The following is a 53,592-nucleotide window of genomic DNA, read 5'->3' on the forward strand; positions in this document are numbered from 1 at the left end:
GGTTGAACAGGGTAAGCAGCGGTGATCTCGACGGCGTCGTCGTCGCCCGAGCGGGCCTGGCCCGCATCGGACGGCTGGACGTTGTCACCGAGGCCCTGGAACCGGTGCAGATGTTGCCGGCACCGGCTCAGGGGGCGCTCGCGGTCGAATGCCGTGCCGCGGATTCCGACCTCGTCGCGACATTGGCGGAGTTGGAAGATGCCGACACGCGCGCCGCGGTCATCGCTGAACGTGTCCTGCTCGCCGAACTGGAGGCGGGTTGCTCCGCACCGGTGGGTGCCATCGCTGAGGTGGTCGAGTCCATCGATGAGGAAGGCCGCGTCTTCGAAGAGCTGTCGCTGCGCGCGTGCGTGGCGGCGCTGGACGGATCCGACGTGATCCGTGCGTCCGGTATCGGGACTCCCGAGCGGGCACGGGAGCTGGGGCTCTCGGTGGCCGCGGAGTTGTTCGAACTGGGTGCACGCGACGTGTTGGCAGACGCTGGGAGTGACAGATGACTGGGCACGCAGGTAACCGGGGCCGCAAGATTCGGCCCGGCCGCATCACATTCGTGGGCTCCGGCCCAGGTGATCCGGGCCTGCTGACAACGCGTGCGCGGACCGTGCTCGCCAATGCGGCCACCGTGTTCACCGATCCCGATGTGCCCGAGTCGGTGCTGGCGCTGGCCGGTTCCGAGTTGCCGCCGACCTCGGGTCCCGAGCCCGCCGCCACCGAGACGCCCGACGGTGAGACCGTCGCCGCGGTGGTGCCTGGTGGTCCCGACGTGCGACCGGCCCTGGGCGATCCCGCCGAGGTGGCCAAGACGCTGGCCGCCGAGGCGCGAAACGGCGTCGACGTCGTCCGCCTGGTCGCCGGTGATCCGTTGTCCGTGGACGCGGTGATCGCCGAGGTCAATGCGCTGGCTCGGACCCAGCTGAACTTCGAGATCGTGCCGGGCCTGCCGGATACCACCGCCGTGCCGACCTACGCAGGCCTGCCGCTGGGCTCGTCGCACACGGTCGCCGATGTGCGCGACCCGAACGTCGACTGGGCCGCACTGGCCGCCGCCCCCGGGCCGCTGATCCTGCACGCGACCGCCGGCCACCTGGCCGATGCGGCCCGCACCCTGGTCGAGTACGGCCTCGCCGAGAACACCCCGGCCGTCATCACCGCGCACGGCACCACCTGCCAGCAGCATTCGGTGGAGACCACGCTGGTCGGCCTCGGCGATAAGGCGATCCTGAACGCGGCCGAGCCCTCCGGTGGCACGCCGGGCCCGCTGTCGGGTCCGCTGGTTGTGACGATCGGCAAGACGGTCGCCAACCGCGCGAAGCTGAACTGGTGGGAGAGCCGGGCGCTGTACGGCTGGACCGTGCTGGTGCCGCGCACCAAGGATCAGGCCGGCGAGATGAGTGACCGGCTGGTCACCCACGGCGCGCTGCCGGTCGAGGTGCCCACCATCGCCGTCGAGCCGCCGCGTAGCCCGGCCCAGATGGAAAGGGCCGTCAAGGGTTTGGTGGACGGCCGGTTCCAGTGGGTGGTGTTCACCTCCACCAACGCCGTGCGCGCCGTCTGGGAGAAGTTCAACGAATTCGGTCTGGACGCCCGAGCGTTCTCGGGTGTGAAGATCGCCTGTGTCGGTCAGGCCACCGCCGATCGGGTGCGTGCCTTCGGTATCAACCCCGAATTGGTGCCCGCCGGTGAACAGTCCTCGCTGGGCCTGCTCGACGAGTTCCCGCCGTATGACGAGATCTTCGATCCGGTGAACCGGGTGCTGTTGCCGCGCGCCGATATCGCGACCGAGACGCTGGCCGAGGGTCTGCGTGAACGCGGTTGGGAAATCGAGGATGTCACGGCCTACCGCACAGTGCGTGCGGCCCCGCCGCCGGCGCACACCCGCGAGATGATCAAGACCGGTGGGTTCGACGCGGTCTGCTTCACCTCCAGCTCGACGGTCCGCAATCTGGTCGGCATCGCTGGTAAGCCGCACGCGCGCACCATCGTTGCCTGTATCGGTCCCAAGACCGCCGAGACGGCAGTCGAATTCGGCCTGCGCGTCGATGTGCAGCCGGAGACGGCCGCGGTCGGCCCGCTGGTCGAGGCGCTCGCCGAGCACGCCGCCCGGCTGCGTGCCGAGGGGGCACTGCCGCCGCCGCGCAAGAAGAGCCGCCGCCGGTAAATGGGTTTCCCCAGACATCGTCCCCGTCGGCTGCGTTCCACGCCGGCGATGCGAAGGCTGGTCGCGCAGACGACGCTGGAACCCCGGCACCTGGTGTTGCCGATGTTCGTCGCCGACGGGCTGACCGAGCCACGCCCGATCAGCTCGATGCCGGGAGTCGTTCAGCACAGCCGTGATTCGTTGCGTCGTGCGGCCGCCGACGCGGTGGCCGCCGGGGTGGGCGGGCTGATGCTGTTCGGCGTTCCGCAGGCGCAGGACAAGGATGCCTCCGGCAGCGTCGGCATCGATCCCGACGGTGTGCTCAACGCCGCGCTGCGGGACCTGGCGGGCGACCTCGGTGATGCCACCGTATTGATGGCCGATACCTGCCTCGACGAGTTCACCGATCACGGTCATTGCGGTGTGCTCGATGCACACGGCCGGGTCGACAATGACGCGACCAACGATCAGTACGTCAAACTAGCTGTCGCACAGGCGCATTCCGGTGCTCATGTGGTCGGGCCCAGCGGCATGATGGACGGCCAGGTCGCGGCCATCCGGGACGGTCTGGATGAGGCGGGGCACGAGGACGTCGCGATTTTGGCGTATGCGGCGAAGTTCGCCTCGGCGTTCTACGGCCCGTTCCGGGAGGCCGTGGATTCCAGCCTGTCCGGCGATCGGCGTACTTACCAACAGGATCCGGGTAATGCGCGCGAGGCCGTGCACGAGGTCACGTTGGACATCGATGAGGGTGCCGACATGGTGATGGTCAAGCCCGCCATGAGCTATCTCGATGTGGTGGCCGCGGCTGCGGAGATCTCGCCGGTGCCCGTCGCGGCGTATCAGATCTCGGGGGAGTACTCGATGATCAGCGCCGCCGCGGCCAACGGTTGGATCGATCTGCGGGCCGCCGCACTGGAATCGCTGACCAGCATCCGCCGGGCGGGCGCCGATATCGTGCTCACCTACTGGGCGGCCGAGGCTGCCGGCTGGCTGAAGTGACCGAGCCTGCCCCTGCCGAGAACGTGCGCCCGGAAGACGTCGACACCGGTGCCTGGTTGTGGGCGGCCGCACTGATCCTGATGGTGCTCGGCTACCTGATCGATCTTTTCACCGCACCCATCGAGGTGGCCTGGTACATCTACGCGGCGTCGGTGCTGTTCGTCGTCGTGATTGCCGCGGTCGTCGCCGCGTTCACCTGGTTACTGCGCTTCGGCTACCGCTGGCCCCGCACGTTGTTGACGGCGGGCGGACTGACCGCGGTGGTCTATACGGTGACCAGTCTGTTCACCGTCGAGCGCAGTGCTGCCGTGGCCGCCTTCGGGTACGCGGCCTGCACCATCGTGGGTTCGGTGCTGATACTGGGCGGAGTGGTGCTGCTGCACCGCAAGGACGCCCACGAATACCTCACCCGCTAGGCTGCCGGGATCATGACCGCACCCTCGTCACCCGCGCGTCCCGGCATCGTCAACATCGCATTCTGGTTGGTCCTGGTGGGCTCGGTCTTGCTGCTGTCGGGTGGCCTGTTGGGCCTGAGTGTGGCGGTGAGTGCCGAGGACGCGGTGTTCGGGAAGGACGTGTCACCCGAGACGGTCCAGAACCTGCGGATCCTGTTGGGTGGGCTCAGTGTGTTGTGGGCCGTGGTCGGGATGGCGCTGAGTTTCCTGGCCGGGCGCGCACGCAATGGCGACCTGCGATTCCGTCGGTCGGTCGTGGTGATGGCCGCGGCGGTCGTGCTGATGGTGTTCCTGTTGACGCTGCTGGCTCCGTTCACCATCACGTTGCCCACCCTGTTCGGGGTGGTTCCGGTGGCCATCGGTGCCACCCTGTTCATGCGGCCGGCGGCCACGGACTGGTTTTTGGACATGCAATGACCGAGGACGAACCGATCGACAAGGGTCCGACCGAGCCGCGTGCCGAACAGGTGCTCTTCCACGAGCCCGGCGGCACCTGGTGGTGGCTGCTGGCCGGTCCGATCGCGGGGTTGGCAATGGCGCTGATCCAGGTGTCCGGCGGTGCCGGATGGCGCCTGGGCGTGCCCGCGGTGTTCTGCATATTGGTCAGTGGTTTCCTGGCGATCCAGATCAAGGCCGCCCGTATCCACACCTCGGTGGAGTTGACGCCGACGACGTTGCGCCAGGGCACCGAACGGATACCGATCGCCGATATCGTGCAGATCTATCCGGAGCTCAAGCGTGGCGAGAGCGAGAAGTGGCAGACCTACCGCGCCTTTGGTGAGCTCAGCGGGATTCCGCGCGGCCGGACCGGTATCGGTATCAAGTTGACCGACAAGCGGACCGGGCAGGCATGGGCTCGTAAGCATCGCACTCTGCGCACGGCCCTGGTCGGACTGGTCGAGGAGCAGATGCCGTGAGGCGCACCGCAATGATCCAATTGGGTGCTGCGCTGCTTGCCCTGGTCGGTTGCGTGCTGAGCTGGTGGGCATCGCGCTCGGACGCGGAGTTACCGCCGGTTCTGGAGGGTGAGCCGACGGTGGCCACGGTCATCTACTATCCGCCGCTGATCCTGCTGGCGCTGCTGCTCGCCACCGTCGCCGGTGTGCTGACGGTGCTGGGCATCGTCAGATTGCGGGCGTCGCGCACTTAGAAGTCCGGTTGTCCGCGGGCGTTTTCGAGGGCGAGTTCTCCTGCGTTGCGGGTTCGTTCGGCGTTGATGCGGTATTGGCGGTCGTGTTGTCGGGTGCGTTGGCGTCGTGGGATGTCGGGTTCGCGGTCGCCGAGATTGCCGCGCTCCCCGATCAGGGTGATGTGCCGTGTTCTTGTTATCGGGGTGTCGATGGTGTTGTGCGGGAACAGGACTGGCCCCAGCGGCTTTGTCGTGTAGGTGTGTCCGTTCGGGGCGGTCCAGGTGGTGGTGCCGTCGGGGTGCGCTTTCGGGGTCCACCCAACTTTCACGGTTTTCAGTAGGTGGTGTTCACGGCACAGTGGGCGCAGGTTGCCCGGATGGGTTGCCCCAGCAGGCCAGGGGGTGACATGGTCCAGGTCGCAGCGTTGGGCGGGTTGTCCGCAGCCGGGGAAGCAGCAGGTCATGGCGGTCATGCGGACATAGGCCGCCAGCTTGGCTGAGGGGCGGTAGCGGGGTTCGGAGCCCAGGTCGGTTGCGCTGCTCAGGGGCCGGACTTTCGCTCCACCGGCGATGAGGTCAGCGACGAGGTGGGCGGGGATGATCGCCCCGTCCAGGGTGATGCCGGCACCCACGCCAGGTCGAGTGCTGGCGGCCGGGGCAGCGGGGCGCGGATCAGAAGGTCGCGGATGGGTACTGCCTTCTTTCGCGGCGGGCTGCTCAGCCGGCGGCGCGGCCACCGACTGTTCCTCAACCCCATCGCCATCGGGCGTGTCAGGCACCGGACCCGACTCGGGCGTAGGCCCGTCATCTGGTTTCGCCCCGTGCCCGGTGTCGGGTTCTTGTCCGGTGAGCACGTAGATGGTGACCGCACCGGCCCGAGGATCCTTGCCCGACCCGGTGCAGTCGGGGTCACCGCACAGGCACGTCAAGGTTTCGGCGCCGGCCAGGACGGCGGCCAGGGCGTCGGCGCGGCGTTCGGCCACGGTGCGGGGATCACCGTCGCAGACACTGTTGGCGAGGTCGTTGAGGCGGGTGTCGCTGATCGCGGCGTCGGTGGTGCGCATGCGTCCCCAGAACGACACGACCCCGTCGGGGTCATCGGTGTCGCCGAAGTCGATGTAGCGGTCGTTGGCCGCGGCCTTGGAGCGGATGACCGCGATCGGATCGAACTTGTGCACCCAGAAGTCGACCGCCCGGATCAACGCGGCCTCCGAGAGCGCCCCGTACTCGTGGGCGGTGCCGGCGATCCCGGCATCGATCAACCCCAACGCCTCCTCATCGCAGACCAGTTGGGTCCGCCAAGTGATTGCATTGATGACCTTCGCCGACACCAACCCGCGGGCGAACACCTCCGCGGTCCTCGGCAACCGATCACGCAGGGCCATCGCGATGCGCATCTGGGCGCTGGCGGCCCGGGGACCGAGGGTGCAGGCGGCACTGATCTCGGCCTTCGCGAGTGCCCACCCGTCGATCAACTTCAACGCCGACGATTCGTCTTCGTCCTCGCAGTGTCGTGCGGTGACCTCGGCCACCAACGCAAGCCGCCGGGCCGCCGCGGCCGCCTCGGCGCGGGTGGCATCGGTGACCGCAGCGATGAGCTCCTCATCGCTCAGCTCCGACAACCCCGACTGTTCGAACATGTGTTCTATGCTACCCGCGCCCACCGACGTGACAAGGCCGATCGCGCCCCCTGTGGATAACTGCGTATGGGCTGATCAAGGTGCCGAAAGGGCGGTGATCAGCATGGGATCCGCCGTCTGCGCAAAGGGTCGTTGCCTCACCGCAGAATGCGCGCGACTGGCGTGGCTCGAGCGCAGCCTGTTCGCCGAAACGAGCCAAGATATGACCCCCGCCACACCACGTTGGAACAAAGTGCAAAATCTGTAACACTGTTTCGCATGACGGAACTGGTCGAAAACACGCCCGAGGCGCTGGACGATGCGCTGCCCCTGGGTCCCGACTCCCTGGTGTGGAAATACTTCGGCGACAACCGGATGTATCTCATCGGCCCCCGGCCTGCTGTCCTGCAGAACATGCTCGCCGAACTCGGCCAGGGCGTGCTCGATCACTCCACGTTCTTCTCCGATACCGCCGAACGGCTCAAGCGGACCATCCCGCCGATCTTCAAGACGGTCTACGGCTCCGAGGACAACAACGCGGGCACCCAGGTGCGCGACTTCCACACCAATATCAAGGGCGCGATGCCCGGCCCCGACGGTCAGCCGGCCGGCCGCTACCACGCCCTGGACCCCGAGACCTACTACTGGGCGCACGCCACCTTCGTCGAGCAGATCTACTACTTCGCCGACACCTTCGTGAAGCGCCTCACCGATGCCGAGCGTGAACAGATCTGGTTGGAATCCAAGACCTGGTACCGCCGCTACGGAGTCAGCGACCGGCCAATGCCCGCGACCTACGCCGAGTTCGTGCAGTACTGGGACCGGATGATGAATGAGGTTGCGGTACCGCACAAGTCGGCCAAGTACGGCGTCGGTTACGTCACCAAGGGATTCCCGTGCCCGAAGGGTGTCAACCCCACGGCATGGAAGATCATCGCCAAGGTCTTCGATCCCGTCGCGGCGTTCCTGACCACCGGCGGCCTCCCGCCGCGGGCGCGTGATCTGCTGGGGCTGCCGTGGACCGAACGTCAGGAGCGCAATTACCAGCGGTTCGCCGCCTTCTGGCGCTCGAGGCCGGTCAATTGGATCTGGGACCGGTTGCCGATGTCGGTGCGCTACAGCAAGTTCGCCCGAGTGGGCTATGCCCGCGGCTGACGCCGGGGCTGCGATCCTCGACGCGGCGCTGGTCGAGCTGGAACGGCATGGCTTCCGGAAGGTCGCCTTGGACGATGTCGCGCGCCGGGCCGGGGTCAGCCGCACCACCATCTATCGCCGGTTCGCCAACCGCGACGAGCTCGTCGGGGCGGTCATCGAGCGCGAGAATGTGGCATTGTTCGCCGATATCGCCGCGGAGCTGAAAAGCGCCAAGCCGCAGGCGAATTACTATGTCGAGGCGTTCACGCTGTCCATCATGCGGTTTCGCCGGCACCGGGTCCTCAACCAGATGATCGTCGACGACCCCGCGCTCGCCCAGGAACTGCTGCATCGGCACTACGGTGCGGCGGTGGAACGGATGGCCGCCGCACTGCGGGTCATCTTCCCCGAGGGTTTCGCCGACCGGATCGGCGCACCCGCGGTCAACGATCTGGCCGACACCATCCTGCGCTACGCGGCGATGGTCCTGTTGCTGCCGAGCGTGCAGCCGTTGCAGACCGCCGACGAGGTCCGTGCCTTCGCCACCAGGCATTTCCTGCCCAGTCTGCCCGCCGCGCTGCGATCGGTGTCGGCGTGAGTGTTTCGTAGCTCACATAAGCGGGCAGCCGGGGGTAATGACACAAGCACCGGATCCCGAGAAGACGGATCACCCGGACGCCGACCCGGAAAACAAGGACATCTTCGGCGATTACGACGAACCCCGCCCTACGGCGGTGCTGCCCGGTAGTGACGGCACCGTCACCGGAACCGCCGTCAACGACTGGTTGGACGACGACGGAAATCCGATCTACGGCAAGGATGAGGCACCTAAAGTGACGGAGTGACCCTCTCCGAGACCGCGCCCGCGTTCGTGAACATGGCCCACTCGATCGTGTGGGCTTCGGTGGCCACCGTCGACGCCGACGGCAAACCGCGCAGCCGGGTGCTGCATCCGTTGTGGGAGTGGGACGGTATTGACCTGCTGGGCTGGATCGCGACGGTGCCGTCGCCGGTCAAGAAAAGCCATCTCGCGGTCCATCCCTATGTTTCGGTGAACTATTGGGCACCCAACCAGGACACGTGCAGTGCCGATTGTCTGGTCGAGTGGTACCTCGACGACGAAACACGCACTGCGGTCTGGGACAAGTTCGTCGACGCACCCGAACCTCTCGGCTACAACCCGACCATCATCCCCGGCTGGGATTCGCCGACGTCCGCGAGTTTCGCGGTGCTGCGCCTCACGCCGTACCGGCTGCGTGTTCAGCCCGGCAGCATGATGACGCGCGGCGAGGGTGCGGTGCTCAGCTGGAGCGCGTGAGCAACAGTGCCGACTTGACCGGTAGGGTCCGCAGCAGCCGCTGCCATGGCCGACGGGTGACGGCGGCGGCCTCGTCCGTCGACACCACACGCGGATCGCGGACCTGAAGGCTGCGGCCACCGATCACCACGGTGCCCGTTCCGGCGGCCTGCAGATTGCGGACCCAATCGGTGTCGACGCCGTAGGGCAGCAGGATCGCCACCCCATCGGTGGTGGGGAAGGCCGTCACCGGGGTGCGGTATCGCCGCCCCGACCGCCGGCCGACATGGTCGACCGCGGACCACAGCGGCAGGTGCCCGGCCAACGGCCGCACGACGGGGTTGACGAAACGTCGGTTGAACTCGGCACGTCGGCGCGCGAATCGCATGAATGGATCATATGGTCCCGCGACCTGGGAAAAGGGCCGAAAGATCGGTTGCCGGCCGCAGCCCACTACACCCTGTAGTTGACGGGTTTGCCCGGGCTGGGAGACTGGAAGCCATGAGCAGCACCGTGTCGTCCGTTTCGGCGTCGGCTGCGTTGTTCGCCGATGCCTCCTCGGTGATCCCCGGCGGGGTGAATTCACCGGTACGCGCATTCAGCGCCGTCGGCGGCACGCCCCGCTTCATCACCAGCGCCGGTGGCTACTGGCTGACCGACGCCGACGGCAATCGGTACGTCGACCTGGTGTGTTCATGGGGGCCGATGATCCTCGGCCACGCCCGGCCCGAGGTCGTCGAGGCGGTGCAGCGGGTTGCCGCCGACGGACTGTCCTTCGGCGCGCCAACCCCCGCAGAGACCGAATTGGCCCGCGAGATCATCGACCGGGTCGCGCCCGTCGAGCGGATCCGCTTCGTCAACTCCGGTACCGAGGCGACGATGAGCGCCATCCGGTTGGCCCGCGGCTTCACCGGCAGGCCCAAGATCGTCAAGTTCTCCGGTTGCTATCACGGTCACAGCGATGCGCTGCTCGCCGATGCCGGGTCCGGGGTGGCCACGTTGGGACTGCCGTCCTCGCCGGGTGTCACCGGCGCGGCCGCCGCCGACACCATCGTGCTGCCCTACAACGACGTCGCCGCCGTCGAAGAGGTCTTCGCCGCGCACGGCGAACAGATCGCCTGCGTCATCACCGAAGCCAGCCCGGGCAACATGGGCACCGTCGCACCGCTGCCCGGCTACAACGCCGCGCTGCGCAGGATCACCGCCGAGCACGAGGCGCTGCTGATCTCCGACGAGGTGATGACCGGCTTCCGGGTCAGCCGCGCCGGCTGGTACGGCCTGGATCCGGTGGACGCCGACCTCTTCACCTTCGGCAAGGTCATGAGCGGCGGGCTGCCCGCGGCCGCGTTCGGTGGCCGCGCCGAGGTCATGGAGCGGCTCGCCCCGCTCGGTCCGGTGTATCAGGCAGGCACGCTGTCGGGAAACCCGGTCGCCATGGCCGCCGGACTGGCCACCCTGCGGGCCGCCGACGACACCGTCTACCAGACCCTCGACGCCCACGCCGACCGGTTGCACGCGCTGATCGCCACAGCTTTGACCGAAGCGTCGGTGGCACACCGCATCTCGCGGGCGGGTAACTTCCTCACCGTGTTCTTCGGCGAGGAGCAGCCGACGAATTTCGCCACCGCCAAGGCGACCGAGACCTGGCGCTACCCGGCCTTCTTCCACGCCCTGCTCGACGCCGGTATCTACCCGCCGTGCAGCGCCTTCGAGACCTGGTTCGTCTCGACGGCACTGGACGAGACCGCCTTCGAGAAAATCGCCGAGGCGCTGCCGCACGCCGCCCGCGCCGCCGCCGAGGCCAAGCAGTGACCGCAGTCCGGACCACCGTGCACGTGATGCGCCACGGTGAGGTGCACAACCCGGAAAAGGTGCTCTATGGCCGGCTGCCCGGGTACAACCTGTCCGAGCGCGGCAGGCTGCAGGCCCAGGCGGCCGCGGATTGGCTTGCCGCCCATGACATCACCTATGTGGTGGCCTCGCCGTTGGAGCGCGCGCAGCAGACCGCGGCACCGATTGCGGCCTCGCACGGGCTGGACATCGACACCGACGACGATCTGATCGAATCCTGGAACGATTTCGAGGGCAAGCGGGTGGCCCCTGGCGACGGCGCGCTGCGCGACCCGCGCAACTGGCCGCGGCTGCGCAATCCCCGCAAGCCGTCCTGGGGTGAGCCGTATGACCAGATCGCCCCGCGGATGACCGCGGCGATGCACCGGGCACGTGTCAAAGCCGAAGGCCACGAGGCGGTGTGCGTCAGCCACCAGCTGCCGGTGGAGACGCTGCGCCGAGCCATGACCGGACGTTCGCTTGCGCACCTGCCATTACCGCACAGCCGACTGTGCAATCTGTCGTCCATCACCTCGTTCACCTTTGACGACGACCGTCTGATCCGGTGGAGTTACACGGAGCCCTGGGGAATCTAGTGAAGTGGTTGGCCGCGCTGGCGGTGCTGATGGTGGTGCTCACCGGTTGCGCGACCGGTGACGACGCCGTCGCCCAAGGCGGCACCTTCGAATTCGTCGCCCCGGGCGGTAAGACCGACATCTTCTACGATCCGCCCGAATCACGCGGCACGCCGGGCAAGCTCGCCGGACCGGATCTGATGGATCCCGACAAGACGCTCTCGCTGGCGGATTTCGCGGGCAAGGTCGTCGTGATCAACATCTGGGGACAGTGGTGCGGCCCGTGCCGCTCGGAGATGCCGCACCTGCAGCAGGTGTACGACGCCACCCGGGACCGGGGTGTGCAATTCCTCGGCATCGACGTGCGTGACAACAACCGCACCGCCGCAGTCGATTTCGTCACCGACCGAGGTATCACCTTCCCGTCGATCTACGACCCCTCGATGCGCACCATGATCGCCTTCGGCGGTAAGTACCCCACCACCGTCATACCGTCGACGCTGGTGTTGGACCGTCAGCATCGGGTCGCCGCGGTGTTCCTGCGCGAGCTGCTGGACACCGATCTGCAGCCGGTCGTCGAGCGGTTGGCTGCAGAGAATTGACCGATCTGATCACCGGCGGCCCGCTGCTGCTGGCAGTCGGGCTGAGCCTGCTGGCCGGTCTGGTTTCCTTCGCCTCGCCGTGCGTGGTGCCGCTGGTGCCCGGCTATCTGTCCTATCTCGCCGCCATCTCCGGCGGCCCGGGCCGGTGGCGGGTGGCCGGTGCGGCCGGGCTGTTCGTCGCTGGCTTCACGGCGGTCTTCCTGCTCGGCAGCGTCGCGGTGTTGGGCATGACCACCGCGCTGATCACCAATCAGGAACTGCTGCAACGCATCGGCGGCGTCGTCACGATAGCGATGGGTCTGGTGTTCATCGGCTTGGTCCCCGCACTTCAGCGCGATACCCGGTTCGCGCCGCGTCAGCTCTCGACCCTGGGCGGCGCGCCGCTACTGGGCGCGGTGTTCGCCCTCGGCTGGACGCCGTGCCTCGGGCCGACATTGACCGCGGTGATCGCGGTGTCCTCGGCCACCGAGGGATCGGCGGTGGCGCGCGGCATCACGTTGGTGATCGCGTACTGCCTCGGACTCGGACTGCCGTTCGTCCTGCTTGCCTTCGGGTCGGCGCGGGCGGTGCGCGGGCTCGGCTGGTTGCGCGAGCACACCCGCGGCATCCAGATCTTCGGTGGTGTGCTCATGATCGGCGTCGGGGTCGCGCTGGTCACCGGACTGTGGGGTGATTTCGTGGCCTGGGTGCGCGACGCATTCGTCAGCGATGTGAGGTTGCCGATATGAGATCGCTGCAATCCATCTGGGCGTTGTTCCGGAACACCTGGCGCACGCTGACCTCGATGGGCACCGCGCTGGTGCTGCTGTTCCTGTTGGCCCTGGGCGCCATCCCCGGCGCGCTGCTACCGCAGCGCAGCCTCAACGCAGGCAAGGTCGACGAATATCTGGCCGATCACCCGACACTCGGGCCGTGGCTGGACCGGGTGCAGGCCTTCGACGTCTTCTCCAGCTTCTGGTTCACCTCGATCTACGTCCTGCTGTTCGTCTCTCTGGTGGGTTGTCTTACCCCGCGGATGCTCGAACACGTGCGCAGTCTGCGCGCGGTGCCGGTGCCCGCACCGCGCAACCTGAGCCGGCTGCCCAAACACCACGAAGTCGATATCGACGGGGATGCAAGCCAATTGGCGGCGCAGGTCGACGAGCGGTTGAAGGGCTGGCGGCGCATCACCCGCCGGGACGGCGAGGTCACCGAGATCTCGGCGGAAAAGGGCTACCTGCGCGAGTTCGGCAACATCGTCTTCCACTTCTCGCTGCTGGGTCTGCTGGTCGCCATCGCCGCAGGCAAGCTGTTCGGCTACGAGGGCAACGTCATCGTCATCGCCAACGGCGGACCCGGGTTCTGCTCGGCATCGCCGGCGGCCTTCGACTCGTTCCGGGCGGGAAACACCGTCGACGGAACCTCGCTGTACCCGATCTGCGTCAAGGTCAACGACTTCGACGCCGACTATCTGCCCAGCGGACAGGCGGTCAGCTTCGCCGCCAACATCGAGTACCAGGCCGGCGAGGACCTGCAGAACGACGTGTGGAACGACTACCGACTAGAGGTCAACCATCCGCTGCGCATCGCCGGGGACCGCATCTACCTGCAGGGCCACGGGTACGCACCGACCTTCACCGTCACCTTCCCGGACGGGCAGACCCGCACCAATACCGTGCAGTTCCGGCCCGATGATCCGCTGACGCTGTTGTCCTCCGGTGTGGTGCGCGTCGATCCGCCGGCTGGCACCTATCCCGACCCCGACGAGCGTCGTAAACACCAGATCGCCATCCAGGGCCTTTTCGCGCCGACGGAGTTCCTGCACGGCACCCTGCTGTCGTCGAGCTTCCCGGCGCTGAACAAGCCCGCGGTGGCCGTCGACATCTACCGCGGTGACGCCGGGCTGGACACCGGACGGCCCCAGTCCATCTTCGATCTGGACCCCCGCCTGATCGGCCAAGGACGGTTGAACAAGGAAGCCCGCGTCAACCTCACCGTCGGGCAGGAGACCCGGCTGGCCGACGGGACCACCGTCCGCTTCGACGGCGCGGTGCCGTTCATCAACCTGCAGGTGTCCCACGATCCCGCCCAGGTGTGGGTGTTGGTGTTCGCGCTGACCATGATGGGCGGGCTGCTGGTGTCGCTGGTGGTGCGCCGGCGCCGCGTCTGGGTTCGAATTACCCCCGCGTCGGCGGGTACCGTGAGCGTCGAGCTGGGTGGACTTGCCCGCACCGACAACTCCGGGTGGGGCGACGAGTTCGAGAAGCTGACCGACCGGCTGCTCGCAGTAAAGGAATGAACACGTGAACAGCACCGACATCGACCTCGGCCTGGCCCGCTATTCGGACTGGGCGTTCACCTCGTCGGTGGTGGTGCTGACGCTGGCACTGTTGCTGCTGGCCGTCGAACTGGCCTACTCCCGCAGCCGCAAGGTCGAGGCACGGGAACTGGTGGGTGCTGCCGGCGGGCCCGCCATCACTGTCGACGCGACCAGTGACACCCCCGGTCGCGTCATCGAGGGGCCGGTCCGTTCGGCCGACGAACGCATCGGTCGTGCCGGGGTGGCGCTGAGCTACGCGGGCATCGTCCTGCTGGCGACCTGCATCGTGTTACGCGGTCTGTCCACGGCGCGCGTGCCGTGGGGCAACATGTACGAGTTCATCAACCTGACCTGCTTCTCGGGCCTGGTCGCCGCCGCGGTGGTGCTGCGCAAGCCGCAGTACCGGGTGCTGTGGGTTTTCGTGCTGGCGCCCACCCTGATCCTGCTCACGGTGTCGGGGAAGTGGCTCTACACCCACGCCGCGCCGGTGATGCCCGCACTGCAGTCCTACTGGCTGCCCATTCACGTCTCGGTGGTCAGCCTGGGATCCGGGGTGTTCTTGGTGGCCGGCGTCGCGAGCCTGCTGTTCCTGCTCAAGATGTCGCCGCTGGCCGAGAAGAACAACGGGCTCGGCCGAGTCATCGAGAAGCTGCCCGATGCCCAGCTGCTCGACCGCATCGCCTACCGCACCACCATCTTCGCGTTCCCGGTCTTCGGGTTCGGCGTCATCTTCGGCGCCATCTGGGCCGAGGAGGCGTGGGGCAGGTACTGGGGCTGGGATCCCAAGGAGACGGTGTCGTTCATCGCCTGGGTCGTCTATGCCGCCTATCTGCACGCCCGGTCGACCGCGGGCTGGCGGGACAAGAAGGCCGCCTGGATCAACGTCGTCGGCTTCGTGGCGATGGTGTTCAACCTGTTCTTCATCAATCTGGTGACGGTGGGCCTGCACTCGTATGCGGGGGTGGGCTGACCGGTGTCTTTCGGCGGCGAACAGCAGCACGTGAGCTTCCGTGATCAGCAGCGCTTTGTCGATCCGGCGCAGGAGGTGCCGCCGGAGTGGACGGCGCCGACGCCGCCGCGCGGATTCCCCGCGCTGACGCAGGAACCGCCGCCGCAGACGAGCCCGGTGCCGTTGCCCGCCCCGTATCTGGACCTGTCCACCGTCGCACTGCTGGGCAGGCCCGAGCAGGCACCGTCCCGCGGCTGGCGGCGCTGGGTGTATCTGGCCTCGTTCAAGCACATCAACCCCGGTGAGAGCCCGAAGGTCACCGATCAGCTGGCGCTACGCGAGCAGGCCGCCCGTCCGCTGCGCGGCTGCTACCGCATCGCGGTGCTCTCGCAGAAGGGCGGTGTCGGCAAGACCACCGTCACGGCCACGCTGGGCGCCACCTTCGCCGCGACCCGCGGTGACCGTGTGATCGCGGTGGACGCCAACCCCGATCGCGGCACGCTCAGCCAGAAGGTGCCGCTGGAAACCCCGGCGACCGTGCGGCACCTGCTGCGCGACGCGGAGGGCATCGCGAGCTACAGCGATGTCCGGCGGTACACCTCGCAGGGTGCCAGCCGGCTGGAAGTGCTTGCCTCAGAATCGGATCCGGCCGTCTCCGAGGCCTTCAGCCAGGAGGATTACACCAGGACCGTCGATCTGCTGGAGCGGTACTACAGCCTGGTGCTCACCGACTGCGGCACCGGCATGCTGCATTCGGCGATGGCAGCGGTGTTGTCGAAGGCCGATGTGCTGATCGTGGTCAGTTCCGGGTCGGTGGACGGTGCGCGATCGGCGTCGGCAACCCTGGACTGGTTGGACGCGCATGGCCATCAAGATCTGGTGCGCGGTGCCATCGCCGTGGTCAACGGGGTGCGCCCGCGCTCGGGCAAGGTGGATCTGGAGAAGGTCGTCGATCATTTCGCCCGGCGGTGCCGAGCGGTGCAGCAGTTGCCCTTCGACCCGCATTTGGAGGAGGGCGCGGAGATCGAGCTGGAGAGGTTGAAGCCGCAGACGCGTGAGGCGTTGTTGCGGCTGGCCGCGGTGGTGGCCGCCGGGTTCCCCGGCAATTGAGCCCCGCCGGGTTCCCCGGGCTCGCTTAGCTGCGTGGGTTGTCGCCGGGGTTGATCCGGCGCAGGAAATCGGGATCGTCATCGGGCCCGATCACGCGCGGGCGCGGGCGGTTTGCCGACGCGCGCAACAGTCGCCATGTCACAAGGGCTAGCCCGGTCACTACCAGGACCAGGAGTAAGTACTGCAACGAAAACCTCCTTACTCCGAATATACGCGCCCGCTCGGTAGGCTCGGGCCGTGTCTGATTCTCGACCGGGTGCCCGGATGCTGCGTGACGTCGGAGCCTATCTTCTGGCGCGGTTGGCCTTGGCGGCCGTGTTGACCGCGGTGATTCTCGGTGCGGGACATCTGGTCGGGTTGCGCGAGTTCCCCGTCGTCGTCGCGGTGTTGTTCGCCATCGTGTTGGCGCTGCCGTTGGGTATCTGGGTGTTCGCACCCCTGCGTCGCAGGGCCACCCTGAGCATTGCCGAGTTCGACGAGCAACGCCGCCGGGACAAGGAGACATTGCAGGCCCGGTTGCGCGGCGAGGACACCACCTGACTTGAGTGTGCCGTAGCGTCCGGGTGTTGCATGGCCCTCGTGACGACGACGTTGAGCGACTCCGACTACGCCCGTGCCGAACAGATGCTGGCCCCGTACCGGGCGCGGCGGGTGCCAGGAAGCAAGCTCGTGCCGCAGTGGATGGCCGCGGGGGAACGCTTCTGGTACCAGGTGGGCAATCGTTACGTGGCGGTCGACCCGGACCGCCGAACCCGCGCCGACGCCTTCGATCACGACGGGTTGGCCGCGGCGCTGTCGGTGGCTGCCGGGCAGCCCGCCACCGGCGCCGACCTGCCCATCTCGGCGGTGGAGATCGGCGCTGACGGCTCGGTGGTGTTCAACGCCTTCGGCGCGCGCTGGCAGTGGGCCGACGGACAGCTGACGCCATCCACCGCGCAGGCACCGGTGCCCGGCGAGGTGCCGTCACCGGACGGCACGTGGATCGCGTTTCGCCGCGACGGCAATATCTGGGTCCGCGACTCCGATGGTGCGGAGTTCGCGCTGACCGATGATGCCGCAGATGATTTCGATTACGGCGGATTGCCTGGGACGACCGGGATGCGTTCACTGTTCCGGTTGCTCGGTCTACCTTCTCCGGCGGTGTTGCAGTGGTCGCCGGACTCGACCCGAATCCTGGTGCAGCGCATCGATCAACGTGAGGTTCCCGAGCTCGTGCTCGTCGAATCGAGCCCGCCCGACGGTGGCCGGCCGGTCGAGCATCGCACCAAATACAGCATGCCCGGCGAGCCGACCGTCGCGACGATGACGTGGAATGTTCTCGACGTGCGTGAGCGCACAGTCGTTCGGCAGCAGGATGTCCCGAGGATCATCATGCACAACACCGCGCTGGTGTACGCCTGGTGGAGCGGTGCGAATGACATCTACTACCTGCACCACTCCCGCGATGCCCGCACCCTGGAATTGCGTCGCCTGGACCCGATGACAGGCGCGGTTACCACACTGATCAGTGAAACGGGCTCGACCCGGGTAGATCCGACCGTCCTGCTGGGCGACCCGCATATGGTGCGCATCCTCGGCACCGGCGAGGTGCTGTGGTGGTCGCAACGTGACGGTTGGGGGCATCTGTACCTGTACTCGGCGGACGGTGTCGAGTGCTCACAGATCACGAAGGGGCAGTGGCTCGTTCGCTCGGTGCTCTGGGTGGACGAGAACGCCAGGCAGGTGTGGTTCGTCGCCGGCGGGCTGGTCGACGATGATCCATACGTTCGGCAGATCTGTCGAATCGATCTGGACGGCACCAATTTCACCCGGCTGACCGACGACACTCTCGATCACGACGCGGTCGCCCCGGCCGAGGGCGGTTACCTCGTGGACCGGGCGTCCGGCCCGAGCAGGCCGCCGCGGTCGGTGGTCCTGGCCGGCGACGGCCGCGAGGTGGTCGTCCTGGAGGAACCCGGCACCGAGGCGCTCGAGGCGCTCGGTTGGCGCCCGCCGGAGCGGTTCCGCGCCACCGCCGCGGACGGTCAGACGCCGATCTACGGGCTGCTGTGGCGGCCACACGAGTTCGATCCACAGCGGCGGTACCCGATCATCGAACACACCTATCCAGGACCGCAGAACTACCGCGCCGAACCGGTTTTCGATGCCATGCACCACGGCGAACCGGAGGCCTACGCCGCCCTCGGGTTCGCGGTGGTGGCCGTCGATGGTCGGGGAACTGCGGCCCGTGGCAAGGCCTTTCACGACCACTCCTACGGCGACCTCGGCAATGCCGGCGCCCTCGACGATCATGTGGCCGCCATCAGGCAGCTCGGTCACCGGCATCCGTGGCTGGACACCACCCGCGTCGGTATCACCGGCCAGTCCGCGGGTGCCTTCGCCGCCGCGCGGGCGCTGCTGATGTACCCCGATTTCTATCGTGTGGCCGTGGCGACCTCGGGTAATCACGACAACGCTGTCAACCTGGCGATGTGGGCCGAGCACTACCACGGTGATGTCAGTGCCGAAGGCAAGCGGGCGATCTCGAACGCGAGCCTGGCCGAGAACCTGCGGGGCAAGCTGCTGTTGATCCACGGTGAACTCGACGACAATGCCCACCCGTACATGACCATGCGACTGGTCGACGCCTTGATCAAGGCGGACAAGGATTTCGACCTGATCATCATCCCGGGTGCCGAACACGCGCTGATCGGCAGGCAGCACTACTTCCTGCGGCGCACGTGGGATTACTTCGTGCGGCACCTGCACGGCAGCGAGCCGCCCACCTACCGGCTCGCGCCGCTACCGTTGCCCACCCTCGGCCTCTAAGGCCCGCACGATCTGGTCGGCGCGGCGCAGCACATCGAGCTGGGCGGGGTTGTACAGATCGGACATCGCATCGGCAATGGTCTTCTGGGCGAAGTGCGCGCCGCGGGGAGCATCGGAGCGAGCCTCCCGCAGCGCGGGATGGTCCTGGCGAACCTGCCAGATATAGGGCGCCAACCGCTGCGCGAGGTCGGCGCGGGTGGTCTCGTCGGCGTCGGCGGGCAGGCTGTCCAGTTCGGTGGCGGCCGGATCTTCACGGGTGTCACCGATCAGGTCGGCATAGGCCTGGCGGCCGCGCGGGCCGAGCACCCGGCTCAGCACGACCACCAATTTGCGGTCGGCATCGGTCATCGAGGCCGCCGCGGTCGGTGCGGCGAACTCGGTGGGCAGGTCGGTCGGCGCGGAGTGGGTCAGGATCTCGGCGAGCTCGTCGCGCGCCCGCTGCAGACGCGCGATCGTCGCCGCCAGTTCGTCGTCGAGCTCCCGCAACGCTTGTTCGGGATGTTCGTCGGTATCGCCGAGCGCCGCGATCTGAGGCAGCGAGAAACCCAGGTCCACCAATCGCTTGATGCGTACCAACCGCACCAGGTGCGCGACGCCATACTGCTTGTAGCCGTTGGAGCGGCGCTGCGGTTGGGGTAGCAGGCCGACCTGGTGGTAATGCCGGACCGCCCGCAGGCTGGTGCCGGCCAGGTCAGCGATCTCCCGGGTGCTCCACGCCACGGCTCCATCTTGGCCCATCGCGGGCGACTTGACTGTGCCGTTAGGTCCGAGTGTGCGATATGCCTGTGTCCGAAAAATGCATGTCCGAACAATGCGCGACCGAACAACCAAGCGCGTCCGACCAACCATGCGCCACCGAAGAGCGGGAACCGACCATCCTCGAGCGGGCCGGCGGCGTCTCCGGGTTGGTCCTCGCCGCCGTGCCCACGTTCGCCTATGTCATCGTCGACGCCGTCGCGGGCCTGACCGCCGCGGTCGTGGTGGCGCTGGCGGTATCGGTCGGGTTGGTCGCCGTGCGACGTCTACGCAAAGAGCCGATCCAACCGGCGGTGTCCGGGCTGCTCGGTGTCGCGCTCGCGGCCGGGATCGCCTACGTCACCGGTTCGGCGGAGAACTACTTCCTACCCGGTATCTGGATGAGCCTGCTCTGCGCGGTCGCGTGCACCGTCTCGGTGCTGCTCCGCCGCCCCGTGGTCGGGGTGATCTGGAATCTGTTGCGCAGCAGCGGTCCCGATCCGGACTGGCGAACCGATGCGACGGTGGTGCGGGCCTTCGATATCGCGACCCTGGCGTTCGTGGCACTGTTCGCCGCGAGATTCGTTGTGCAGCAATGGTTGTTCGACGGCAGTCAGACGGGGTGGTTGGCGGTGGCGCGCATCGCGATGGGCTATCCGCTGCTCGGACTTGCCCTGCTGGTGGTGTTCTGGGCGGTGCGGCGGGCCAATCGGAAGAACGCGTGAGAGTGACGTTTCGGTGGTCCGCAGCGTCGTCAGAGCGCAGAAACGTCTGTCTCGCCGCCGTTACGCGAGTGCCAGCGCCGCTGCCACAGCCACCGACCACACCAGCATCGTCAACCCGGTGAACTGCAGCACCGGGATCAGCGCCGCGCCGCCGAGCTTGTTGCGCACCGGGGCCGCCGCGCGGATGGCGAGCGGCGCCGCCAGGAATCCGACGGCCGCCCACGGGGTGGCCAACATCAGGACCAGGGTCAGCGCGAAGGTGAGCGCGACGAGACCGGAGAACAGCAGGCGGGTGCGGGCATCGCCGAGGCGCACCGCCAGAGTGATCTTCCCGGACTCGGTGTCGGTGGGGATGTCTCGCAGGTTGTTGGCCACCAACACCGCCGAGGACAGCGATCCGACGCCGACTGCCAGCGCCACGCCTACCCAGTCGACCCGCAACGCCTGGGTGTACTGGGTGCCCAGCACCGCCACCAGTCCGAAGAACACGAAGACCGCGACCTCCCCGAGACCGCGGTAGCCGTACGGCGTGGAACCGCCGGTGTACAGCCAGGCGGCCGCGATACAGGCGGCGCCGACGGCGATCAGCCAGGGTTGGCTCACGATGGCCAGCGCCAGTCCCGCCAGCGCGCCGATCGTCAGGCTGATGATCGCGGCGGTCAACACCGCGCGCGGGGTGGCCACCCGGGAGCCGACCAGCCGCATCGGCCCACTGCGCACATCATCGGTGCCGCGGATACCGTCGGAGTAGTCGTTGGCGTAGTTCACCCCGATGATGAGGGCCACGGAAACCACCAGTGCCAGCAGCGCCTTCCACCACACCGCGGAACCCAGCCAGGCGGCCGCACCGGTCCCGGCGATCACGGGTGCGATCGCGTTGGGGAGCGTGCGGGGGCGGGCGCCGGAGACCCATTGCGCGAAGCTAGCCACGCGGATCATCGTTGCATGGGCGCCGAGCAGGCTCCTGAACAGGGGTGACGCGGCGCACCTTGTCACATCGTGTGGTGCGCATGAAACTGATCACATGACCGACCGACTCAGTAAGACCGAAATCGCCAAGGATGCCCTGCAGGAGGGCGTGGAGTCCGTGGCCTCCACGGTGGGTGAGGTCGCGTCGATCATCACCACCGCTGTCAAGGACGTGGCGGGTGCACTCGGTGGCCTGGCCACCGACGCCTTCGCGATCCGTGATGCCGCCCGCCAGGCCGCCGAACGCGCCGAGCTGGACGGTGAGCCGCACGAGTGATCGGCGTCATCGGCGGTAGCGGCTTCTACACCTTCTTCGGTGCGGACGCGCGCACGATCAATCTGGACACCCCGTTCGGTGAACCCAGTGCGCCCATCACGGTGGGCGAGGTGGCCGGCCACGAGGTGGCTTTCCTGCCCCGGCACGGCCTGAAGCACGAATTCTCGCCGCACACCGTGCCGTATCAAGCCAACATGTGGGCGCTGCGTGCCCTCGGCGTGCGCCGCATCTTCGCCCCGTGCGCGGTGGGCAGCCTGACCCCCGAGCTCGGTCCGGGTGCCATGGTCGTCCCCGACCAGCTGGTCGACCGCACCAACGGCCGGGGGGACACCTACTTCGACTCCGGCGGTATCCACGTCGGGTTCGCCGACCCGTACTGCCCGACGTTGCGGGCGGTGGCCGCGGATCTGCCGAACGTTGTCGACGGCGGCACCATGGTCGTGGTGCAGGGTCCGCGCTTTTCCACCCGCGCCGAGAGCCAGTGGTATGCCGGGCAGGGCTTCACGCTGATCAACATGACCGGCTACCCGGAGGCGGTGCTCGCTCGGGAACTCGAAATGTGTTATGCGTCAATAGCGTTGGTGACCGATCTGGATGCCGGTGTCGAGGCGGGTGCCGGTGTTCGGGCGGTCGACGTGTTCGCCGAATTCGAGCGCAACATCGGCGGGTTCAAACAGCTCGTCCACGAGGCGATCGCCGGTGTCGCGCCCGAACGCACCTGCACGCACTGTCTGGCACACGAAGGCGTGTCGTTGCCGTTCGACCTGCCATGAGGGTGCTGCTGACCGGCGCGGCCGGTTTCATCGGCAACCGGATCTGGGCGCGGCTGACCGGGGCGGGTCACGATGTCGTCGCCGTAGATGCCATGTTGGGTGCCGCCCACCGCGAGGGCGCCGCACCGCCGCCGGGCTGTCGTCGGCTCGACATCCGGGACGCCGACGCGGTGGCCGATATCCTGGCAGGCATCGACGTGGTGTGTCACCAGGCCGCTGTGGTCGGCGCCGGCGTCGACGCCGCCGACGCCCCGTCCTACGGCAGCCACAACGACTATGGCACCACCGTGCTGCTGGCCCAGATGTACGCCGCCGGATGTTCGCGGCTGGTGCTGGCGTCCTCGATGGTGGTGTACGGCCAGGGTGGATATGACTGCCCCGAGCACGGCCGGGTCGAGCCGCTTGCGCGCACCCGCGAGGACCTGGACAGCGGCGTCTTCGATCATCGCTGCCCGATCGGCGGCGAGCCGCTGCACTGGCGGTTGGTCGACGAGGATGCGCCGCTGAAACCACGCAGTCTGTATGCGGCGAGCAAGACCGCCCAGGAACACTATGCGTTGGCGTTCAACGATTCTGTCGGGGGTTCGGTGGTCGCGCTGCGCTATCACAACGTGTATGGCCCCGGCATGCCGCGGGACACCCCGTACTCCGGCGTGGCAGCGATCTTCCGGTCGCAGCTGGAGGCCGGTGGTGCGCCTCAGGTGTTCGAGGACGGCGGGCAGATGCGCGACTTCGTCCACGTCGATGATGTGGCCGCGGCCAACCTCGCCGCGGTGGAGGCCGACCTGGACGGCTTTCATCCCGTCAACGTGTGTTCGGGGCGGCCCGTGTCGATCCTGGATGTCGCCACCAGGCTCAGCGCCGCGCGTGACGCCGCGGCGCCGCAGGTCACCGGGCAGTACCGGCACGGCGACGTGCGGCATATCGTCGCCGACCCGGCGCGCGCGCACGCCTTGCTCGGCTTCCGCGCCAAGGTGGATCCCGATGCCGGGCTCACCGAATTTGCCTTTGCGCCACTTCGGGATTAACGCGGTTCCGCGACCGGCGACCCTGGCGCGACGGCTGTCACACGCCTAGCGTCGGGGCATGACCGATGCGGGCGAGCCTGAGGTGACCGTGATCCTGCCCTGCCTGAACGAGGCGCAGTCGTTGCCTGGTGTGTTGGCGGCCACACCGAGTGGGTATACGGCGTTGGTGGTCGACAACAACAGCACAGATGGCACCGCGGAGGTGGCCCGCGCGCACGGCGCGATGGTGGTGACCGAGCAGCGCCCGGGTTACGGGTCGGCCGTGCATGCCGGCGTGTTGGCGGCCACCACACCCGTCGTCGCGGTTCTCGACGGCGACGGTTCGCTGGACCCGCGGGAATTGCCCGCGCTGGTCGCCGAACTCGACAAGGGTGCGGATATGGCGATCGGCCGTCGGCGCGCGGCACCCGGTCTGCGGTGGCCCTGGCACGCACGCCTCGGTACCGCCGCGGTGTGCTGGCGACTACGCCACCGCTACGGGCTGCCGGTGCACGATATCGCGCCGATGCGCGTTGCCCGCCGCGATGCCCTGCTCGGCCTCGGGGTCACCGACCGGCGCTCCGGCTACCCGCTCGAGCTGTTGGTCCGTGCCGCGCAGGCCGGGTGGCAGGTGGTGGAGCGCGACGTCGGCTACGGCCCGCGCATGGGCGGCAGATCCAAGGTGAGCGGCTCGGTACGGGGCAGTGCCGTTGCCGCACTGGACTTCTGGCGGGCGATGTGACTCCGACCGCCACCGTACTGGTGGTGGCCAAAGCCCCTGTCCCCGGTTTGGCAAAGACACGATTGGCCGCCGATGTCGGTGCGCAGGTGGCCGCCGAGATCGCCGCGGCCGCGCTGCTGGACACCCTCGACGCGGTGGCAGCCCTGGAGGGGCAGCGCCGGGTGGTGGCGATGACCGGAGACCTGTCACGGGCGTGTCGCAGTGACGAGATCAGCCGCCGCCTGCTCGATTTCACCGTGATCACCCAGCGCGGAGCGGATTTCGCCGAGCGCCTGGTGCATGCCCATAGCGATGCCGCGGCCCCCGGCGCACCCATCGTGCAGATCGGGATGGACACTCCGCAGGTCGGTCCCGACCTGCTCGCCGAGTGCGTCACGGCCCTGCAGGCCTGCGATGCCGTGCTCGGGATGGCCGAGGACGGCGGGTGGTGGGCGCTGGGGGTGCGCGATGCCAAGATGGCGCGTTGCCTGCGCGATGTCCCGATGTCGCAACCTGATACGGGTGCGCTGACGCTTGCCGCCCTGCGTGCCGACGGACTCGACGTGGCCCTGGCCACCGAGTTGTCCGATGTCGACACGATCGCCGATATCGATCGCGTGCGGGCCATGTGTCCGCCGGGCGGACGATTCGCCGAGGCGACGCGGATGGTTGGGGTCTGAGGTGCACGGACAGCTCTACGACGAGGCGTTGGACGGCCGTCGATGTTGGATCCGCGACGAAGACGGTGACCTCACGCAGCTGCCGGTGCAGCACTGGATGGTGGGCGGGCAGACCGACCAGGTCTTCGATCAGGCCATCGTGGGATTGTGTTCCGGGCCCACCATCGATCTCGGTTGCGGACCGGGCCGCCTGTTGGTCGGTCTCGCCCAGCGCGGACTGCCCGCGCTCGGCGTCGACAAGTCCTCCGCAGCAGTGGAATTGGCGCGCAACAGCGGAGTGACCGCGTTGTGCCGGGACATGTTCGGCCCGCTACCTGGGGTGGGCCGCTGGCACACCGCCCTGCTGGCGGACGGCAATATCGGCCTCGGCGGTGATCCGTGGCGGGTGTTGCGTCGTGCCGGGGAGATGCTGCGGGCTCGCGGCGAGTGCCTCGTCGAATTCGATCCGACGACCTCTGGCGTCACCTCCCGCTGGGTGCGACTGGAATCGGCCTTCGATATCGGTCCGTGGTTCAAATGGGCGTCGGTGGGTCTGGATTGCGCGGCGCGCATCGGCGCCGATGTCGGGTTCACCTTGCGCACAGTGCATCCCATCGGTGATCGGGTGATCGTGAGGCTGGTGACCCGGTGACCGGCGGGCGCGATGTCGCCGTGACCGCACGGGTCGGCGTCGCGCTGGGGATCGCGGTGGCGGTGTGCTTCGTAACGGGACTGCTCAGCCACGCCATTGCGCACCCACAGCCCTGGTTCGGCTGGCCGACGGCCCCGGTGTGGTTGTACCGATTCACCCAGGGATCTCATGTCGCCAGTGGTATCGCGGCGATCCCGCTCGTGGTGGTCAAGCTGTGGTCGGTGTGGCCCAAGCTGTTCGAGCGACGCCGCGGACGTGGCGGAGCCGGCGTGCTGGTGCGATTGCTGGAGCGCGGATCCATCCTGGTGCTCGTCGCGGCCATCCTGTTCGAGCTGAGCACCGGGCTGCTGAACATCGCGCAGTGGTACGTCTTCGGATTCTATTTCCCGCCGGTGCATTACGCGATGGCGTATGTCGCTGCGGGTGCGGTGCTGGTGCACCTCGCGGTGAAGCTGCCCGTCATCCGCCAGGCGCTGGGTGAGCCCGTCGACGCGTCCAGCCCCACCGGGCCGAGTCGGCGGACCGTGCTGCGCGCAACCTGGCTGGCCGTGGCGGTGGCCACCGTGGCTACCGTCGGTCAGACAGTCCCGCTGCTGCGGCGGGTCTCGGTGCTCGCGCCCCGTTCCGGTCAAGGGCCACAAGGGGTTCCGGTCAACCGAACCGCGCGTGCCGCGGGTGTGGTCACGGCCGCCCCGGCCGTCGACTACCGGTTGACCGTGGTCGACGGTTCGCGCACAAGGGCCTTCACCATCGACGAGTTGCGGGCCATGCCCCAGACGACCCAGCACCTGCCCATCGCCTGTGTGGAGGGATGGAGTGCTGGTGCGCAGTGGAGCGGTGTGGTCCTTGCCGAACTGCTGGCCGCCGTCGGTGCGGACACCGACTCCGATGTTCGGATGGTATCGCTGGAGCCCCCGGGGCCGTACTCGCGGACTGTGCTGCCGGCTCGGCACGTGCGCGACACCCGGACGCTCATCGCCCTCCAGGTCAACGGCGAAACGCTGAACCTTGACCACGGCTACCCGTGCCGCCTGATCGCGGCGAGCAGACCCGGAGTGCTGCAGACCAAATGGTTGTCGCGTATCGAGGTGCTGCGATGACGCTCGTCCGCGTCACCCTTGCCCTGGCCGGTGTCGTCCTGGCGGGATACGGGATCGTGCTGTTGTCCGACAACCCGCCGGCAGTTCTCTCCCGCATCCTCATCTGGGCGGTGGTGGGCGTGGCCGTCCACGATCTGGTGTTCGCGCCGCTTTGCGCAGCGGCCGGCTGGGCCGGCCGACGGGTGCTCCCGCCGGCATGGCGGTCACCCGTCGCGGTGGCCGGTCTGTGCAGTGTGGTGCTGGCGTTGTTGGCGATCCCGGTGTACGACCGGCCGGGTCTACGGCCGGACAATCCGAGCGTGCTCGACCGCAACTATCCGCTCGGGCTGTGGCTGGCGTTGGCGGTGGTGTGGTTGTGCGTCCCGGTGTATCACCTATTGCGGCGACTACCAGTTCGTGAAGATCAGGTGGTTGATCGCCAGCGCACCGATGATGTTGAGCCCCAACCACCATCGATGTGAGCGGACCGGCAGCAGCGCGGCGGCCGCGGTCAACCACACCGTGAACGGCAGCCAGATGCGTTCGGTCTCGGCTTTGCTCAGCATGCTCAGGTCGGCCAGCACGATGGACAACAGCGCGCCGGTCAACAATACGTGCATCCCCGACCGGCTGCGCAATGCTGTGATGTCGAGGACCCGGCCGAGGCCCGCCACGCTGCCCAACCCGATGGCGCAGATCGTGGACGCGAAGTTGGCCCAGCCCCAGTACTGGAACGGCCGGTCGTTGGCGATGCCCTGCCAGTACCGCTCCTGAACCAGGACATAACCGTCGAACCACCAGAATCCGGTGGCATAGAAGACCGCGACCACCGCCAGCGCGGCGAGCACGGCCGCCCCCAGACTGCGCAGTGCCGCCCGCACGCTGGGCGCGGTGATCAGCACCGCGACGGCGGGCACCGCCATCAACCCCAGTCCGTAATTGAGGAAGATGCCCCAGCCCAGCAGCAGTCCCGCCGCGGCCGCCGTCGGCACCGGCCACCGCGTGGTGCCGTGCACGGCCAGCGCCAGCAGCGCGATACCCCAGGCCGCGATCCCGGCGAAGTACCCGTCGGCCGATACCGCGATCCAGATCGCCGTCGGCGCCACCGCAACGAACGGCGCGGCGCGGCGGGCCGTCGATTCGTCGGCGACGGCTCGCAGGGCGATCAGGATGGCGGCCGCGGCGCTGGATCCGACCAGCAGACAGAGCATTCCGGCCCAGGCACCGCCACCCAACCCGATGCGGTCCAACCAGACGAAGGTCAGCAGCGCGCCGGGGGGATGGCCGGAAACGTGGGTGATCCACGAATCTGGTTGATAATCGAGGATTCTGGAGGAGAAGGTGCGCAGCGCCTCGGGTATGTCGGTGATGCTCGGCACCTGGCGCAGATATTCGTGGCGTGCGGTCAGGCGCCCGGCGAAGCCGCGCTCCCAGCCGTCGATCATGGCCAGCGAAAACGCCCACAGCGCCGAGGTGCCCCAGGCCGCGGCCACCAGCGCCCGCCATGGCAGCCGCGCGGCCACCGCCGGGCCCCACAGCACCGCTGCGGCACCGATCAGCACGGCGCCGAGGGAACCCCAGCCGACGTGGGGATCCCACCATCCGAAGATCGGCGCGGTCTGCGCGAAATCGCGGATCCGCTGGGGTGTGCTGTTGATCAGCGGTGTGATGGTGCCGAGATCCAGATGCGGGACCACGAAGGCCGCGACCAGCACGATCACTCCGATGGTCAACGCTGCGAGTTCGCGTCGGCCGATGCGCATGGCTCCACACTATGGGCGCCCGCGGTGGGACCCGGTGCCGAACAAACTTGACACGTGTCCATAATGAGCGGATGGCACCCACATCCACGTCGGACTTCTGCGCCGCCTATGGCATCGACTTCCCGCTGTTCGCCTTCAGTCACTGCCGCGATGTCGTCGCCGCGGTCTCCAATGCCGGCGGGTTCGGCGTCCTCGGTGGCGCGGCGTACTCACCCGAGCGGCTGGACCAGGAACTGACCTGGATCGACCAGCACGTCAACGGCAAGCCCTACGGCATCGACATCATCGTGCCCGCCAAGTTCGAGGGCAAAGGCGAGACGTTGTCCACCGATGATCTGGCCTCGCGCATCCCGGAGAGCTACCGCGACTTCGTCAACAAGCTGCTGGTCGACCACGGCATCGAACCCGACACCCGGGTGCGCACCGGCAAGCCCGTGCTGTCCGGCGGCAACGGTGCCGAGCTGCTCGAGGTGGCGATGAGCCATCCGATCAAGATGATGGCCAACGCCCTCGGTGTGCCGCCGGACTACATGATCGAGGCCGGCCGTGAGCGCGGGATCCCGGTCGCCGCGCTGGTCGGTGCCAAGGAACACGCCGTCAAACAGGCTGCCGCCGGGGTGGACCTGATCGTGGCGCAGGGCACCGAGGCGGGTGGGCACTGTGGCGAGGTGAGCACGCTGGTCGTCGTGCCCGAGGTGCTCGACGCATTGGCCGAGATCGGCAGTTCGACTCCGGTGCTGGCCGCGGGTGGCATCGTCACCGGCAGGCAGATGGCCGCCGCCGTCGCGCTGGGCGCGGTCGGCGCGTGGACCGGCTCGGTATGGCTGACCACCGAGGAAGCCGAGACCGAGCCGCACACCGTCACCAAGATGCTGGCCGCGAGCTCGCGCGACACCGTGCGCTCGGCTGGTCGTACCGGTAAGCCCTCGCGACAGCTGCGGTCGGACTGGACCGACGCCTGGGCACCCAGTCCGGGTGGTCAGCAGCCGCTGCCGCTGCCGTTGCAGAACATGCTGTCCGAGCCGGTGTTGCGGCGTATCGACGCCCTTGCCGATCAGGGGCACGAGGGCGCTCGGGCGCTGTCGACGTATTTCGTCGGCCAGGGTGTGGGACTGATGACCAAGGTCAAACCCGCCCGTGATGTGGTGCTGGAGTTCATCGAGGATTATCTGGCCGCCACCGAACGGCTCAGCGGCTCGCTACCCGACTGAGGGCGACGCCGGGCGATAATCGAGGCGTGCCGACAACCGAGATCGTCCTGCTGGTGGTCGTCGCAGTGCTCGGTGCGGCGCTGATCACCTTCCTGGTGCTGTTCCTGGTGACCCGCCGTCGTCTCGGCAGGACCCGCGCGCAGCTGGCCGAACTGTTGGCCGAGCAGGAGGGGCGGCGCCGCCGCCGGCGGCGCGGGGTGGCGCCGATGGCCATCAAGACCGTGTTCCAGACGGCGGACATGATCATCACCAAGGGGTTGGGCGCCACGGTGCGCAACTCGATCGAGGACCTGGCCGGATGGGCGCGCGTGGAGCGGCCGGATCTGGCCCGCCTCACCGCGGACGGCCGGGTCGTGATCGTCTTCTCCGATATCGAGGGCTCCACCGAGGCCAACGCGGCGATGGGGGACCGGGCTTGGGTCCGGCTGCTCGGCAAGCACAACAAGTTGGTCGAATCGCGGGTCGAGAAGCATGGCGGACACGTCGTGAAGAATCAGGGCGACGGTTTCATGATCGCCTTCGCCGACCCGGAGAACGCCGTGCGGTGTGCCGCCGAGATCCAGGAGGCCCTGGCCGACGCGTCGCGCTGGGAGTCCATCCGGGTGCGCATCGGTGTGCACATGGGCACCTCTGTTCGGCGCGGCGATGATCTGTTCGGCCTCGACGTGGCGATGGCGGCCCGGGTCGCCGGTCAGGCCGAGGGCGGCGAGATCCTGGTCAGCGAGCCGGTGGCCGCCGCAGTCGGCGATCTGGACGACATCGCGCTCGGGTCACCGCGGGAGACCGAACTCAAGGGGCTGCGCGGGACGCACTCGCTGTATCCGCTGCTTCCGCTTGCCGAGTTGCCGGCTTCGCAGCTTTGACCAGCTTGGCGGTCCATTCGGCACCCAGCTTGACCAGGCCCGACTCCGGATACTGGACGTGAGCGTCCCAGTCCCTGCCCAGCGAGCAGACCGGATCCGCCGGCGCGCACAGATCGGCCGTGCGGGCGCCGAAGATCGTGCTCATGCGGGTCAGCGGATTGCCGATCCGTGCCGAGGGGTTACCGAACACCACGATCGAGGTGATGTGCGGCGCGGCGGCCGCGGGCAGCGGCGCGGTGTAACCCAGTCCGGCGATCGGGGCGGTAGCGACGACGTCGACCACGGCGGCGCCCTGGGAGTAGCCGCCCAACACGATCTTGGTGTCCGGGCATTGCGCGACGATGGTCTGGACGCGCTTGCTCATATCGTTGGCGCCCACCGCCGCCTTCATGAAATCCCAGCTGGCGGGGTATTTCACGGCGTATGTGGTGATGGTCTTGCCCTTGAGCATGGGGCGCAGCGATTCGACGAACGCCTTGCCGACCTTGCCGATACCGGCCGGTTCGTCGGTACCGCGGGCGAACACCACCTCGACGTCGGAGCACTCGGGGGCGGCCGATGCGGTCGCGGCGGTGGCCGGACTGAGCAGCAACGCGAGCGCCAGTCCGGCGGTGGCGAGCATGGTCGGGAATCGCGCGGCCATTTCTCTCCTCGGGGTGGCGCCGGCCCTCTACCGGCACCTCATAAGTTCCCATTATTCACAAAAATCACTCTATTAACATCCGTGACAGTTATTTGTGGGCACCGACACGCGCGCGTGTGGTGGTACAGCGCACAGTTTTCAGCGCCAGATTCAGTGCAGATACGAGCACAGATCAGTGCAGCGAAGGATCGGCCTGCGGCGTCTCACCGCGGGCCTGGAAGATCACCTTGCGAGCGATCTCGACAGCATTGTCGGCGAACCGCTCGTAGAACCGGCCGAGCAATGCGACATCGGAGGCGGCCTGCACACCGTGGGGCCAACGATCGGTCAGCACGGTGGTGAGCAGCTCGCGGTGCAGGTCGTTCATCACGGCGTCGTCACGCAGCAGACGTTCGGCCTCCGCGGCGTCATCACCAAGCACGGCACGGTGGGCGGTTTCGGCCAGGGAGACGGCCTGGCTGCCCATCTGGGCGAACAGATCGCGAGCCGATTCCGGGGCGGGACCTGTCTTGGCGATATTCGCCGCCAGCGCACCCATTCGGTCGGCGTTGGCGGCGATGGAGAATGCCGACATCACGACTCGCAGGTCGTGTGCCACCGGCGCATGCAGGGCCAGCAAGGCGAACGCACTCCTGTCGATACGCCTGTTCAACTGGTCGAGCCGGTGCAGGGTGGCGCGCACCCGCGGCGCGGCCTCGAAGTCTGCATCGACCACTGCCGCCGTGGCATCGGCGGCAGTGACGGCGGCCAGCGCACACATCTGCCCCAGATCGGCTGTCAGCCGATCGATCTGAGCGATGAAGGCGGTACGCATGATCGGCCGGGCTACCCGCAATCGGGGGCTGCCAAACTGGCCAGATGTCGGTTTTGCGTGTGGCGGCCCCGATCGGGCTGGCATTTTTGCCGTTGGGGGCGGCGCTGGGATTCCTGGTGGTACACGCCGGCCTGGCGTGGTGGTGGGCCCCGGTCTTCGCCGCGGTGATCTATGCCGGCTCGCTGGAGTTCCTGATGGTGGGCCTGGCCGCCACCGCGGCCCCCGTGGCCGTGGTGGCGTTGACGACGCTGATCGTCAACTCGCGGCACGTGTTCTATGCGCTGTCCTTCCCGCTGCACCGCGTGCGCGGTGTTCCCGGCAAGGCGTACAGCACCTACGTGCTCTCCGACGAGGCGTTCGCCGTCGCGGTCAGCCCGGCGGCCGCCACCTGGACCTCCCGGCAGATCCTCGGCATGCAGTGCGGATTGCACCTCACCTGGACCCTGTCGGCGGGCCTCGGTGGCCTGCTCGGGTCGGCGCTGCCGATCGAACGCCTCAGCGGGCTCGAATTCGCGCTGACCGCACTGTTCATCGTGCTGGCCATCGAGGCCTACCGGCAGCATCCGGACCGCGGCACCGCACTGGCCGCAACTGTCTGTGCGGTCGGCGCCTGGCTGCTAGCACCTGAGCAGATGCTGCTGTGGGCGTTCGCCGCATTCACCGTCCTGCTGGTGGTGCGAATGAGGGTGACCCGTGCCTGACACCGGATACATCGCGCTGCTGGTCGGGGTGGCCGCGGCGCTCACCTGGGCACTGCGGGCGTTACCGTTCGCCGCGCTGGCCCCCATGCGGCACAGCGCCGTGGTGCGGTATCTGAGCCTGCACATGCCGCTGGGGGTGATGGTGATGCTGGCCCTCTACACCGTGCGCGATGCCCCGGAAGCCACTGGGCGGCAACAGCTCTGGCTGCTGATCGCGATCTTGGTGACGGTGGGTCTGCAGCTGTGGCGGCGGCACGCGCTGTTGTCCATCTTCGCGGGCACCGTTATTTATGTGGCGCTGATGTCGTTGTCCTGACAGAGTGTGGCGCCGTGAGTGTCCTGTTCTGTGGCATCGAGTTGGCCCGGCGTATCGAACATGCCGAGGCCGCGCTGATCAGCGCCGTGGTGGCCGTGGCCATGCGGCGCGGCACCGGCGGTTTCGCCATACCGGTGGCCGGCGGGGTCGCCGCCTACGGCGAGCCGGACGCACCCTTCAACAAGGTCGCCGGGCTGGGATTCGCCGGGGTGCCCACCGGCGCCGAACTGGGCGCGGTCGAACGTGCCAACGGTGAGCGCGGCGCGCCCACCGTGGTCGAGCTGAGCAACCTGGCCGACCCGGAGGTCTTGGAACTGCTCGCCGGTCGTGGGTACCGCGTGCTCGCATTCGAGGATGTGCTCGGCCGCGCTCTCGATGGTGCGACACAACCGATTCCGGACGGCATGGACATCCGGCCGGCACGCGTCGACGAGATCGATGCCTGGGTGGACGTGATGACCGACGGATTCTCCCATCCCGACGGTGAGGGAGTGCCCAGCCCGGAGGAGTTCAGCCGGGACGTGATCGAGCGTGCCCAACGGGATTTCACCACCGCGGGCGTGGTCGCCTATGTGGCGGTGCGCGACGGGCAGATCGCCGGGGGCGGAAGTCTGCGCATCACCGATGGGGTGGCTCAGTTGACCGGGGCGGCGACCGCACCGGCGCACCGGCGCCGCGGAATTCAGAGCGCCCTGCTGACGGCCCGGCTGCGCGACGCGGCGGCCACGGGTGCCGATATCGCGGTAGTCACCACCTCGCCGGGCTCGCGATCTCAGCAGAACGTGCAGCGCAGCGGCTTTCACCTGCTCTACACCAGGGCCATCCTGGTGCGCCCACCCGATCAGTAGAGCTGCCTGCGGTAGTTCTCCTCGCTGTAATAGGCCTCCAGTTCGGCAAGTGTCTGTTCGGCCTTGAAGGACTTGGCCAGCTGCGCGGTGCTGGGCACCGATTCCGGGTTCCAGGTCTCGGGCTTCCAGGCATCCGAACGCAGAAACGCCTTGGCGCAGTGGAAGAACACCTCCTCGACCGCGATCTCCAGGGCCAGGATCGGTCGTTTGCCCTGTACCGCTAGCGCATCGAAATAGTCGGCGTCCGAGACGATTCTGGCAGTGCCGTTGACCCGGACGGTGTCGCCACGGCCGGGGATGACGAACAGTGTGCCCACATGCGGGTTCTGCAGGACATTCAGATAACCGTCGACGCGCTTGTTGCCGGGCCGCTCGGGGATAGCGATCGTCGAGTCATCGATGATGTGCACGAACCCGGGCGGATCCCCCTTGGGGGAGACATCGACGCGGCCCTGGGCGTCGGTGGTCGCCACGAAGCACAGCGGTGAGTTCTGCAGCCACACCCGGTGCACATCGGCCAGCGCGCCGGCCACCTTGTCGGCCACCGCCTGGTGCGGGTGCCCGACGATCGCTCGGAGTTGTTCGACGGTGGTCACCTCAGTTGCGCTCACCGGACCCATCATGCCCGCTGAAGCGTTCGATCAGGGCGCGCCGGTCGAGCTTGCCGATACCGCGCCGGGGCAGGGCGTCGACGATGTGCAGCTCGCGGGGCGCGGCCGTCGGGGCCAGCGTCAGCCCGACGTGGGTGCGCACCGCGTCGATATCCGGTGCGCGGTGTCCGGGAGCCGGCACGATCGCGGCGACGACCCGTTGGCCGAGCCGACGGTCGGGCACCCCGAAGACCGCGCACTCGGCGATCGCGGGGTGGGTGGCCAGCGCATTCTCCACCAGCTGTGGCAGCACGGTGAGGCCGCCGGTGCTCACCGCATCGTCGATGCGGCCCAGGATGCTCAGCGTCCCGGCGTCGTCGAGGACGCCGATATCGTCGGTGCGAAACCAGCCGGGCTCGGCGAACGGGTCGGGCGTGACGGGATTGCGGTATCCCGAGGCCACCGCCGGCCCGCCGAGCACGACCCGACCGTCGTCGAGCCGGATCCGCACGCCGTCCAGGGGCAGCCCGTCGTAGACGCAACCGCCGGCGGTCTCGCTCATGCCGTAGGTGCGCACGATCGGTACCCCGGCGGCGGTGGCCCGCTCGCGTATCCCGGTCGGCAGCGGGCCCCCGCCGATCAGCACGGCGTCGAATTCGGCAAGTGCCGCGGTGGCAGCCGGATCGGCCAGCGCCTTGTCCAGCTGGTTGGACACCAGTGAGGTGTAGCGCCGTCCAGGACCCATCCGCGCCGCGGCGTCGACCAGATCGGGCGGGGTGAAGCCCGCGGGCAGGGCCACCACGCTGCTGCCCGCGACGATGCTGCGGATCAGCACCTGTAGTCCGGCCACGTGGTAGGCGGGCAGCGCGAGCAACCAGTTGCCGGGTCCGCCGAGACGGTCATGGGTGGCGTTCGCCCCGGCGATCAACGCCTTCGCCGAGAGCTGGGCGCCCTTGGGTGTGCCGGTGGTACCGGATGTGGACACCACGACCGAGATGTCCTCGGCGATGGGCTCTCCCACGCGCAACGCCGATTCCAGCAGCTCATGCTGGCGGGGGTCGTCGACGGGGACCGGCAGCAGCGCCCCGGTGCCGTGCAGGGCGGCCTCCAGCTCCGGCAGGATCGCCGCAGCGGCGGCACCGGTGCCGACGGGCAGTGCGGTCAGGACGGTGATGGCGGATCCTTGGGTTCGGGTGGGCGCGGATCGTCGAGCGGCCAGCCCTGCATGGCCAGCCGACGTCGCACCCGTTCGATGTCCTCGGCGCGGGGCAGTTCGTCGGTGATCCCGGTGATCATCACCTTGAGATCCACGTGATCGACAGGGCCGCCGTCGAGATGTGCGCGGTTCATCAGATCCTGCGCGACGGCCTCGGCCTCCTCGTTGGTCAGCCTGCGGGTCAGCAGCGCCATCAGCGGGACACGGTCGGGCCCCGGCACCCCTTCCGGGTAGCCGGCGGTCAGCCAGGCGGCGATGCGCGCCAGGAAACCGTTCACGCATCCGAAGCCTGCCAGATACCAGCGGAATCCGCCGCCTCGGCCCGCCAGTCGAAACGGCACGGGGCGCCCAGATGAACGTTTGGTGAACAGGGTCACGAAAACAGCTGAAATCCCAGGTCAGCGATGACAGGCAAGTTGGCCGTAATTACGCGAAACGCTGAGGGATGTCTCAGGATTAGGGCCATGAGCGCAGAGCTGATCATCCTGGTGCTGCTGATTGCCACGGCACTGGCATTCGACTTCACCAATGGCTTTCACGACACCGGAAATGCCATGGCCACGTCGATCGCCACCGGCGCGCTCAAGCCCAAGACCGCTGTGCTGCTGGCCGGTGTGCTGAACCTGATCGGTGCGTTCCTGTCGGTGGAGGTCGCGGTCACCGTCACCACCTCGGTGCTCAAGGTCCAGGACAGCAAGTCCGGTCAGCTGCTCCCGGGCATCGATGCCTCGACCGGTTTGACCATTATTTTCGCCGGCTTGATCGGCGGCATCCTCTGGAACCTGCTCACCTGGTTGTTCGGCATCCCCTCCAGTTCGTCGCATGCGCTCTTCGGCGGACTTATCGGTGCCGGTCTGGCCGCGCTCGGACTGGCCGGGGTCAACTGGTCCGGCGTCACGCAGAAGGTGCTTATCCCGGCCGTCGCCGCCCCGGCAATCGCCTGCTTGGTGGCCGGTTGCGGCACCTGGCTGGTCTACCGGTTGACGCGCAACGTCGCCGAGAAGCGGCGCAAGGACGGTTTCCGCTGGGGACAGATCGCCACGGCCTCACTCGTCGCGTTGTCGCACGGAACCAACGACGCGCAGAAGACGATGGGGGTCATCGCACTGGCGCTCATCACCACCGGGCACCTCACCGGTGATGTGAAGGAACAGGGTCTGCCGTTCTGGATCATCTTCAGCTGTGCGGTGGCCATCGGCCTCGGTACCTACCTCGGCGGCTGGCGGGTCATCCGGACGCTCGGCAAGGGCCTCGTCGAGATCGAGTCCCCGCAGGGTTTTGCCGCCGAGGCCTCCTCGGCTGCCATCATCTTGAGCTCGAGCGCGGCGGGTATGGCGTTGTCGACCACCCACGTCGCCACCGGCTCGATCCTCGGCAGCGGTGTGGGCAAGCCCGGCGCGGAGGTGCGGTGGGCGGTGGCCGGCCGCATGGCGGTGGCCTGGCTGATCACGCTGCCCGCCGCCGGTGTGGTCGGCGCGTTGTCCTACTGGTTGTCCCATGGGGTCAAGACCCTGACCGGGTCGGCACTGGTGGGCGACGGTCTCATCTTCGCGATCCTGGTCGCGCTCTCGGGCTACATGTGGTGGCGCGCCCAGCAGCAGAAGGTCGACCACAGCAACGTCAACGCCGACTGGGACGACTCGACCAACTCGGTCATCCCTGCCGATCTGCGCGATGCCGCCGTCGCAAAGCCCACCGCGTCGGTCTGAGCCGGCCCCGATAGTCCACTGACTCAAAGGATTTCACATGTCTTACCTGGAGAGCATCCTCAAAGTGCTCGGCGTCGGACTGGTGCTCGGTGCGGGTCTGCCGGCGATCTTCGCGCTCGGCCTGGTGGCCTACTCGCGTGGTGCCGACGGTGCCGCCGGTGGTGATGCCACAGCTGCGGCGCCCAACCCGGCGTTCAAGTTCCTCGGTATCGGCCTGTTCGTCTTCGTGGGATGGGTGATCCTCACCGCCGTGCTGTGGATCACCAGGGCGACGATCATCCATCACACCGGAATCGACCTGTTCCCGTTCCTGCCGAAGAAGTGAGACTGCGATGACGGAAAACAAGAACGTCCTGGAGAACGTCCTGAACTGGCTGCACCAAGGCTATCCGGAGGGCGTGCCGCCGACCGACTACTTCGCGCTGCTGGCGCTGCTGAAGCGCTCGCTGACCGAAGACGAGGTCGTGGCTGCCGCGAAGTCGGTGTTGCGCTCCAGCGACGGGATCAGCCCGGTGACCGAGGCCGAGATCAGCGGAGCCATCCAGCTGGTCACCGACAAGGAACCGAATCCCGAAGAACTGCACCAGGTTGCGTCGCGGCTGGCATCGGTGGGCTGGCCGCTGGCGCCGGCTCCGGCCCGCTGACGCACGACAGGAAACCCCGAAGAAGGATCTCGTGTAGATCCGCCGCCGGGATGTCCTGCAATCCCGGGTCGGTCGTACAGAAGTAGAGGCCGGCGCAGGCCACCGACAGGGCCACCCGTTCGCTGTGGGTGGGATCGGTACCCGACAGCAGTGACCGCATTCGCTCAGCGAGTGCCACCAACTCCCCGTGTCGGCTGACCAATTGGTCGACGGCTGGGTCCCCCCGGAACAGGCAGCAGGCGCGCCGCTGGTCGACGGCCACGCCGACGAGGCCGCGGATCGCGGTATCACGACGGCGCTGCGGTGACGATTGCGCCTCGCCTTCTTCGACGACCCGCGCGATGGCATCGAACAGCGGTGTCAGTAGGGCCAATACGATGTCGTCCTTCGACCGGAACTGGTAGTACACCGCGCCTTTGGCGACGCCGAGCCGATCGGCGATCATGCGCAGCGAGGTGCCTTGAACGCCGTGTTCGGCGAACAGTTCGACGGCGGCATCGATGACGCGCTCGCGCGCGGTGGTGCGTCCGCCGAGCATCTGGCCCCCTTCACGGTATGCCGTACGACTTGTCCATATTCAAGCATGGGCTACGCCACAATTAGCCGTACGGCTTGCTTGAAGTTGGCCAACTGTATAACTTGTGTGAGTCCGATGGCCAATGAGTGCTATCGGCCGTGTGTTGGTCGGCACTGCGGAAGGACGTCGGGAGAATGCAGCTGCTCAAACGGGTGTGGTTACCCCTGGTCATCGTCGTGGTCGTCGGAGTCGGCGGCTTCTCGGTGGACCGGATACGCGGAGTATTCGCCTCCGACCCCCCGCTGGTAACTCCGGTGAACTTCGCCAACGACCCCGAGCCGTTCGACCCGAAAGTGGTGACCTATGAGATCTTCGGCCCGGAAGGCGCTGCTGTGGACGTGAACTACGTCGATCTCGCCGGTGAACCGCAACGGGTGGACGGCGCTATCCTGCCCTGGTCGGTCGTCCTGCAGACCACCGAGCCCTCCGCGGCGGCCAATATCGTGGCGCAGGGCAAGACGAGCTTCTTGGGTTGCCGCGTGCTCGTCGACGGCGAACTCAAGGACGAGCGCACGGTCTCCGGCACCAATGTCCAGACCTTCTGCATCGTGAAGTCCGCATGAGCGGGGCGCATGCCGGCGCCGAGCCGCCACACAGCGCCGACGCGCCCACCGGCCCGATCGCGGTGCAATCACCGCATCAGACAGCACATTTCGGCCGCGTCGCGCGGGTGTTCCGCAAGCTCGCGGTGCCGTTCATCCTCGGCTGGATCGCCGTTGCGGTCTTCCTGAACGTCGCGGTGCCTCAGCTTGAGGCGGTCGGCGAGCTGCGGTCGGTCTCGATGAGCCCCAAGGAAGCCCCTGCGGTCATCGCCACCGAACACATCGGCGAGGTCTTCCAGGAATACGAATCGAACAGCTCGGTGATGATCGTGCTGGAGGGTCAGGAACCCCTCGGTGCGGACACCCGCCGGTACTACTCGGAGCTGATCGCCAAACTGGAGGCCGACAAGGCCCACGTCGAACACGTTCAGGATCTGTGGAGCGATCCGCTGACCGCGACCGGTGTGCAGAGCGGCGACGGCAAGGCCGTCTACGTCTCGGCGAACCTGGCCGGAAACCAGGGCGAGGCAAAGTCACTGGAGTCCATCGAGGCCGTCAAGAACATCGTCGAGAGCATGCCGCCACCCGACGGCGTGCAGGTGTTCGTGACCGGATCGGCGGCCATGACGGCCGAACAGACCGAGGCCAGCCACGGCAGTATGCGACTGATCGAGGCACTGACCTTCCTGGTCATCATCGTCATGCTGCTCATCATCTTCCGCTCCGTCATGACGATGGTGCTGATGATCGTGATGGTGGCCGTGAGCCTGCTGACGGTGCGGGGTGCGGTTGCCGCGCTCGGGTATTACGAGATCATCGGGCTCTCGACGTTCGCGACCGGTCTGCTGGTCACCTTGGCCATCGCGATCTCGGTCGACTACGCGATCTTCCTCATCGGGCGGTACCAGGAGGCCAGGAGCGCCGGTGAGGATCGTGAGCAGGCGTACTACACCATGTTCGGCGGCACCGCTCATGTGATCGTCGGCTCCGGGCTGACCATCGCCGGTGCCACGTTCTGTCTGAGCTTCACCCGGCTGCCGTATTTCCAGACCCTCGGTGTGCCGCTGGCCGTGGGCATGCTGGTGCTGATCGTCACGGCCATGACCTTCGGTCCGGCCATGATCACCGTCGGCGGACGGTTCCTGGATCCCAAGCGTGCCACCCGCGTACGTGGCTGGCGCAAGGTCGGTGCCGCGGTGGTCCGCTGGCCCGGACCCATCCTGATCACCACCATCGCGGTCTCGCTGATCGGTCTGCTGGCATTGCCCGGCTACAAGACGAGTTACAACGACCGCCTCTATCTGCCGGACGACATCAGCTCCAACGAGGGTTATGCCGCCGCCGAACGGCACTTCTCGCCGGCGCGGTTGAATCCGGAGATCCTGATGATCGAAAGTGACCGGGACCTACGCAATCCCGCCGACTTCCTGGTGATCGAGAAGATCGCGAAGGCCATCTTCCAGGTCGACGGAATCGGGCGCGTGCAGACCATCACCCGGCCCGACGGCACGCCGATCGAGAACACCTCGATCCCGTACATGATCAGTCAGAACAGCACGCTGCAACGGTTGAACGAGAAGTACAACCAAGACCGCACCGCCGATATGTCCAACCAGGTTGCGGACATGGACCGGACCATCGCGAGCATGGACAAGATGCAGGCCATCACCGAGCAAATGGCCGACACCACGTCCAAGATGGTGTCCTCGATGGACCTCATGGTCGGTGACATCGAGGACATGCGGGACAGCATCGCCAACTTCGACGACTTCTTCCGCCCGATGCGCAACTACTTCTATTGGGAACCGCACTGTTTCAACATCCCGATGTGCTGGTCCATCCGGTCCGTCTTCGACGTGCTCGACGGCATCGACGTGATGACCACCAACATGAACGACATGATGCCGCAGATGCATCGGCTCAACGAACTGATGCCGCAGATGATCGCGATCATGCCCGAGATGAAGCAGACCATGGTCAACATGAAGGAGATGATGCTGACCATGCAGCAGACCCAGGCGGGTATGCAGGAGCAGCAGCGCATCATGAGCGAGACCTCGACCGAAATGGGTAAGGCCTTCAACGATGCGATGAACGACGACTCGTTCTATCTGCCTGCCGAGGCGTTCGACAACCCGGATTTTGCAAAGGGTTTGGAACAGTTCCTGTCCCCGGACGGGCATGCGGTGCGGTTCATGATCAACCATGAGGGCGACCCGATGTCGGCCGAGGGTATCGAGAAGATCGAACCGATCAAGACCGCGGCCAAGAATGCGATCAAGGGCACCCCGCTGGAGGGCTCGACGATCTATCTGGGCGGCACCGCGTCGACGTTCAAGGATATGGCCGACGGTACTCGCTATGACCTGCTGATCGCCGGTATCGCGGCCATCTGCCTGATCTTCCTGATCATGCTGCTGCTCACCCGGGCCATCGTGGCCGCGGCGGTCATCGTGGGCACCGTGGTGCTCTCCCTCGGCGCGTCCTTCGGAGTGTCGGTGCTGCTGTGGCAACACCTGCTCGGTATCGAGTTGCACTGGATGGTGTTGCCGATGGCGGTGATCATCCTGCTGGCCGTGGGTGCGGACTACAACCTGCTGGTCGTGTCGCGGCTCAAGGAGGAGATCCACGCCGGGTTGAGCACCGGGATGATCCGTGCCATGGGCGGTTCCGGCTCGACGGTCACCGCGGCCGGCATGGTGTTCGCGTTCACCATGATGGTGATGGCGGTCAGCGACCTGACCATCATGGGCCAGGTCGGCACGACGATCGGGCTGGGTCTGTTGTTCGACACCCTGGTGATCCGATCGTTCATGACACCCTCGATCGCCGCGCTCATGGGCAAGTGGTTCTGGTGGCCTCAGCAGGTGCGCCAGCGTCCCAAGCCGCAACCCTGGCCGCCCATTCAACGACGACCTCAGGATGTGTTGGTGTGATGAGGAATTCACGGATCGCATCGATGCTGGCCGCCGGTGCCGCGGTGACCGCTTTTGTGGCCGCACCGGTCGCCCAGGCAGATCGTGACGAGGCCTTCGCCGATCAGTTGCACACCTATGGCGTCTACGGGCAGAAGGATTTCAACGCCTGGATCGCCAAGATCATGTGCAAACGCCTGCACCGCGGGGTGGACGCCGACGTGTACGCCTCGGCGAAGTTCGTGCACGACCAATTACAGAACGGGTCGAGCACCGAACAGGCCTGGCAGTTCGTCGGGGCCGGTATCCCGGCGTACTGCCCGGAGCTCACCCATGTCTTGACCCAGGCCTCCACTGATAAGGAGTAACGCCATGAGCCGTAACAGGTTTGCGCTGGCCGGGTTCGCCGCCGCGGCCGTGGTCACGCTGACGCCCGGCGTGGCTGCTGCCGATGCCACCGACGAGTACCCGATCCCGAGCAATATGCTCAAGACCACGTGCACGGTGGATCAGTACATGGCCGCGGTGCGCGATACCGATCCGGTGTACTACGAGCGCTACATGATCGACTACAACAACAAGTCGCCGGAAGTGCAACGGGCCGCACGTGATCGGATCACCTGGTTCTTCTCGATGGACTATGCCGGGCGCCGGCAGTACTCGGAGGACACCGCTACCAACGCCTTCTACGAGCAGCTGGCCTGGAACTGGCCGAACTGGGTCAAACTCTTCTTCAACAACAAGGGCGTTGTCGCGCACGGGACCGAGGTCTGTGCCGGCTATCCGCCGGCCGATCCCGGTGTCTGGGTCTGGTGAGCGCGGCCGTCAGTCGAAATATGCGGTGTCGCGCAGCAACTGCTGGGTCGCGGCCAGCAGCGTGCGGTGCAGATCCTCGTCACTGACATCCTCGAGCGCCTTATCGGTGACCGCGGCGTACACACCGTTGGTGACCATCGAGATGACCACCCGCCCTGCCGGGCCGTGCCCACCGCCCAACAACAGATTGGTGAAGCGCTCCACCAGGTCACTGAGGTCTTCGCGGGCCTCGATCATGCCCTCCAACACCGGATCGCCTGCCAACACCGCGGCCAGCCGACGGTTGCGGACGCTGAACTCGATGAATCCACTGATGGCGATCTCACGGCGGGTGCGCGGGTCGGTGACCGCCTCGGCGATCGTCACCACCCGGGCCATATCGTCGAACATCGGCTGCGCCGCGGCGGCGACGATCTCTTCCTTGGAATGGAACTGGTAGTAGACCGAGGCCTTCCCGACCCCGATACTGTCGGCGATCATCTGCAGCGTGGTGCCGCTGACACCGTGTTCACCGAACAACGTCAACGCAGCCTCCAGCACCCGGGTCCGTGCCGTGCCGCGTCCCAACACCGATTTGGCCACTGTCAGCTCCGGGTGTCGCGACGCAACGGATGGTCGTCGGGAATCTGGACGAAGATCAGCGTCACCCCGTCGGGATCGCAGACGTGCATCTCGTGCAAACCCCACGGCTCCCGGACCGCGGCCCGGGCGATCTCGACACCGCGACCGGCCAACTCGTCCTGGGTGGCATAGACGTCGCGCACCTGCAACCACAGGCTCCCGCCGGCGGACGGGCCACCGTGGCCGGCGATTTCGATCAATGACTGGCCCGCATAGAAGACGGTGCCGCCGGTGTACTCGCGTGCGACGGCCAGGCCGATGCGATCGCGGTAGAACTCCACCGATCGCCGATAGTCGGCCGGCCGCATCAGCATCCGGCTGGCCAGGATCTCCATACCCAAGTGTCTATCACGCGATCCTGCGTTCCGGTGGCAGCGACTGCCGTCCTCAAGCACCACGGTCGGCGGCCCGCAGGCCGATGGTGAAAGCGGCCTGGTCCTCGAAGTCCAGTGGGTTGCGTCCGGTGATCTGACGGATCCTGGCCAGCCGGTGCCGCACGGTGTTGGTGTGCAGGAACAGCTCGCGGGCGGTGTCGATCAGCGAGCCGTTCGCGGCAAGGAACACACGCAGGGTGCGGATGTGTTGGGTGCCCCGATCGCGATCGAGCGCCAGCAGTGGATCGATCAACTGGGTCTTGAACGGTGTGAGCCGACTGGGCGGCAGCCCCTCCAGCAGGCTGGTGAAGGTGCTCAGCTGGTCGGGCCCGATGCTGCCGCCGCGCTGCCTGGCCAGATCGAGCGCGACCCGGGCCTGGCTGATGGACGTGCCCAGCTCGCTCAGGGGTGCCGCGGTCGCGTGCCCGGAGGGCATGGCCAGATCGGTGGCCGTCTCGATCGGTTTGTCGGCCCCGGTGCTGAGCACCAGGCACACCTCCGGGGCGTCGGCGACCAGAGCATCGGGAAAGGCCATCGACAACAACGCCCCCGCACCGGCAGGCCACGCCGAACAGTCGATGTCCGGGGCAGCCAGGCCCGGCCAGTCCAACAATTGGTGCAGCGCGTCGGGGAGCAGCATCCGTCGTTCGACGAGCGACAGCAGCTGGCCGATGCGTTCACGGGAGAGTGCGGCCTCGATATCGCGCTCACCCTGGGAAGCCGCCAGGAACCGGGCGATGACCTCCAGGACGGCCGCCTCGGGCGGTTCGCCGCGCCCGACCCACGCCAGCGTGCCCATCCCGTCGACCGCCGCGGTTACCGCGCCGGATTCGATCGGCGCTCCCGGTGGCTCCAGTAGGAAGTAACAGCCCAGCACCTGCCCGGCCCGGTCCAGCAGCTCCCGACTCGACTCGCGTCGTCGCTGGGAGGAAAGCAGTTCGGGCACAAGCGCGTTGGTGGCCCGTGCGGTGGCGACCGCACCGCCGAACCGGAAGTCGGCGATATAGCGGCTCACCATGGCGAACGGCACCTCCGGCGGTGCGATCAGCAGTGGCAACCCGTGGTCGCGGCACGCATCGATCAGAGCCTGCGGCGCCGCATCGTGCACATCGCCGATCCCGAAACAGATGCCGGCCGCCCCGGCGGCGTGCGCCGAGGCGACGAAGGCGGCACTGTCGGTGGGGGCCTGCAGGCTGATACCGACGGTGCAGACCAGCTCACCGCCGCGCAGATACCGCGACGGGTCGCGCAGTTCGGTGGTGTGTGACCAGGTGATCTGGCGGTCCGTGGCGGCCGGCCCGGTGTCGATGCGGTGCAGTCCGAGCCGGGAGCGTTCGAGCAGGTCGGTGAACGTCGGCGCACGCGCGTCGTCGTCGCGGTCGGACTCTGCCATCGGTCGATCGTAACGTCACCGTCATCTGCACACCCGGTTTGGTTGTGCGATCCTCCAATGGTCGGCGGCGCCGGTGGTGGGTTCGCAGCGTCTTCGCCGCCAACGATGGCGGCGGTACGGCCGGGGGCGTGATAGTTCGTTGATGACCGAGCCACAGGTATTGCGCCGCGAGTTCTCCCTCTGGTCGGCGTTTGCGTTCGCCTTCGCCTTCATCTCGCCGATCGTCGCGTTGTACGGAATCTTCGGGTTGGCGTTGTCGGCGGCCGGTCCGAGCTTCTGGTGGGGCTTCGGACTGGTGTTCGCAGGCCAGTTCCTGGTCGCGCTGGTGTTCGCGATGCTGGTGTCGCGCTGGCCGTTGGAAGGGTCCATCTACCAGTGGTCGCGACGGCTGCTGGGCACCACCTACGGCTGGTTTGCGGGCTGGGCCTATATGTGGACGCTGGTCATCGCGATGGCCACGGTCGCCCTTGGCGCGGCTGGCTTCACCGCCAACATCTTCGGTGTCGAGGAGCCCTCGGGGACGACGCTGGCGCTCATCGCGCTGGCCATCCTGCTGGCCGGCACCGCGGTCAATCTGGCCGGCCGGCAGGCGCTGAAGATCTTCATGGTCGGCAGCATCATCGCCGAGGTCATCGGCTCGGTGGTGCTGGGTACCTGGCTGCTGCTGTTCCATCGGCAGAACTCGCTGTCGGTGCTGTTCACCGGTGGTGGCCCCGAGGTGGACATCTGGACCTGGCTCAGTGGGCCGTTCCTGCTGGCGGTGGCCTTCATTGGGTGGTCCTTCGTCGGTTTCGAGAGCGCGGGGTCGATCGCCGAGGAGGTGCACGAACCGCGCCGATACCTGCCCAAGGCCGTGCTGTTCTCGCTCGCGTTCATCGCGCTGGTCGTCGGCTATTCCAGCCTCGCCATCATCTTGGCCATCCCGGACCTGGACGCCGTCGCGGCCGGCGCGGTCGGCGATCCGGTGTACGAAACCCTCACCGTCGCACTCGGTCACGGTATCGCGCGTCCGGTCGAGGTGATGTTCGTCATCGGTTTCCTGGCCAGCTTCCTGGCGCTGCAGACCTCGGCATCGCGGGTCATCTGGGCCTATGCCCGCGACGGGGCGTTGCCTGCCTCGGCGGTGCTGTCCCAGCTGCGCGGTCCGGCCCGAATACCGGTGGTGGCGATCGGGGTCACCACGGTAGTCGGCGCCGCCCTGTTCGGCCTCAGCATCGTCGCCGGGGATATCTACTCGCTGATGGTCAACTTCACCGCGGGTGGTTTCTATCTGGCATTCCTGTTCCCGCTCATCGGATTCCTGGTCGTGCTGGTGCGTAGGGCGTGGACGCCTGCCAACTTCTCGCTGGGCCGGGCCACCCTGCCCGTCGCCGCGGTGGCCGTGGTGTGGGCGGTACTGCAGTTCGTCAACATCGCCTGGCCGCGAGCAGCTTTCGAGCAGCGCTACCTGGACTGGTCGGTCTGGATCGGCATCGCGGTGCTGCTGGTGATCGGCACGGCGATCCTGGCGACCGTGCGCTCGCGTATCGTCGAAGCCTCGGTGATCGACGAGGTGGAATCCCGTGACGAGTTCGCAGACGCCCATGAGTGACCCGGGCCCGGTGGCCGTCGTCACCGGTGCTGCCAGCGGTATCGGCGCGGCCGCCGCCGAGGCGCTGCGCCGGCGCGGCTACCGGATCGGTGCGCTGGACCTTTCGGCCGATGTTGACGCCGATCATGCTGTGGCCGTCGATGTTTCCGATCACGGCGCGGTGGCGGCGGCCGTCGCCGAGATCCGTTCGACCCTGGGCCCGGTCGCCGCGCTGGTGACCTCGGCCGGATACTACGAGATGGCATTGATCGACCAGGTCGATGCGGCGTCCTGGCGACGGATGCTGCGGGTGCACCTGGGCGGATTGTTCAACGCGACGCGCGCGTGCCTGCCCGACATGCTGGCGGCCGGATCGGGTGCGGTGGTCGCGGTGGCCAGCGAGCTCGCCGTCGGCGGTGGTGACCAGGAGAGTCACTACGTCGCGGCCAAGGGGGCGATCATCGGTCTGGTCCGTAGCCTGGCCGCCGAGGTCGCCGGATCCGGGGTGCGGGTCAACGCCGTCGCACCCGGGCCCACCGACACCCCGCTGCTGGATGCCGATTCCCCGTGGCGGGCAAAGGAGTATCTGGATACCCTGCCGCTGCGCAGGCTTGCCACCCCGGTCGAGGTGGCTCGCTGTGTCGAATACCTGGTCTGCGACGCGACGTTCAGCGTCGGTGATGTCGTCAACGTCAACTCCGGAGCGGTGATATGAGCAGGGTCGCGCTGATCACGGGCGCGGCGCAGGGGATGGGTGCCGCGCACGCACGCCGGCTGGCCGGCCGGGGAATGACGGTCGCCGTCAACGATATTCGCCCCAGCGTTGGCCTGGAAGCGCTGGCCGAGGAGATCGGCGGATTCGCCGTTCCCGGTGACGTTTCCGATCCGGGGGAGTGCCTGCGCATCGCCGACGCGGTGGCCGCGCGCACCGGTCGCCTCGACGTGTTGGTGGCCAACCACGCCTACATGACGATGTCCCCTCTGCTCGAGCATGACGAGCAGGACTGGTGGCGCATCGTCGACACCAACCTCGGTGGCACCTACCACCTGATACAGGCCGTGCTGCCGCACATGCGGGCTCGATCCGAGGGCCGCGTCGTGGTGATCGCCAGCGAGTGGGGTGTCACCGGGTGGCCGGAGGCCACCGCCTACGCGGCCGCCAAATCCGGTCTGATCGCCTTGGTCAAGGGTCTCGGCCGCGAACTGGCGCCGGAGAGCATCATCGTCAATGCGGTCGCGCCGGGCGTCACCGATACCCCGCAACTCCAGGTCGATGCCGATGCTGCCGGAATCGACCTGGTGGACATGCACGCCCGGTACGCGGCGGGAATTCCGTTGGGCCGCATCGGTCGACCGGATGAGATCTCGGCCGCGGTCGAGTTGCTCGCCGATTTCGAGGTGGCGGCCGTCGTCGGGCAGGTCATCTCCTGCAACGGCGGATCGACCAGGAGCAGAGCATGAGGGAGAGGGAGACGGTGGACGGCCAGGACAGCTACGTGCGGTCGGCGTCGGGCAATATCGGGCAGGTGAACGCGCAGCAGGTGCCGCGCTACGCCGGGCTGGCAACCTTCGCCCGCCTGCCGCAGCGTCACGAGGTTCAGCGTTATGACATCGCCGTCGTCGGGGTGCCGTTCGACAGCGGGGTCACCTACCGGCCCGGGGCTCGGTTCGGTCCCGCCGCAATCCGCGAGGCATCCAGATTGCTCAAGCCCTACAACCCGGCCTTGGGCATCAGCCCGTTCGCACAGGCACAGGTGGTCGACGCCGGGGATATTGCGGCCAACCCATTCGATATCGATGCCGCGGTCGACGAGGTGCGCGAGGGTATCGCTGCCCTGTTGACCACCCCGCGACAGCGGGTGCTGACCTTCGGCGGTGATCACACCATCGCGCTGCCCGCGCTGCAGGCCGTCAATCGGGTGCACGGGCCGGTTGCCCTGGTGCACTTCGACGCCCACCTGGACACCTGGGATACCTACTTCGGTGCGCCGTGCACACACGGCACGCCGTTCCGCCGGGCTGTCGAGCAGGGTCTCTTGGTCAAGGGGCACTCGGCGCACGTCGGGATCCGCGGATCGCTCTATGACAGAGCCGATCTGCTCGATGACGAATCGTTGGGATTCACCATCGTGCACTGCCGCGATATCGACCGCATCGGGATCGACGGTGTCATCGAACGGATCCGAGAACGGGTGGGTGAGCATCCGGTCTACGTGTCGATCGATATCGATGTTCTCGACCCGGCGTTCGCGCCAGGGACCGGTACCCCGGAGATCGGCGGGATGACCAGCCGGGAACTGGTGGCCGTCCTGCGGGCGATGCGCGGTTTGCACATCGTGGGCGCCGACGTCGTCGAGGTGGCGCCGGCCTATGACACCGCCGACGTGACGGCGGTGGCCGCGGCCAATATCGGATACGAGCTGATCACCCTGATGGCCGAAGATGTCTGAGTTCGGTCCGGGCGAGCACAGCGACGGGAAAACACCCTGGGGCGAGCGCAGCGACGGCAAAATATCCTGGCCCGCAGGGAAAGTGGCGGCCGCGGCGTTCACCTTCGATGTGGATGCCGAGTCGGCGGTGCTGTGGGGCAATGAGGCGGTGGCCGCCAGAATGAGTGTGATGAGCCACCAGGCCTACGGCCCGCTGGTCGGTATCCCGCGCATTCTCGACCTGCTGGAGCGTCATCAGATCCGGTCGACGTTCTTCGTGCCGGGGCATACCGCGCATCGCTATCCCGAGGCGGTGCGGTCGATCGTGGCGGCCGGGCACGAGATCGCCCATCACGGGTATCTGCACGAGCAGCCGACGGCGCTGACGCTGGGGGAAGAGATCGAGGCGCTCGATCGCGGGCTGGAGGCGTTGGCCGAGGTGGCCGGGGTGCGTCCGAGTGGCTACCGTGCGCCGATGTGGGATCTGTCGTGGCGGACACCGGAACTGCTCGCCGAGCGCGGATTTCTGTACGACTCATCGCTGATGGATTCCGACCATCCCTACGAGCTTGCGGTGGGGGAGGGGTCGCTGGTCGAGATCCCTATCCAGTGGGCACTCGACGATTGGGAGCAGTACTGCTACCTGCCGGACATCTACAGCGGAACCATCGAGAGCCCGCGCAAAGCCCGCGAACTGTGGCAGCTGGAGTTCGATGCGCTGCGGAGCGCCGGCGCGTGCTGGGTGCTGACCAATCATCCGTTCCTGACTGGACGGGCTTCGCGCGCAGCCGAACTCGGCGATCTGATGCGCTACGTCGTGGAGCGCACCGACGTCTGGACCACCAGCCTGGGTGAGATCGCCACGCACGTGCGCACGCTCGGGTTGACGCCGCGCACTATCACCCGTCCCTGACCTCAGCCGCGCGGATACAGCAGCTCCAGCTCGCCCAGATGGGCCGCGACGGTCAGCAGTGGCAGCGCCGCCGATACCGCGAGATCGTCGCGGGTGTTCTCGGCGCGCAGCGCCAACACGAAATCATCGCTGATCGGCGGCCCCGACACACCCTGCTGGCACACCGCAGCGGCATGCTCCTCCAGCAGTTCCCGCGCTCGCGGATACACCCCGTGCGGCGGTGGCATGACATCGGCGATCAACTCGGCGGCCGCCCGCAGCCGGACCACCCGATTGGCCGCCCGCACCGTGGGAGCCCGTCGGTCGGCATGCCCACCGTTCTCCGAAAGATACTGTCGCAGCGTGTCATCGAGTATCCGACTGGCCTCAAGGGCGCGTCGGCTGAGCGTGAAGACACGGTTGTCGGCCGTCTCGGAAGCTCCCCGGATGACCCGCAGCACACCGGCTTTGAGCAGCTCCGCACCGGCGGCGTGGGCCCGGCCGACAGCCTTGCTGACCTGGGTGGACGCGCCGCGCGGCCACAGCAGCACCGATACGGCGACACCCACGAGCGCCCCGACCACGACATCCTCGACCCGGATCAGTCCGACGGCCCACCCCGACGGCTGGATCAGGTTGAAGATGATGAGCACCATCATGGTGAACGCTGCCTGGCCGGCGACGAACGACGCGATCTCGGGTACGAAGGCCGAACCGAAGGCCACCACCGGCAACAACATCCACATGACGACGGGATCGACGCCGACCAGTTCGATGACCGCCACCCCGATGGCGAAACCCAGTGCCGTCCCCGCCACGGCGCGCAGCACCCGGGTACCTGTGGTCAACGCGCTGCTGCGCAGCACCGACAACGCGCCGAGCACCACCCAGAATCCGTGCTCCACCGGGAACACGTGGGTCACCGCGACGGCCAAGGCCAGACCGAGGCCGGTGCGCACGCTGTTCCGCACCACCAGTGCGCGCCCGGCCAGGAATCCCTTGGTGATCTGCGCGACGGCGGTGGTCTCGGGCATCACCCAGTCCGCCGCACCGGTGCGGGGCAGGCCCCGGCCCAGCACACGCGCCCAGACCGGCCGGGCGTCGGCCAGCGCGGCGTTGCGGATGATGCGCCCGGTGACCCCGACCGTCGCCGAGAAGGTGCGGCGCCCCAACAGGCTGCGCCCGACCTCGACGGCGGTCTCGTCATTGGGTATCGCCAGGATCTGCTCGATGTCCTCGCGGTAACGGCCTTGCGCGACCTTGCGTAGTTCGTCGAGGGCGGTGCTGAGTTCGGCACCCCGGGCCGCACGCAGCCGAGGATCGGAGATCTGTAGGACCGCCGCGCAGTCGCGGAGCACCGCGACGATGGCCGGCCGCATATCCCCGAGTGCCGCGCCGGTGCGGTCGGTGATCTGATCGGCCAGCCATCCGAGGTCGTCGACGACGCGGACCAGCGCCCGGCTGCCGGCCGTCAGGGCAACCGGCCGGAAGTCGGCGTTGACGAAGTTGGCCCACAGGGCGTTCATCGCGCGGGTGACATCTTTGGTCGAGCCCGCCCCCTCCAGACAATCGGCGAGCGCGCGGCACACTCCCGCCGCGTGCCGGCGCAGGTCGTCGTGATGCCGCGGCGGGAACAGGAACAACGCGGCGGGCACACACACGGCCAGCGCGACCAGCCAGCCGGTCAGGCGTTCACCGATGGGACCCGGCGCGGTGCAGGCCGGTAACACGAAGGTCAGCAGGGTGGCACGCTGTCCCGCCGCGACGGTTTCGCTGAGCACCCCGCTGAACATCACGGTCACACCGAGCACGAACATCAACCCGACGCTGAGCCACGGGTACGGCGCAACCAGCGTGCCCGCGGTGATCAACACCGCGCCGTTGAATCCGAGGCCCGCGTAGGCCAGCGCGCGGGCCTCCCGGTTCCCCGGGAAGTCGGTGATGATCAGCAGCGCGACGGAACCGAAGATGGCGAACATCGGGGCCTGGCTGTCGCCGGCGACCAGGAAACTGGCGGCCGCGGCGATGGGCACCACGATCGCGGCCCTGGCGGCTCGGCGCAGCGCGTCGTACTCGGGGTCGCGCTGCTGTAGCCACTCCAGGATCCGCATCGGTGACGAGTGTCTACGACGAATCGGTGACGCCGCGCTTCATGAAGACGCCGAGCAGACCCGGCGCCACGCTGTCGATCGCCTTCGCGGTCACCGCCATGCGCGGGGCGATGCGCACCGGCCGGGTCTTCGCCGCGGTGACCATCCAGTCGGCGGCCTCCTCGGCGGACAGTCCGGGCATGGCCACGAACTCCTTGGTCGGCTCGATCATCGGCGTCTTCACCAGCGGGTAGTACAGCGTCGTCGAGTGCACGCCCTTGCCCGACCATTCGGTCTCGGCCACCCGGCTGATCGCCGTCAGCGCCGCCTTGGAGGCCTGGTACGCCCCGAACAGCGGGGAGGATTCGTTCATCACGCCCCAGGTGGAGACGTTGATGACGTGGCCGTCGCCGCGGGCGATCATGCCGGGCACCAGGGCACGCATCAGCCGCAGCGGGGCGTAGTAGTTGAGCGTCATGGTGCGCTCGAGATCGTGCCAGCGGTCCAGCGACTCGATCAGCGGGCGGCGGATGGACCGTCCGGCGTTGTTGATCAGGATGTCGATGCCACCGTGGCTGTCGAGGGCCTTGGCGGCGAGCGCGTCGACGGCGTCCAGATCGGACAGGTCGGCGGTGACCGCCTCGGCGATGCCACCGTTGTCACGGATCTTCGCGGTGACGGTCTCGAGCAATTCGGCGCGGCGAGCCACCACGATCACGCTGGCACCGAGCTTGGCCAGCTTGATCGCCGACGCCTCCCCGATACCGGAGGACGCTCCGGTGATCAGGATGCGCTTCCCGCGCAGTTCGACCTCGGGGCCGCGGCCCAGATACTCGGTCAATGGGGGGCGCATGCTGGTCAACAGCACCGCGTCCGAGATCCGGCGCAGGGGGTTCTTGCTCACCGCGACAGTCTAGGGACTGCGATTTCGGTGAGGATACGTGCTCCTACCGCACGTTTCCTCACCGAAATCGCGGTTCAGAAGTAGCGCGGGAAGCCGCTCCAGTCGGGATCGCGCTTCTCCAGGAAGGCGTCGCGGCCCTCGACGGCCTCATCGGTCATGTACGCCAACCGGGTTGCCTCACCGGCGAATACCTGCTGGCCGACCAGCCCGTCGTCGATCAGGTTGAAACCGAACTTCAGCATCCGGATCGCCTGCGGGGACTTGCCGTTGATCTCGGCTGCCCACTGCAGGCCGGTGCTCTCCAGCTCGTCGTGGTCGACGACCTCGTTCACCGCGCCCATCTGATACATCGTCTCGGCGTCGTAGGCGCGGCCGAGGAAGAAGATCTCGCGGGCGAACTTCTGCCCGGTCTGGCGCGCCAGGTAGGCGCTGCCGAACCCGCCGTCGAAGCTGCCCACGTCGGCGTCGGTCTGCTTGAAGCGGGCATGCTCGCGGCTGGCCAGCGTCAGATCGCAGGTGACGTGCAGGCTGTGCCCGCCGCCGGCGGCCCAACCGTTGACCAGGCAGATGACGACCTTGGGCATGAACCGGATCAGGCGCTGAACCTC

64 protein-coding genes (2 of these 64 running past the window's edge) are annotated in these 53,592 nt (G+C 67.6%); 46 read left to right on the forward strand and 18 right to left on the reverse strand.

What is annotated here, in order from left to right; translation table 11 throughout:
* The 7 genes in view from hemC to IC40_RS0108275 are tightly spaced (at most 12 nt apart) and all read left to right on the forward strand, a layout consistent with a single transcriptional unit that may run on beyond the window.
* Positions 1-497, forward strand: the 3' portion of a protein-coding gene (gene hemC, locus IC40_RS0108245; RefSeq protein ID WP_030134264.1) for a hydroxymethylbilane synthase. The gene continues 439 nt to the left of window position 1, outside the view; only the last 497 of its 936 coding nucleotides appear in the window; its start codon lies off the left edge, out of view; the stop codon is at positions 495-497.
* Positions 494-2,158: a bifunctional uroporphyrinogen-III C-methyltransferase/uroporphyrinogen-III synthase gene (locus IC40_RS0108250; RefSeq protein ID WP_030134265.1), complete on the forward strand. Its 1,665-nt coding sequence runs from the start codon at positions 494-496 to the stop codon at positions 2,156-2,158. Before hemC ends, IC40_RS0108250 begins: the two co-directional genes overlap by 4 nt.
* Positions 2,159-3,139 (forward strand): porphobilinogen synthase, encoded by a 981-nt coding sequence (gene hemB / locus IC40_RS0108255; RefSeq protein ID WP_030134266.1) that lies wholly within the window; start codon positions 2,159-2,161, stop codon positions 3,137-3,139.
* The gene (locus tag IC40_RS0108260) at positions 3,136-3,555 is read left to right on the forward strand and encodes a hypothetical protein (RefSeq protein ID WP_030134267.1); all 420 of its coding nucleotides are present in this window, start codon (positions 3,136-3,138) and stop codon (positions 3,553-3,555) included. Before hemB ends, IC40_RS0108260 begins: the two co-directional genes overlap by 4 nt.
* A 12-nt stretch (positions 3,556-3,567) precedes the next feature.
* Entirely contained in the window at positions 3,568-4,011 is a 444-nt protein-coding gene (locus IC40_RS0108265; RefSeq protein ID WP_030134268.1) for a hypothetical protein, read from the forward strand.
* On the forward strand, positions 4,008-4,511 hold the full coding sequence (locus tag IC40_RS0108270; RefSeq protein WP_030134269.1) for a transport-regulating membrane protein Mce1N: 504 nt from the start codon (positions 4,008-4,010) through the stop codon (positions 4,509-4,511). Before IC40_RS0108265 ends, IC40_RS0108270 begins: the two co-directional genes overlap by 4 nt.
* Positions 4,508-4,744, forward strand: coding sequence for a hypothetical protein (locus tag IC40_RS0108275; RefSeq protein ID WP_234411712.1), 237 nt, complete (start codon positions 4,508-4,510; stop codon positions 4,742-4,744). Before IC40_RS0108270 ends, IC40_RS0108275 begins: the two co-directional genes overlap by 4 nt.
* On the opposite strand, the gene IC40_RS0108280 is transcribed toward IC40_RS0108275, so the two are convergent.
* Positions 4,741-6,363 (reverse strand): HNH endonuclease signature motif containing protein, encoded by a 1,623-nt coding sequence (locus IC40_RS0108280; RefSeq protein WP_030134271.1) that lies wholly within the window; start codon positions 6,361-6,363, stop codon positions 4,741-4,743. The genes IC40_RS0108275 and IC40_RS0108280 overlap by 4 nt on opposite strands.
* Positions 6,364-6,621: 258 nt before the next feature.
* On the opposite strand from IC40_RS0108280, the gene IC40_RS0108285 reads away from it, so the two are divergent.
* From IC40_RS0108285 to IC40_RS0108300, 4 genes are read left to right on the forward strand one after another with little or no spacing between them, the layout of a single operon-like run.
* Positions 6,622-7,497, forward strand: coding sequence for an oxygenase MpaB family protein (locus tag IC40_RS0108285; RefSeq protein ID WP_030134272.1), 876 nt, complete (start codon positions 6,622-6,624; stop codon positions 7,495-7,497).
* Entirely contained in the window at positions 7,484-8,074 is a 591-nt protein-coding gene (locus IC40_RS0108290; protein ID WP_030134273.1) for a TetR/AcrR family transcriptional regulator, read from the forward strand. Before IC40_RS0108285 ends, IC40_RS0108290 begins: the two co-directional genes overlap by 14 nt.
* A gap of 37 nt (positions 8,075-8,111) precedes the next feature.
* The gene (locus IC40_RS0108295; protein ID WP_030134274.1) at positions 8,112-8,321 is read left to right on the forward strand and encodes a hypothetical protein; all 210 of its coding nucleotides are present in this window, start codon (positions 8,112-8,114) and stop codon (positions 8,319-8,321) included.
* A gap of 32 nt (positions 8,322-8,353) precedes the next feature.
* Positions 8,354-8,794 carry a pyridoxamine 5'-phosphate oxidase family protein gene (locus IC40_RS0108300; protein WP_042509663.1) on the forward strand — a complete coding sequence of 147 codons (441 nt, stop codon included), beginning with the start codon at positions 8,354-8,356 and terminating at the stop codon, positions 8,792-8,794.
* Here the strand turns inward: IC40_RS0108300 and IC40_RS0108305 are convergent.
* Positions 8,778-9,161, reverse strand: coding sequence for a nitroreductase family deazaflavin-dependent oxidoreductase (locus IC40_RS0108305; RefSeq protein WP_030134276.1), 384 nt, complete (start codon positions 9,159-9,161; stop codon positions 8,778-8,780). The genes IC40_RS0108300 and IC40_RS0108305 overlap by 17 nt on opposite strands.
* 125 nt (positions 9,162-9,286) lie before the next feature.
* Here IC40_RS0108305 and hemL point away from each other — a divergent pair, with 125 nt between their 5' ends.
* The 7 genes from hemL to IC40_RS0108340 are packed head-to-tail and all read left to right on the forward strand — an operon-like array spanning position 9,287 to position 16,138.
* On the forward strand, positions 9,287-10,585 hold the full coding sequence (gene hemL, locus IC40_RS0108310; RefSeq protein ID WP_036469758.1) for a glutamate-1-semialdehyde 2,1-aminomutase: 1,299 nt from the start codon (positions 9,287-9,289) through the stop codon (positions 10,583-10,585).
* 26 nt (positions 10,586-10,611) lie between these two features.
* Positions 10,612-11,199 carry a histidine phosphatase family protein gene (locus tag IC40_RS0108315; RefSeq protein WP_030134278.1) on the forward strand — a complete coding sequence of 196 codons (588 nt, stop codon included), beginning with the start codon at positions 10,612-10,614 and terminating at the stop codon, positions 11,197-11,199.
* Positions 11,199-11,780, forward strand: coding sequence for a TlpA disulfide reductase family protein (locus IC40_RS0108320; protein ID WP_030134279.1), 582 nt, complete (start codon positions 11,199-11,201; stop codon positions 11,778-11,780). The genes IC40_RS0108315 and IC40_RS0108320 overlap by 1 nt, the downstream gene beginning before the upstream one ends.
* Entirely contained in the window at positions 11,777-12,508 is a 732-nt protein-coding gene (locus IC40_RS0108325) for a cytochrome c biogenesis CcdA family protein (protein WP_030134280.1), read from the forward strand. The genes IC40_RS0108320 and IC40_RS0108325 overlap by 4 nt, the downstream gene beginning before the upstream one ends.
* The gene (gene resB, locus IC40_RS0108330; protein WP_030134281.1) at positions 12,505-14,058 is read left to right on the forward strand and encodes a cytochrome c biogenesis protein ResB; all 1,554 of its coding nucleotides are present in this window, start codon (positions 12,505-12,507) and stop codon (positions 14,056-14,058) included. The genes IC40_RS0108325 and resB overlap by 4 nt, the downstream gene beginning before the upstream one ends.
* A 4-nt stretch (positions 14,059-14,062) precedes the next feature.
* Complete coding sequence (ccsB, locus tag IC40_RS0108335; protein WP_030134282.1) at positions 14,063-15,049, forward strand: c-type cytochrome biogenesis protein CcsB; 987 nt, start codon at positions 14,063-14,065, stop codon at positions 15,047-15,049.
* A 30-nt stretch (positions 15,050-15,079) separates the two neighbouring features.
* Positions 15,080-16,138, forward strand: a complete 1,059-nt coding sequence (locus IC40_RS0108340) for a MinD/ParA family ATP-binding protein (protein ID WP_036469760.1) — start codon at positions 15,080-15,082, stop codon at positions 16,136-16,138.
* Positions 16,139-16,163: 25 nt separating this feature from the next.
* On the opposite strand, the gene IC40_RS28220 is transcribed toward IC40_RS0108340, so the two are convergent.
* Positions 16,164-16,325 (reverse strand): hypothetical protein, encoded by a 162-nt coding sequence (locus IC40_RS28220; RefSeq protein WP_090558896.1) that lies wholly within the window; start codon positions 16,323-16,325, stop codon positions 16,164-16,166.
* 77 nt (positions 16,326-16,402) lie between these two features.
* Between IC40_RS28220 and IC40_RS0108350 the strand changes: the two genes are divergently transcribed.
* Together IC40_RS0108350 and IC40_RS0108355 are read left to right on the forward strand one after the other, a co-directional pair.
* Positions 16,403-16,678 (forward strand): DUF4229 domain-containing protein, encoded by a 276-nt coding sequence (locus tag IC40_RS0108350; protein WP_191293513.1) that lies wholly within the window; start codon positions 16,403-16,405, stop codon positions 16,676-16,678.
* Between the two features lie 39 nt (positions 16,679-16,717).
* Positions 16,718-18,946 carry a S9 family peptidase gene (locus tag IC40_RS0108355; protein WP_030134285.1) on the forward strand — a complete coding sequence of 743 codons (2,229 nt, stop codon included), beginning with the start codon at positions 16,718-16,720 and terminating at the stop codon, positions 18,944-18,946.
* Here the strand turns inward: IC40_RS0108355 and IC40_RS0108360 are convergent.
* Positions 18,920-19,684 carry a helix-turn-helix domain-containing protein gene (locus tag IC40_RS0108360; RefSeq protein ID WP_030134286.1) on the reverse strand — a complete coding sequence of 255 codons (765 nt, stop codon included), beginning with the start codon at positions 19,682-19,684 and terminating at the stop codon, positions 18,920-18,922. The genes IC40_RS0108355 and IC40_RS0108360 overlap by 27 nt on opposite strands.
* 62 nt (positions 19,685-19,746) lie before the next feature.
* Between IC40_RS0108360 and IC40_RS0108365 the strand changes: the two genes are divergently transcribed.
* Positions 19,747-20,406 (forward strand): DUF3159 domain-containing protein, encoded by a 660-nt coding sequence (locus IC40_RS0108365; protein WP_110783255.1) that lies wholly within the window; start codon positions 19,747-19,749, stop codon positions 20,404-20,406.
* A 60-nt stretch (positions 20,407-20,466) separates the two neighbouring features.
* On the opposite strand, the gene IC40_RS0108370 is transcribed toward IC40_RS0108365, so the two are convergent.
* Positions 20,467-21,336, reverse strand: coding sequence for a 1,4-dihydroxy-2-naphthoate polyprenyltransferase (locus IC40_RS0108370; protein WP_030134288.1), 870 nt, complete (start codon positions 21,334-21,336; stop codon positions 20,467-20,469).
* 94 nt (positions 21,337-21,430) lie between these two features.
* Between IC40_RS0108370 and IC40_RS0108375 the strand changes: the two genes are divergently transcribed.
* From IC40_RS0108375 to IC40_RS0108410, 8 genes are read left to right on the forward strand one after another with little or no spacing between them, the layout of a single operon-like run.
* Complete coding sequence (locus IC40_RS0108375) at positions 21,431-21,652, forward strand: hypothetical protein (protein ID WP_019513841.1); 222 nt, start codon at positions 21,431-21,433, stop codon at positions 21,650-21,652.
* The gene (locus IC40_RS0108380; RefSeq protein ID WP_030134289.1) at positions 21,649-22,425 is read left to right on the forward strand and encodes an S-methyl-5'-thioadenosine phosphorylase; all 777 of its coding nucleotides are present in this window, start codon (positions 21,649-21,651) and stop codon (positions 22,423-22,425) included. The genes IC40_RS0108375 and IC40_RS0108380 overlap by 4 nt, the downstream gene beginning before the upstream one ends.
* Complete coding sequence (locus IC40_RS0108385; protein WP_030134290.1) at positions 22,422-23,453, forward strand: NAD-dependent epimerase/dehydratase family protein; 1,032 nt, start codon at positions 22,422-22,424, stop codon at positions 23,451-23,453. Before IC40_RS0108380 ends, IC40_RS0108385 begins: the two co-directional genes overlap by 4 nt.
* Before the next feature lie 58 nt (positions 23,454-23,511).
* Positions 23,512-24,174: a glycosyltransferase family 2 protein gene (locus IC40_RS0108390; RefSeq protein ID WP_030134291.1), complete on the forward strand. Its 663-nt coding sequence runs from the start codon at positions 23,512-23,514 to the stop codon at positions 24,172-24,174.
* Positions 24,171-24,833 (forward strand): TIGR04282 family arsenosugar biosynthesis glycosyltransferase, encoded by a 663-nt coding sequence (locus IC40_RS0108395; RefSeq protein ID WP_030134292.1) that lies wholly within the window; start codon positions 24,171-24,173, stop codon positions 24,831-24,833. The genes IC40_RS0108390 and IC40_RS0108395 overlap by 4 nt, the downstream gene beginning before the upstream one ends.
* 1 nt (position 24,834) lies before the next feature.
* Positions 24,835-25,464 (forward strand): class I SAM-dependent methyltransferase, encoded by a 630-nt coding sequence (locus tag IC40_RS0108400; RefSeq protein ID WP_030134293.1) that lies wholly within the window; start codon positions 24,835-24,837, stop codon positions 25,462-25,464.
* Positions 25,461-26,564, forward strand: a complete 1,104-nt coding sequence (locus IC40_RS0108405) for a molybdopterin-dependent oxidoreductase (protein ID WP_030134294.1) — start codon at positions 25,461-25,463, stop codon at positions 26,562-26,564. The genes IC40_RS0108400 and IC40_RS0108405 overlap by 4 nt, the downstream gene beginning before the upstream one ends.
* A complete protein-coding gene (locus IC40_RS0108410; protein WP_030134295.1) occupies positions 26,561-27,025 on the forward strand; it encodes a hypothetical protein in 465 nt (154 codons plus the stop codon). Before IC40_RS0108405 ends, IC40_RS0108410 begins: the two co-directional genes overlap by 4 nt.
* Here the strand turns inward: IC40_RS0108410 and IC40_RS0108415 are convergent.
* On the reverse strand, positions 26,951-28,306 hold the full coding sequence (locus IC40_RS0108415; RefSeq protein WP_030134296.1) for a hypothetical protein: 1,356 nt from the start codon (positions 28,304-28,306) through the stop codon (positions 26,951-26,953). The two genes, IC40_RS0108410 and IC40_RS0108415, sit on opposite strands and share 75 nt — an antisense overlap.
* Positions 28,307-28,377: 71 nt before the next feature.
* Here IC40_RS0108415 and IC40_RS0108420 point away from each other — a divergent pair, with 71 nt between their 5' ends.
* Positions 28,378-29,517 carry a nitronate monooxygenase gene (locus tag IC40_RS0108420; RefSeq protein WP_030134297.1) on the forward strand — a complete coding sequence of 380 codons (1,140 nt, stop codon included), beginning with the start codon at positions 28,378-28,380 and terminating at the stop codon, positions 29,515-29,517.
* Positions 29,518-29,543: 26 nt separating this feature from the next.
* Positions 29,544-30,380 (forward strand): adenylate/guanylate cyclase domain-containing protein, encoded by an 837-nt coding sequence (locus IC40_RS0108425; RefSeq protein WP_030134298.1) that lies wholly within the window; start codon positions 29,544-29,546, stop codon positions 30,378-30,380.
* Here the strand turns inward: IC40_RS0108425 and IC40_RS0108430 are convergent.
* Together IC40_RS0108430 and phoU are read right to left on the reverse strand one after the other, a co-directional pair.
* Positions 30,307-31,023 carry a cutinase family protein gene (locus tag IC40_RS0108430; protein ID WP_030134299.1) on the reverse strand — a complete coding sequence of 239 codons (717 nt, stop codon included), beginning with the start codon at positions 31,021-31,023 and terminating at the stop codon, positions 30,307-30,309. The genes IC40_RS0108425 and IC40_RS0108430 overlap by 74 nt on opposite strands.
* A gap of 172 nt (positions 31,024-31,195) precedes the next feature.
* On the reverse strand, positions 31,196-31,837 hold the full coding sequence (gene phoU, locus IC40_RS0108435) for a phosphate signaling complex protein PhoU (protein WP_030134300.1): 642 nt from the start codon (positions 31,835-31,837) through the stop codon (positions 31,196-31,198).
* A gap of 44 nt (positions 31,838-31,881) precedes the next feature.
* Here phoU and IC40_RS0108440 point away from each other — a divergent pair, with 44 nt between their 5' ends.
* Genes IC40_RS0108440 through IC40_RS0108450 form a run of 3 tightly spaced genes read left to right on the forward strand, consistent with a single transcriptional unit; the run spans position 31,882 to position 33,702 of the window.
* On the forward strand, positions 31,882-32,538 hold the full coding sequence (locus tag IC40_RS0108440; protein ID WP_030134301.1) for an AzlC family ABC transporter permease: 657 nt from the start codon (positions 31,882-31,884) through the stop codon (positions 32,536-32,538).
* Complete coding sequence (locus tag IC40_RS0108445; RefSeq protein ID WP_030134302.1) at positions 32,531-32,854, forward strand: branched-chain amino acid transport AzlD family protein; 324 nt, start codon at positions 32,531-32,533, stop codon at positions 32,852-32,854. The genes IC40_RS0108440 and IC40_RS0108445 overlap by 8 nt, the downstream gene beginning before the upstream one ends.
* A gap of 23 nt (positions 32,855-32,877) precedes the next feature.
* Positions 32,878-33,702: a GNAT family N-acetyltransferase gene (locus IC40_RS0108450; RefSeq protein ID WP_199900940.1), complete on the forward strand. Its 825-nt coding sequence runs from the start codon at positions 32,878-32,880 to the stop codon at positions 33,700-33,702.
* On the opposite strand, the gene IC40_RS0108455 is transcribed toward IC40_RS0108450, so the two are convergent.
* Genes IC40_RS0108455 through IC40_RS0108465 form a run of 3 tightly spaced genes read right to left on the reverse strand, consistent with a single transcriptional unit; the run spans position 33,696 to position 35,786 of the window.
* On the reverse strand, positions 33,696-34,322 hold the full coding sequence (locus tag IC40_RS0108455; protein WP_030134304.1) for a pyridoxamine 5'-phosphate oxidase family protein: 627 nt from the start codon (positions 34,320-34,322) through the stop codon (positions 33,696-33,698). The two genes, IC40_RS0108450 and IC40_RS0108455, sit on opposite strands and share 7 nt — an antisense overlap.
* Entirely contained in the window at positions 34,300-35,466 is a 1,167-nt protein-coding gene (menE, locus tag IC40_RS0108460; RefSeq protein ID WP_191293511.1) for an o-succinylbenzoate--CoA ligase, read from the reverse strand. The genes IC40_RS0108455 and menE overlap by 23 nt, the downstream gene beginning before the upstream one ends.
* Complete coding sequence (locus tag IC40_RS0108465) at positions 35,454-35,786, reverse strand: DUF3349 domain-containing protein (RefSeq protein ID WP_036460150.1); 333 nt, start codon at positions 35,784-35,786, stop codon at positions 35,454-35,456. The genes menE and IC40_RS0108465 overlap by 13 nt, the downstream gene beginning before the upstream one ends.
* A 186-nt stretch (positions 35,787-35,972) precedes the next feature.
* On the opposite strand from IC40_RS0108465, the gene IC40_RS0108470 reads away from it, so the two are divergent.
* Genes IC40_RS0108470 through IC40_RS0108480 form a run of 3 tightly spaced genes read left to right on the forward strand, consistent with a single transcriptional unit; the run spans position 35,973 to position 37,861 of the window.
* Complete coding sequence (locus tag IC40_RS0108470; RefSeq protein WP_030134306.1) at positions 35,973-37,217, forward strand: inorganic phosphate transporter; 1,245 nt, start codon at positions 35,973-35,975, stop codon at positions 37,215-37,217.
* 37 nt (positions 37,218-37,254) lie between these two features.
* Positions 37,255-37,542 (forward strand): hypothetical protein, encoded by a 288-nt coding sequence (locus tag IC40_RS0108475; protein WP_030134307.1) that lies wholly within the window; start codon positions 37,255-37,257, stop codon positions 37,540-37,542.
* 7 nt (positions 37,543-37,549) lie between these two features.
* Positions 37,550-37,861 (forward strand): DUF3349 domain-containing protein, encoded by a 312-nt coding sequence (locus IC40_RS0108480; RefSeq protein WP_030134308.1) that lies wholly within the window; start codon positions 37,550-37,552, stop codon positions 37,859-37,861.
* Here IC40_RS0108480 and IC40_RS0108485 read toward each other — a convergent pair.
* Positions 37,767-38,399 carry a TetR/AcrR family transcriptional regulator gene (locus IC40_RS0108485; protein WP_081843361.1) on the reverse strand — a complete coding sequence of 211 codons (633 nt, stop codon included), beginning with the start codon at positions 38,397-38,399 and terminating at the stop codon, positions 37,767-37,769. The two genes, IC40_RS0108480 and IC40_RS0108485, sit on opposite strands and share 95 nt — an antisense overlap.
* 173 nt (positions 38,400-38,572) lie before the next feature.
* On the opposite strand from IC40_RS0108485, the gene IC40_RS0108490 reads away from it, so the two are divergent.
* From IC40_RS0108490 to IC40_RS0108505, 4 genes are read left to right on the forward strand one after another with little or no spacing between them, the layout of a single operon-like run.
* The gene (locus IC40_RS0108490) at positions 38,573-39,001 is read left to right on the forward strand and encodes an MmpS family transport accessory protein (protein ID WP_030134310.1); all 429 of its coding nucleotides are present in this window, start codon (positions 38,573-38,575) and stop codon (positions 38,999-39,001) included.
* Positions 38,998-41,916 (forward strand): MMPL/RND family transporter, encoded by a 2,919-nt coding sequence (locus IC40_RS0108495; RefSeq protein WP_081843362.1) that lies wholly within the window; start codon positions 38,998-39,000, stop codon positions 41,914-41,916. The genes IC40_RS0108490 and IC40_RS0108495 overlap by 4 nt, the downstream gene beginning before the upstream one ends.
* Positions 41,916-42,263: a DUF732 domain-containing protein gene (locus tag IC40_RS0108500; RefSeq protein WP_030134312.1), complete on the forward strand. Its 348-nt coding sequence runs from the start codon at positions 41,916-41,918 to the stop codon at positions 42,261-42,263. Before IC40_RS0108495 ends, IC40_RS0108500 begins: the two co-directional genes overlap by 1 nt.
* A 4-nt stretch (positions 42,264-42,267) precedes the next feature.
* The gene (locus IC40_RS0108505; RefSeq protein ID WP_030134313.1) at positions 42,268-42,711 is read left to right on the forward strand and encodes a DUF5078 domain-containing protein; all 444 of its coding nucleotides are present in this window, start codon (positions 42,268-42,270) and stop codon (positions 42,709-42,711) included.
* Between the two features lie 9 nt (positions 42,712-42,720).
* Here the strand turns inward: IC40_RS0108505 and IC40_RS0108510 are convergent, their stop codons facing one another.
* From IC40_RS0108510 to IC40_RS0108520, 3 genes are read right to left on the reverse strand one after another with little or no spacing between them, the layout of a single operon-like run.
* Positions 42,721-43,293 carry a TetR/AcrR family transcriptional regulator gene (locus tag IC40_RS0108510; RefSeq protein WP_030134314.1) on the reverse strand — a complete coding sequence of 191 codons (573 nt, stop codon included), beginning with the start codon at positions 43,291-43,293 and terminating at the stop codon, positions 42,721-42,723.
* 2 nt (positions 43,294-43,295) lie between these two features.
* Positions 43,296-43,667, reverse strand: a complete 372-nt coding sequence (locus tag IC40_RS0108515; protein WP_030134315.1) for a VOC family protein — start codon at positions 43,665-43,667, stop codon at positions 43,296-43,298.
* A 52-nt stretch (positions 43,668-43,719) separates the two neighbouring features.
* Positions 43,720-45,099 carry a PucR family transcriptional regulator gene (locus IC40_RS0108520; protein ID WP_030134316.1) on the reverse strand — a complete coding sequence of 460 codons (1,380 nt, stop codon included), beginning with the start codon at positions 45,097-45,099 and terminating at the stop codon, positions 43,720-43,722.
* 142 nt (positions 45,100-45,241) lie between these two features.
* Between IC40_RS0108520 and IC40_RS0108525 the strand changes: the two genes are divergently transcribed.
* Genes IC40_RS0108525 through IC40_RS0108545 form a run of 5 tightly spaced genes read left to right on the forward strand, consistent with a single transcriptional unit; the run spans position 45,242 to position 50,011 of the window.
* Positions 45,242-46,690, forward strand: a complete 1,449-nt coding sequence (locus tag IC40_RS0108525) for an amino acid permease (RefSeq protein ID WP_030134317.1) — start codon at positions 45,242-45,244, stop codon at positions 46,688-46,690.
* Entirely contained in the window at positions 46,683-47,384 is a 702-nt protein-coding gene (locus IC40_RS0108530; RefSeq protein WP_030134318.1) for an SDR family NAD(P)-dependent oxidoreductase, read from the forward strand. Before IC40_RS0108525 ends, IC40_RS0108530 begins: the two co-directional genes overlap by 8 nt.
* Positions 47,381-48,130, forward strand: a complete 750-nt coding sequence (locus IC40_RS0108535) for an SDR family NAD(P)-dependent oxidoreductase (protein ID WP_030134319.1) — start codon at positions 47,381-47,383, stop codon at positions 48,128-48,130. Before IC40_RS0108530 ends, IC40_RS0108535 begins: the two co-directional genes overlap by 4 nt.
* Positions 48,127-49,119 (forward strand): agmatinase, encoded by a 993-nt coding sequence (gene speB, locus IC40_RS0108540; protein WP_042510069.1) that lies wholly within the window; start codon positions 48,127-48,129, stop codon positions 49,117-49,119. Before IC40_RS0108535 ends, speB begins: the two co-directional genes overlap by 4 nt.
* A complete protein-coding gene (locus tag IC40_RS0108545) occupies positions 49,112-50,011 on the forward strand; it encodes a polysaccharide deacetylase family protein (protein ID WP_234411702.1) in 900 nt (299 codons plus the stop codon). The genes speB and IC40_RS0108545 overlap by 8 nt, the downstream gene beginning before the upstream one ends.
* A 2-nt stretch (positions 50,012-50,013) precedes the next feature.
* Here the strand turns inward: IC40_RS0108545 and IC40_RS0108550 are convergent, their stop codons facing one another.
* The 3 genes from IC40_RS0108550 to IC40_RS0108560 all read right to left on the reverse strand — a co-directional run.
* Positions 50,014-52,101: an FUSC family protein gene (locus tag IC40_RS0108550; protein ID WP_030134322.1), complete on the reverse strand. Its 2,088-nt coding sequence runs from the start codon at positions 52,099-52,101 to the stop codon at positions 50,014-50,016.
* A 13-nt stretch (positions 52,102-52,114) separates the two neighbouring features.
* On the reverse strand, positions 52,115-52,984 hold the full coding sequence (locus tag IC40_RS0108555) for an SDR family oxidoreductase (protein WP_030134323.1): 870 nt from the start codon (positions 52,982-52,984) through the stop codon (positions 52,115-52,117).
* Between the two features lie 74 nt (positions 52,985-53,058).
* A protein-coding gene (locus tag IC40_RS0108560) for a 1,4-dihydroxy-2-naphthoyl-CoA synthase (RefSeq protein ID WP_030134324.1) crosses the window boundary here: on the reverse strand, positions 53,059-53,592 show its 3' portion. It continues 369 nt past the right edge of the window; 534 of the gene's 903 nt are visible here — the last part of the coding sequence; its start codon lies off the right edge, out of view — the gene reads right to left on this strand; it ends in the stop codon at positions 53,059-53,061.

It is taken from the genome of Mycolicibacterium neoaurum ATCC 25795, from assembly GCF_000691525.1.
Taxonomy (GTDB): Bacteria; Actinomycetota; Actinomycetes; order Mycobacteriales; family Mycobacteriaceae; genus Mycobacterium; species Mycobacterium neoaurum.

Coding starts and splice junctions, on each gene's coding strand:
- IC40_RS0108250 (WP_030134265.1), top strand. CDS start 494: ATGACTGGGCACGCAGGTAACCGGGGCCGCAAGATTCGGCCCGGCCGC.
- IC40_RS0108500 (WP_030134312.1), top strand. CDS start 41,916: ATGAGGAATTCACGGATCGCATCGATGCTGGCCGCCGGTGCCGCGGTG.
- IC40_RS0108270 (WP_030134269.1), top strand. CDS start 4,008: ATGACCGAGGACGAACCGATCGACAAGGGTCCGACCGAGCCGCGTGCC.
- IC40_RS0108455 (WP_030134304.1), bottom strand. CDS start 34,322: ATGGGTCCGGTGAGCGCAACTGAGGTGACCACCGTCGAACAACTCCGA.
- IC40_RS0108470 (WP_030134306.1), top strand. CDS start 35,973: ATGAGCGCAGAGCTGATCATCCTGGTGCTGCTGATTGCCACGGCACTG.
- resB (WP_030134281.1), top strand. CDS start 12,505: ATGAGATCGCTGCAATCCATCTGGGCGTTGTTCCGGAACACCTGGCGC.
- IC40_RS0108515 (WP_030134315.1), bottom strand. CDS start 43,667: ATGGAGATCCTGGCCAGCCGGATGCTGATGCGGCCGGCCGACTATCGG.
- IC40_RS0108475 (WP_030134307.1), top strand. CDS start 37,255: ATGTCTTACCTGGAGAGCATCCTCAAAGTGCTCGGCGTCGGACTGGTG.
- IC40_RS0108535 (WP_030134319.1), top strand. CDS start 47,381: ATGAGCAGGGTCGCGCTGATCACGGGCGCGGCGCAGGGGATGGGTGCC.
- IC40_RS0108545 (WP_234411702.1), top strand. CDS start 49,112: ATGTCTGAGTTCGGTCCGGGCGAGCACAGCGACGGGAAAACACCCTGG.
- hemB (WP_030134266.1), top strand. CDS start 2,159: ATGGGTTTCCCCAGACATCGTCCCCGTCGGCTGCGTTCCACGCCGGCG.
- speB (WP_042510069.1), top strand. CDS start 48,127: ATGAGGGAGAGGGAGACGGTGGACGGCCAGGACAGCTACGTGCGGTCG.
- IC40_RS0108375 (WP_019513841.1), top strand. CDS start 21,431: ATGACCGACCGACTCAGTAAGACCGAAATCGCCAAGGATGCCCTGCAG.
- IC40_RS0108525 (WP_030134317.1), top strand. CDS start 45,242: ATGACCGAGCCACAGGTATTGCGCCGCGAGTTCTCCCTCTGGTCGGCG.
- IC40_RS0108505 (WP_030134313.1), top strand. CDS start 42,268: ATGAGCCGTAACAGGTTTGCGCTGGCCGGGTTCGCCGCCGCGGCCGTG.
- phoU (WP_030134300.1), bottom strand. CDS start 31,837: ATGCGTACCGCCTTCATCGCTCAGATCGATCGGCTGACAGCCGATCTG.
- IC40_RS0108480 (WP_030134308.1), top strand. CDS start 37,550: ATGACGGAAAACAAGAACGTCCTGGAGAACGTCCTGAACTGGCTGCAC.
- IC40_RS0108385 (WP_030134290.1), top strand. CDS start 22,422: ATGAGGGTGCTGCTGACCGGCGCGGCCGGTTTCATCGGCAACCGGATC.
- IC40_RS0108295 (WP_030134274.1), top strand. CDS start 8,112: ATGACACAAGCACCGGATCCCGAGAAGACGGATCACCCGGACGCCGAC.
- IC40_RS0108290 (WP_030134273.1), top strand. CDS start 7,484: ATGCCCGCGGCTGACGCCGGGGCTGCGATCCTCGACGCGGCGCTGGTC.
- IC40_RS0108305 (WP_030134276.1), bottom strand. CDS start 9,161: ATGCGATTCGCGCGCCGACGTGCCGAGTTCAACCGACGTTTCGTCAAC.
- IC40_RS0108520 (WP_030134316.1), bottom strand. CDS start 45,099: ATGGCAGAGTCCGACCGCGACGACGACGCGCGTGCGCCGACGTTCACC.
- IC40_RS0108280 (WP_030134271.1), bottom strand. CDS start 6,363: ATGTTCGAACAGTCGGGGTTGTCGGAGCTGAGCGATGAGGAGCTCATC.
- IC40_RS0108440 (WP_030134301.1), top strand. CDS start 31,882: ATGTCGGTTTTGCGTGTGGCGGCCCCGATCGGGCTGGCATTTTTGCCG.
- IC40_RS0108265 (WP_030134268.1), top strand. CDS start 3,568: ATGACCGCACCCTCGTCACCCGCGCGTCCCGGCATCGTCAACATCGCA.
- IC40_RS0108360 (WP_030134286.1), bottom strand. CDS start 19,684: ATGGGCCAAGATGGAGCCGTGGCGTGGAGCACCCGGGAGATCGCTGAC.
- IC40_RS0108430 (WP_030134299.1), bottom strand. CDS start 31,023: ATGGCCGCGCGATTCCCGACCATGCTCGCCACCGCCGGACTGGCGCTC.
- IC40_RS0108530 (WP_030134318.1), top strand. CDS start 46,683: ATGAGTGACCCGGGCCCGGTGGCCGTCGTCACCGGTGCTGCCAGCGGT.
- IC40_RS0108410 (WP_030134295.1), top strand. CDS start 26,561: ATGACGCTCGTCCGCGTCACCCTTGCCCTGGCCGGTGTCGTCCTGGCG.
- IC40_RS0108390 (WP_030134291.1), top strand. CDS start 23,512: ATGACCGATGCGGGCGAGCCTGAGGTGACCGTGATCCTGCCCTGCCTG.
- IC40_RS0108550 (WP_030134322.1), bottom strand. CDS start 52,101: ATGCGGATCCTGGAGTGGCTACAGCAGCGCGACCCCGAGTACGACGCG.
- IC40_RS0108285 (WP_030134272.1), top strand. CDS start 6,622: ATGACGGAACTGGTCGAAAACACGCCCGAGGCGCTGGACGATGCGCTG.
- IC40_RS0108495 (WP_081843362.1), top strand. CDS start 38,998: ATGAGCGGGGCGCATGCCGGCGCCGAGCCGCCACACAGCGCCGACGCG.
- IC40_RS0108315 (WP_030134278.1), top strand. CDS start 10,612: ATGCGCCACGGTGAGGTGCACAACCCGGAAAAGGTGCTCTATGGCCGG.
- IC40_RS0108300 (WP_042509663.1), top strand. CDS start 8,354: ATGGCCCACTCGATCGTGTGGGCTTCGGTGGCCACCGTCGACGCCGAC.
- IC40_RS0108350 (WP_191293513.1), top strand. CDS start 16,403: ATGCTGCGTGACGTCGGAGCCTATCTTCTGGCGCGGTTGGCCTTGGCG.
- IC40_RS0108485 (WP_081843361.1), bottom strand. CDS start 38,399: ATGCTCGGCGGACGCACCACCGCGCGCGAGCGCGTCATCGATGCCGCC.
- IC40_RS0108415 (WP_030134296.1), bottom strand. CDS start 28,306: ATGCGCATCGGCCGACGCGAACTCGCAGCGTTGACCATCGGAGTGATC.
- IC40_RS0108420 (WP_030134297.1), top strand. CDS start 28,378: ATGGCACCCACATCCACGTCGGACTTCTGCGCCGCCTATGGCATCGAC.
- IC40_RS0108490 (WP_030134310.1), top strand. CDS start 38,573: ATGCAGCTGCTCAAACGGGTGTGGTTACCCCTGGTCATCGTCGTGGTC.
- IC40_RS0108365 (WP_110783255.1), top strand. CDS start 19,747: ATGTCCGAACAATGCGCGACCGAACAACCAAGCGCGTCCGACCAACCA.